Here is a 55,097-nt window from a genome sequence, read left to right on the forward strand (position 1 = left end):
GGGCGGGGTGCAGATGCACGGGGCGGTGCTGGAGCGGGTGGTGGTGCGCGGGGGCAAGATCGACTACCTGAACCTGCGGAAGGCGCGGCTCAAGGACGTGGTGTTCGAGGCGTGCGTGCTGGTGGAGCCGGACTTCGCGGGCGCGGTGCTGGAGCGGGTGGAGTTCCGGGACTGCGTGCTGCGGGGGGCGGACTTCGGCGGGGTCCGGATGGCGGACGTGGACCTGCGGGAGGCCACCGAGCTGGGGATCGCCCGCGGGGTGGACGCGCTGTCCGGGGCGGTGATCAGCCCGGCCCAACTCTTCGACTTGGCACCGGCGTTGGCTGCGCAGCTGGGGATCAGGGTGCTGTAGTCCTGCCGGACGGGTGGGCGGGCGGGTGGGTGGTGCCGGTCCGGCGTGGGCGCCTCGGGCCGGGGTGGGCGGTTCAGCGGGGGTGCGGGGTGGTGGCTTCGGCGGCCCTGCCGGGTGCCTCCGGCGGGGGTGGTGCGCGGCGGTGGCTTCGGGTGGGGTGGTACCCCTCCGGGGGCTCTCCTCGGCTGGCGGACCTGTGCCGTACCGGTACGCGGGTCGGCGCTTCGTCCGCTTCGCCTGCGGGGAGCCCCCGCAGGGTCCCCACCCCACGGCCCCGTACCCGGCAGAACCGGGGCCGCTCGTACATGACCTGGGCGTGACCTCGTCCGTGAGCCGGGCCTGGTGGTTGGTTCGGGGTCTACCCCCCCCGCGGTTGTTCATGGGGCCTTGAAGTGGGGGTGAGGGGCCGGGCCCGGCGGGGGTGTGGGGACGGTGGGGGGGGGGTGTCCCCGCAGGCGAAGCGGACGAAGCGCCGGGGTGCATGCCGGTTCCGCTCAGGTCCGCAAGCCGAGGAGACACCCCCCGGCGGCCCCGTGCCCCCGCCCCTTACCGGCCCCGCCCGGGCACACGCACCCCGGCCCCGCCCGGGCACACGCACGGCCGGCCCCGCCCGGGCACACGTACGGCCGGCCCCGGACCGGTCACCACCGGTCGTAGGGGTCAGGCCGGGACTCGGGGGTAGCGGGATTGGAGGGTCCAGATGGCCGGGTTGTCGGCGAGGCCCTCGTGCATGTCGATCAGGTCCGCGATGAGGTCGTGCAGGAAGTCGCGGGCCTCGCGGCGCAGCAGCCGGTGGCTGAAGGTCAGCGGGGCTTCCTCGGGCGGCATCCAGTCGGCCTCGACGTCGACCCAGCCGAAGCGGCGCTCGAAGAGCATCCGGTCCGTGGATTCGGTGAAGTCGAGCTCGGCCTGCTGCCGGTGGGCCGAGCGGTTGCCGCGGGGGTCCTGGTCGATCCGTTCGAGGATGTCGCACAGCGCCCAGGCGAAGTCCAGTACGGGCACCCATCCCCAGGCTGTGGACACTTCCCGGTCCGCGCGGGTGTCGGCGAGGTAGACGTCCCCGCAGAACAGGTCGTGGCGCAGGGTGTGGACGTCCGCCGAGCGGTAGTCGGTCTGCGGGGGGTCCGGGAAGCGCCGGGAGAGGGAGTAGCCGATGTCGAGCACGTACCCGATGGTGTCACGGGTCGGGGGCCGTCCGGTCAGGGGAGGAGGCGTTGCTCCTTGGCCACCGCGACCGCGCCGGCCCGGGTGTCGACGCCGAGCTTGTCGTAGATGCGGCCCAGGTGGGTCTTGACCGTGGCCTCGCTGATGAACAGGGCCCGGGCGATGTCGCGGTTGCCGAGGCCGCGGGCCAGCTGGCCCAGGATGTCCAGCTCCCGGTCGGTGAGGGTGGGGCGCGTTCCGCGCATGTGGGCCATCACACGGCTGGCCACCGGTGCGGAGAGGGTGGTGCGGCCCTGGGCGGCCGAGTGGATCGCGGCGAACAGCTCCTCGGGGCGTTCCGCCTTGAGGAGGTAGCCGGTCGCGCCGGCGCCGATGGCACGGGTGATGTCCGCGTCGGTGTCGTACGTGGTGAGGACCAGGACGTGCGGGGGTTCGGGCAGGGCCGTGATGCGGCGGGTGGCTTCGACGCCGTCGATGCCCTCGCCCAGCTGGAGGTCCATGAGGACCACGTCGGGCCGGAGCTTGGCGGTCAGGGCGACCGCCTCCTCGCCGCTGCCCGCCTCGCCGACGACCTCGATGTCGGGCTCGCTGCCGAGGAGGGCCAGCAGGCCGGCGCGGACCACGACGTGGTCGTCGCAGAGAAGGATCGTCGTCATCCGGTGGGCTCCAGGGGGACGGCCGCGGAGAGGACGGTGCCTTCGCCGGGCGTGGATTCGAGGGTCAGGGTGCCGCCGAGCTGGCGTACGCGGGCGCGCATCGCCGGGAGGCCGTGGCCGCGTGCGGGGGCGCTGGTGCGGGGGTCGGCGGTGCCGGTGCCGGTGGCCGTACTGGTGGCGGTGGCGGGTTCGGGGAAGCCGTGGCCGTCGTCGGCGACGTCCAGGACGACCTGGTCGCCGAGGAAGCTGAGGGTGAGGGCGGCGGTCCGGGCTCCGGAGTGTTCGCGGACGTTGGCCAGCGCTCCCTGCGCGATGCGCAGCAGGGCCGACTGGACGCGGTCGGGCAGTGGGACCGGGGCGCCTTCGAGGTGGAAGCGGACCGTGACGTCCGGGCCGGCGTCCAGGGCGCGCAGGGCGTCGGCGAGGCCGGCGCCGCCGGCGAGTTCGGCCGGGGCCAGGTCGTGGACGAGGCGGCGGGCCTCGGCGAGGCCGCGTGCGGCGATGCCGGTGGCGGTACGGACGTGCGCGCGGGCGGTGGCGGGGTCGGTGTCCCAGGTGCGGTCGGCGGCCTGGAGCAGCATCCGCTGGCTGGAGAGGTTCTGGGCGAGGGTGTCGTGGATCTCCATGGACAGCCGCTGCCGTTCGGCGAGGGTGCCTTCGCGGCGTTCGGTGGCGGCCAGTTCGCGGCGGGTACGGATGAGGTCGTCGATCAGCGCGCGCTGTGCCTGGGCCTGGCGTTCGGTGTGGACGAAGACGGCGGTGGCGAGGGCGGCGACGGCGGGCGGGGCGAGGAGCAGGTTGGGGTCGAAGGCGGTGGCGAGCTGGAGCTGGGCGGTGACGACGAAGACGGTGAGGAGGGCGACGAGGACGACGGCGGCGCGCGGGGGCAGGATCCGCAGGGCGGTGTAGAAGAGCGGTACGGCGCACCAGGCGAAGCTGGGCGCGAGCACGACCAGGACCACCCAGGTGGCGACGACCAGGCCGAGCCAGAGCAGGCGGCCGGGGGAGGGGGCCGGGGGCGCCGTGGGCGCCGGTGCCTCGGGGGCGGGGTGGGCCGTGGCGGGGCGGCGGGGCCCGGGGGGCGGGGTGACGCCCACGGCGGGGCCGAGGACGTACAGCAGGGCCAGGGTGATGCTGAGGGCGATGATCCACGGGGTGCGGGGTTCGCCGGGGTGGCGGAGGAGGAACCGGGCCAGGGACGCGCCGAGGAGCAGGAAGAACGCCGCGTGCGTGACGGTGGCCAGGGTGCGGGTGTCCGGTCTCCGCGGTGGGGGGTGGCTCACGGGGTGCTCCTGGGGTGGATGGTGCGGCACTCCCATCCTGCCGGGTCGCTGCGCGGCGGGCGGGGCGTGAGGGCGCCGGTGCGGCGGCGTTCGCGGGGCGCTGCGCCCCGGTCCCGCGTCGGTGGGCTGGACGATGCGGGGCTGCGGCCGGGCGGGGTGGGGTGGGGTGGTCGGACGGGTGGGCGTTGGTGCGGTGGGGGTCGCGACCCCGTCCCGGGCCGTTCGCGGTGGGGGATTCGGTGGTGCGGGTTCGGTCGGGAGGGCGGGGGTTCGGGGACAGCCAACAAGGGGGTGGGGGGTGGCGCATCGGCCGATCGGTTGACGGCGGGGTCAACCGGTGCGGTCGGTGGCGGGAGCCGGTACGGGGACGGGGTGGCGGGCGGGGCGGGGCCAGGCTTGGAGCAGTGAAGGAGCCGGCCCGCTCAGCACCACCGCAGCGGGAGGCCCCGCCCGATGCCGCCCGCCCCGTGCCACCGTTCTCAGGAGCAGAGATGAACACCCGTACCCGCGTCCTCACCGGTACCGCCCTCGCCGTCGTCCTCGGCGCCGGGACCTTCGGCGCCGTCACCGCCAGCGCCAGTGCCGCCCCGGCTGCCGCTCCGGCGGCCGCCGCGGCGAAGAAGGACCAGGACCGGAACTTCACCACCTCCACGCACCTCACGGTCGACGCCGCCACCCGTGCCGCCCGCGCCGCGCTGGAGGCGGCCGAGAAGGAGAACCAGAAGGTGACGGTCGCGGTCGTGGACCGCAACGGCAACACCATCGTGACCCTGCGCGGCGACGGCGCCGGCCCGCAGTCCTACGAGTCGGCGGAGCGCAAGGCCTTCACCGCCGTGTCCTGGAACGCCCCGACCTCGGTGCTCGCGGGCCGTCTCGCCCAGACTCCGAACCTGAAGGACATCCCCGGCACCCTGTTCCTCGCCGGCGGCACCCCGGTGCAGGCCAAGGGCGCCCCGGTCGCCGGCATCGGTGTGGCCGGCGCCCCCAGCGGCGACCTGGACGAGAAGTTCGCCAAGGCCGGCGCGGACGCGCTGGACAAGTAGTACGGGGGATCCCGCGCGGCCCGGGAGCCGAGCGGCCTCCGCTTAGGATCGGGCGCGTGGATCCACGCGCCCTCACCCGCCTCGCCGCCCCCGCCGCTGCCGCCCTGCTCGCCCTCACCACGGCGTGTACGGGCAGCACCGTGCAGGGGCGGCCCGGTGCGTCCGGGCTGCGCGACCCGTACTTCCCGAAGGCGGGCAACGGCGGTTACGAGGTCGAGCACTACGCCCTGGACCTGGACTACGACCCGGCCGGCGGCCGGCTGCGCGGCAAGGCCGTGATCACCGCCCGGGCCGAGCAGGGGCTCAGCTCGTTCAACCTCGACCTGAGCGGGCTGCGCGTCGACAGCGTGCGGGTGCGGGGCGCGGGCGGAGACGGGGGCGCCGGCGCGTACGCGGGCGCCCGGTACAACCGCAGCGGCAACGAGCTGACGGTGCGCCCGGCCGAGGACCTGAAGAAGGGCGAGGTGTTCCGCACGGAGGTCGTGTACAGCGGCCGTCCGAAGCCGCTCACCGACCCCGACGGGTCCACGGAGGGCTGGATCACCACGAAGGACGGCGCGGTCGGCGTCGGCGAGCCGGTCGGCTCCATGAGCTGGTTCCCCGGCAACCACCACCCGAGCGACAAGGCCGCGTACGACATCACGCTGACCGTCCCGGACGGCTACGAGGCCGTGTCCAACGGCGAGCTGCGCTCCCGCACCCCGGCCGGCGGCGGCCGTACCGCCTTCGCCTGGCACAGCCCGGAGCCGATGGCGAGCTATCTGGCGACCGCCGTCGTCGGCAAGTACAAGGTGACGACGGGGCGCACGCCCGGCGGGGTCCCCCTCTACAGCGCGGTGGAGCCGGCCGCGGCGGAGCAGGGCGAGCGGGCCTTGGCGCGGCTGCCGGAGATGGTGGACTGGGCCGCCGGCCGCTTCGGCCCGTACCCCTTCGGGTCGGCGGGGGCGATCGTGCTGCCGTCCGGGACCCTGGAGTACGCGCTGGAGACGCAGACCAGGCCCGTCTTCCCCGGGGCGCCGGGCAGCGAGGAACTGCTCGTGCACGAGCTCGCCCACCAGTGGTTCGGCGACTCGGTGTCGCCGAAGTCCTGGAAGGACATGTGGCTCAACGAGGGCTTCGCCACCTACGCGGAGTGGCTGTGGACCGAGGAGCACGGCGGGCCGACGGCGCAGGAGGAGTTCCGGGCCTTCCTGGACGGTGACACCGCTGTCGACGAGCAGGCGGACTCCGACTGGGACGCCTTCCCGCCGGCCGATCCGCCCGGGCCGCAGGACATCTCGGGGAACCCGGTGTACTACCGCGGTGCGATGGTGCTGCACCGCGTACGGCAGGAGGTCGGGGACGCGGCCTTCTTCGACCTGCTGCGCGGCTGGGCCGACGACCACCGGCACGGCAACGCGGCCACGGCCGACTTCACCGCGTACGCGCAGGAGCGGACGGGCCGCGACCTGAAGAAGGTGTGGGACGTCTGGCTGTACGGGGAGGACCGGCCGGGCGCGTAGGGGGACCCTGCGCTACGGGGCGGTGAGCGGTTTGCGCAGGACCGTGCAGGCGCGGCCCCGGTCGAGGTTCGCGGCCCGGCGCAGCTCGGTGTAGCCCTGGGCGCGCCAGAAGGCGAGGGCCCGCGGGTTGTCGTCCAGCACGGCCAGCCGCAGCCCGGTCCGGCCGGCGGCGCGGAAGTGCTCCTCGATCAGGGCGGCTACGGCGCGACCGTGGCCGCGCCGGTGCTGCGAGGCGTCGACGAGCAGCAGCCCGATCCACGGGTCCGGGTCGTCGGAGCCCGGGTCGGGGTGGTGGGCGAGGGTGGCGGCGAGGCCGACGAGCCGGCCGGCGGAACGGGCGAGGAAGACCTCGGAGCCGTCCCGGGAGAGTTCGTCGGCGAGGGAGGCCGCGACCTGTTCGACGGTGATGCGGGCGGGGTCGGGGAAGTCGCCGCTGAGTTCGAAGAAGGCCTGGTTCGAGGCGTGGAGCGCGGCGATCTCGGTGAGGACCGGACCGGGCAGGGCGCCGTCATGGGGGACGAACGGTTCGAGGATCACCCGCCGAACGTTAGTGAAGCCCCCTCCCCGGACGGCCGGGAGGGGGCTTCGACGGCGCCGGTGTCCGCCGCGCGGCGGACACCGGCGCCGTGCACGCGCCGGTCCCGCCGGGGCGGGACCGGCGCGGGGCGCCGGATGCGGACGCCGACGCCGACGCCACCGGAGGGGGCGACGGGGCCGGGTCCGGCGCGGACGTCCGGATCAGACGTTGACGCCGAAGTCCTGGGCGATGCCGGTGAGGCCCGAGGCGTAGCCCTGGCCGACCGCGCGGAACTTCCACTCGGTGCCGTTGCGGTAGAGCTCGCCGAAGACCATGGCGGTCTCGGTCGCCGCGTCCTCGGAGAGGTCGTAGCGCGCGATCTCGGAGCCGCCGGCCTGGTTCACGACGCGGATGTACGCGTTGCGGACCTGGCCGAAGTTCTGGCTGCGGGACTCGGCGTCGTAGATGGAGACCGGGAAGACGATCTTGTCGACGTCGGCCGGGAGGCCGGCGAGGTTGACGTTGATGGCCTCGTCGTCGCCCGCGCCCTCGCCGGTGCGGTTGTCACCGGTGTGGACGATGGTCTGGTCCGGGGTGGACTTGTTGTTGAAGAAGACGAAGTGGCCGTCGGAGACGACCTTGCCGGTCGCGTTGACGGCGATGGCGGAAGCGTCGAGGTCGAAGTCGACACCGGTGGTGGTGCGGGTGTCCCAGCCGAGGCCGACCGTGACGGCAGCGAGGCCGGGGGCCTCCTTCGAGAGCGAGACGTTGCCGCCCTTGGACAGGCTGACAGCCATGGGAATGTCCCTTTCCTCATCCAACATGCACGTACAGGCGGTCAAAGTACCGCTGCCCCCTCTAACGCGAGGAGGGGCCTGCCGGGTTCCCGGGAGTGAAATGAGGGTGACGGCGCGGGCGCGGGCACGGATCATGGGGGCATGCCTGGTCCCTATGTCATCCGCGGTTCGGTCGTGCTCCCCGAGGCGGAGCTCGCCTGGCGCTTCTCGCGGTCCTCGGGGCCGGGCGGGCAGCACGTGAACACCTCCGACTCCCGCGCGGAGCTGCTCTTCGACCTGGGCGCGACGAAGGCGCTGCCCGAGGTGTGGAAGGAGCGGGCGCTGGAGCGGCTCGCTGCGCGGCTGGTCGACGGGGTGGTGACGGTCCGGGCCTCGGAGCACCGCTCGCAGCTGCGCAACCGCGAGATGGCGCTGGTCCGGCTGGCGTCGCTGCTGGCCGAGGCGACGGCGCCGCCGCCGAAGCAGCGCAGGGCGACGAAGATCCCGCGGGGGATCAACGAGCGCCGGCTGCGCGAGAAGAAGGCCAGGGCCGAGACCAAGCGCGGCCGCACCGGCCGCGACTGGTGACCCGCGCCGGCCGGTGATCCGCGCCGACCGGTGATCCGCGCGCCGAGCCGGTGATCCGCGCGGAGCGGTGACCCCGCCGTCCGCCGGTGCGCCGCTACCGGCCCAGGTGCCGGTACTTGCCGCGGAAGTAGGTCAGGGGCGGGGAGTCGGGGGAGGGCAGGCCCGCGGTCAGGACGCGGCCCACGACCAGGGTGTGGTCGCCGGCCGCGACGCGGTTCTCCGTACGGCATTCGAGGGTGGCCAGCGCGCCGGTGAGCAGCGGGGCCCCGGAGGCCTCGCCGCGCACGTACGGGAGGTCGGCGAAGAGCAGCCGGTCGCTGATGCGGTTCTTCATGGCGAAGCGGCCGGCGATCTGGACCTGGTGGTCGGCGAGGACGGAGACGGCCCACAGCGGCTGCTCGGCCAGCAGGTCGTCCATCCGGGAACCCTCGCGCAGGCTGACGAGGACCAGGGGCGGATCGAGGGAGACGGACAGGAAGGCGGTGGCCGTCATGCCGACGTCCTCGCCGCGCGGGCCGTCGGCCGTCAGCGGGGTCTCGTGCGCGGTGATCAGGCACACGCCCGCCGCCAGCCGGGCCATGGCGGCCCGGAACTCGTCGTTGCTCACTCCCTCAGCATGCGGGGTCGGGTCGGGTGCGGTGGGTGCGGGGGTCTTCTGGGACACGTGGGAACGCTAATCCCGCGCCGTCCGGAGCACATCGGGCCGTGGCCCGAGTCGCGTCCCCGCCCCTCGCCCTAGGCCCCGGCGTATCGTTTGCTCCCGGGAATGCGGGGGAGCGCTCTCAGTCCCGGTCGGGCCGATCGCGCACCGATATTCATCTCATGTGACTTGAGTCACAGACGGCAAGATTTGTTGACCCTGTGTACCGGCCGCACAGCTCACTGTGATTCAGTGGACGGGACACCGCAACGAAACGCCGATGACAAACATGGAGTTGCTGTCGAGGTCTCGGGGAGAGCGAGCAATGGAGACCGAGTCGGAGCCGTACGTCCGTCTTGCGACCCTGCGGCAGCTGCACCGGGTGGTGGCCGATCTCAACACGGCCAGGAGCCTGGCGGACACTCTGCAGACCGTCGTGGACGGCATCGTCGTGGGCCTCGGTTACGAACTCGCCTGTGTCAACCTCGTACGCCCTGACGGGGATCTGGTCGTCGCCGCCTTCGCCGGCGACCCCGCCGCCGAGGCCCTCATCACCGGCCGGGTCGGCTCCCGGCCCTCCTGGGACCGCCGCCTGACGATGGGCGAGGACTGGGACGGGCTGCGCTTCATCCCGCACACCGAGGGCTGGGTCCTCATGGAGGACGACGTCCCCCAGTGGCACACCGAGGGCCCCGAACCGCGCTTCCGGGACGAGTGGCACCCCGAGGACCGGCTCTACGCCCCGATGTACGCGTCCGGCGGGGAACTCCTGGGTGTCATTTCGGTGGACAGACCGCGCAACGGGCGCCGCCCCGGGGCGTGGGGGCGCGAGGCGCTCCAGATGTACGCCTTCCAGGCGGCGATTGCGATCAGCAACGCACGGCTGCGCGCCAACATGCAGCGGGCCCTGGTCCGGCTGGAGCGCGAGCAGCAGGCGCTGCGCGCCAGCGAGGAGTCGTTCCGCCAGGCCTTCGAATACGCGCCCAGCGGCATGGCCATCGCCGAGATGGGCGGGGACCAGCACGGGCGGCTGCTGCGCACCAACGACGCCCTGTGCCGGCTGCTCGGCCGGCCCGCCTCCGTGCTGCGCCGCTACTCCTTCTCCGACCTGGTCCACCCCGAGGACATCGGCACCCTGCTGCGCACCTCCGCCGAGGGCGGCCGCGCCGAGCTGCGCCTGGGGCGGCGCGACGGGACGTACGTGTGGGTCTCGCTGCGCAACTCGGTCGTCGCGGACGCCGCCGACGGGCCGCGGTTCCTGCTCACCCACGTCGAGGACATCGAGGAGCGCAAGCGCCACGAGCTCCAGCTCGCCCACCGGGCCAGCCACGACTCGCTGACCGGCCTGCCCAACAGCGCCGAGCTCCGCTCCCGGCTCGGCTCCCGGCTGTGCCGGCGCCCGCAGTCGGTCCGGGCCACCGCGATCGAGGCCCTGGACGCCGCCTTCGAGGGGCGCGAGGCGCACAGCGGCTATCCGGGGCCGGGACACGAGGTGCGGGTGGACGCGGGCGGTGCGGGTGAGCACGGCTTCCAGCCCGACGGCTCCGACCGGTTCGCCGGCGCCGAGCCCTTCGAGTACGCGGGCGTGCCCGCGGGCCGGCCGGACGGGCCGTACGACCACCACGTGCACACGGTGGCGCCCGCGGCCGACGTCGACGACGGGACGAAGGGGCTCGCGGTGCTCTTCTGCGACCTCGACGGCTTCAAGTCGATCAACGACCGGTTCGGGCACCACACGGGCGACGCGGTCCTCATCGAGGTGGCCCGGCGGCTGACGACCTGCGTCAGGGACGGTGACACCGTCGCCCGGCTGGGTGGTGACGAATTCGTCGTCCTGGCCGACGGGCTGGGCGCCGCGGACGCCGCCGACCTCGCGGTCCGGCTGCGCAACGCGATCATCCCGCCGATCCGGGTGGACGGCCGCGCGGTGCGTGTGGGGGCCAGTTTCGGCATCGGATGGGCGAGCTGCGGGATGTCCGCGGACGAGGTGCTGCGCTCCGCCGACCAGCGGATGTACATCGAGAAGCGGTCGCGTTCCAAGGCGCACCGGCGGGCCGGCTGAGCCGGGAGGCCGCTCGTGGGTGCACCTGTTCGGGGTAGGCTCCCGGGGGTCGAAAGGAGTGACCTGCGATGACGACGCCCGCGAACAACGGCCCGCACGGTGGGGCGAACAAGCCCGAGGACGACGACCCGTTCGGCTATCTCTACGCGGACGGCCAGGCCGCCGGAGCCACCCCGCCCGGTCAGGGCGGCGGGTACGGCTACCCCGGCCCCGCGGCCGGCGGGCATGCGGGCGCACAGCCGGGCGTTCCGCGCACCTCGCACCACCAGGTGCGGACGGTCGGCGACCGCCGCGGCGGCCAGCGCGGCCCGGTTCCCCAGCAGCAGGGCCCCGGCCAGCCGCCCTACCCGGCCCAGTACCAGGCCCCCGAGGCCATCCAGGCCGCGGGCTACGGCGTACCGCCGCAGTCGCAGCCGCCGCAGCACCAGACCCAGACGGTCTCGCACGCGGGCGGGCACGGCGGCAGCGGCGGCAGCGGCGGCAGCCGCAAGGGGCTGCTCATCGCGGCCGTCGCGGTGGTCGCCGCGGTCGCGATCGGCATCGGCGCGGCCCTGGCCTTCGGCGGCGGCGGCAAGGAGAAGGAGGACAAGGCCGACGGCGGCCAGAACCCGTCCACCGCTCCGCAGAACCCGTCCACCCCGCCCCCGAGCAACGCCCCGCAGCAGCCGCAGCCCGAGCTGCCCAGGGCGGACTTCGCCGGTGCGGGCATGTCGCTGACGGGCGGCGCGGCCCTGGAGACCACGGTGCCGGGTGCCAAGAGCGCGGGCGGCCAGTACGTGGGCGGTCTGAACAAGCAGGGCGCGGCCGCGACGTGGTCGCTGGACGTGCCCAAGGCCGGCTCGTACAAGCTGAAGATGACCTACGGCGTGCCGGGCAAGGACGCGAGCACCACGCTGACCGTCAACGACGAGAAGCAGACCCGGCCGATCAACATGAAGAACTTCTCCAAGGCCGCCGAGGGCGACTGGGCGAAGGGCTGGACCAACACGTACTCGATCGTGCAGCTCAAGCAGGGCGCGAACACGATCAGGATCTCGTGCGAGGCCGGCAATCAGTGCGAGGTCAACCTCGACCAGCTCTGGCTCGAACAGGGCTGAGGCCGCGGTCCGGCTCAGCCGGCCGACACCCTCACCGACCCCCGTACCTCCTCGTAGGTGCGGGGGTCGAAGTCTCCCGCCGTCGGGGAGGCGACGGTGGCCGCCGAGAGGGCCACCGCGCGGGCCAGCCGGGCGGGCCAGTCCAGGCCCTCGGCCAGGCCGGACAGCAGCCCGGCCACCGCGGAGTCGCCGGCCCCGGTGGGGTTCCCGGCCAGGGCGCGCGGCGGGGCCGCCCGCCAGGTGCCCTCGGGGGTGGCGGCCAGCAGCCCGTCCGGGCCGAGCGAGGCGACCACGGCGCGGGCCCCGCGGCGGCGGGCGTCGCGGGTGGCCGGGAGCGGGTCGCGGGAGCCGGTGAGCTCGGCCAGTTCGGCGGCGTTCGGCTTGATCACGTCGGGGCGGGCGGCGACCCCGCGGCGCAGCGGCTCCCCGCCGGTGTCCAGGAGCACCGGGACGCCGGCGGCGCGGGCCGTGCGGACGAGCAGGGCGTACGCCCCGACCGGCACGCCCGGCGGGAGGGAGCCGCACAGGGCCACGGCCCGGGCGCCGGCCAGCAGGGACTCGTAGCCGGCCAGGAAGCGCGACCACTCCGGCGCGGTGATCGGCGGCCCCGGCTCGTTGAACTGCGTGGTGTCGCCGGAGGCGGCGTCCACCACGGCCACGGTGCGGCGGGTGGTGCCCGCGCAGGGCGCCAGGGCGTCGACCACACCCGGGGAGCCGGCGCGCAGCAGTTCGCGGACGGCGGCGCCGGTGCGGCCGCCCGCGAAGCCGGTCGCGGTCACCTCGTGGCCGAGCGCGGCCAGCACGCGGGCGACGTTGAGCCCCTTGCCGCCGGGGCGCTCGGCGACGTCCGCGACCCGGTGCGAGGCGTGCGGGAGCAGGCGCGGCACGCGGTACGTCACGTCGAGCGCGGTGTTGAGCGTCACGGTCAGGATCATGGGCACCCCCGGTCTGTTGCTGCCGGGATCATGCCAAACGGAAGCGGGCCGGCCCAGTCCCGCGGGGCCGGCCGGCCGGCGCGTGCAGCCTGATGGCCCTCACGGACCGCCGCTGACCGCCGGCGTCCGGTACGGGACGCGGGCGGTCGGCGACGGCCCGTCAGGGGCCCGCTCAGAGCGCCGGGGTGACGATCCATTCGCCGCGCCGCATGACGCCCTTGACGTCGAACGAGGCGTCCAGCACGACCAGGTCCGCGTACTTGCCGGCCTCCAGCGAGCCGGTCTCGCCGTACAGGCCGAGCAGCTTGGCCGGGTTGGCGGAGATCGCCTGGACCACGGACTCCACGGGCAGCCGGTCCACCGTCACCGAGCGCTTGAACGCGGTGTCCAGGGTGAGGGTCGAGCCGGCGATCGAGCCGCCCTCGACGAGCCGGGCCACGCCGTCCTTGACCTCGACCTCCAGCGGCCCGAGGTGGTAGGTCCCGTCGCCGAAGCCGGCCGCGTCCATCGCGTCGGTGATCAGCGCCACCCGGTGCGCGCCCGCGTGGTGGAAGGCCAGCTCCAGGGCGGCGGGGTGCAGGTGGGTGCCGTCGTTGATCAGCTCGACGGTGACCCGTTCGTCCTCCAGCAGCGCGGCGATCGGGCCGGGGGCGCGGTGCTCCAGGCCGGGCATGGCGTTGTAGAGGTGGGTGGCCACGGTCGCGCCCGCGTCGATGGCCTGGCGGGTCTGCTCGTACGTGGAGTCGGTGTGCCCGATCGCGGCGATGACGCCCTGCTCGGCCAGCAGCCGTACGGAGTCCAGGCCGCCCGGCAGCTCGGTGGCGAGGGTGACCATGCGGGCGGCGCCGTGCGCGGCGTCGACCAGCTTGCGGACCTCGGCCGGGTCGGGGTCGCGGAGCAGGTCCTCCTTGTGCGCGCCCTTGCGGCAGGGGTTGATGAACGGCCCCTCGAAGTGGATGCCGGCGATCTCGCCCTGCTGGGTCAGCTCGGCGAGCAGCCCGGCGCGCCGGGCCAGCTCGTCCAGTTCCCCGGTGACGGTGGAGGCGACGAGGGTGGTGGTGCCGTGCTCGCGGTGGGTGCGGACGCCGCGGAGCACCTCCTCGGCGGTGCCGGAGGTGAAGGAGGCGCCGCCGCCGCCGTGGTTGTGCATGTCCACGAAGCCGGGGACGAGCCAGTGCCCGGACAGGTCGAGGACCTCGGCGCCCTCCCGGGCGCTGCCGGCGATGCGGTCGCCGTCGACGATGACCCGACCGTTGGCGACGGTTCCGGTGGGCAGCACCACCCGGGCGCCGGAGAGAACGGTGCTGTGTGCGCGTCCGGACATCAGGCCGGTACCTCCGTGGCGAGTAGGTCCCAGGCGAGCAGCCCTGCGCCCAGGCATCCGGCCGTGTCCCCGAGGGCGGCCGGAACGATGTGGGGGAGCCGCTGGAACGTCACGCGTTCCTCGACGGCCGCCCGCAGCGGTGTGAACAAGGTTTCCCCGGCCTCGGCGAGCCCGCCACCGATGATCAGGGTCCGGGGGTCCAGCAGGGTGATGGCGGTGACCAGTCCGTCGGCGAGGGCGCCGACGGCGGCCAGCCACACCTCGCGGGCGCGCGCGTCGCCCGATTCGACGGCCTTGGCGCAGTGCGCGGCGTCGGCCCCGGCGTCGCCGCTGGCGGCGGCCCACGCCCGGGAGACGGCGGAGGCGGAGGCCAGGGTCTCCAGGCAGCCGTACTGGCCGCAGCCGCAGGCCGGGCCGCCGGGGCGGACGACGATGTGGCCGATCTCGCCCGCGTAGCCGTGGGCGCCGGCCTCGATGCGGCCGGCGATCCCGATGGCGCCGGCGATGCCGGTGCCGAGGGGGACGAAGAGGAAGCGGTCGGCGCCGCGGCCGGCGCCGATGCGGCCTTCGGCGAGCCCGCCCGTGCGGACGTCGTGGCCGAGGGCCACCGGGATGCCGCCGAGGCGTCTGCCGAGCAGCTCGCGCATGGGGACGTCGCGCCAGCCCAGGTTCGCCGCGTAGACGGCGATCCCGTTCTCGGCGTCGACGATGCCGGGGACGGCGACGCCGGCGGCCGAGGCGGCCTGTCCGAAGCGGTCCCGGCCGGTGCGCAGCAGCTCGGCGGCGAAGTCCTGGATCGTCTCGACGACGGCGTCGGGACCCCGCTCGCGGCCGGTGGCGCGGCGCGCTTCGTGGAGCAGGGTGCCGTCGGCGGCGACCAGGGCGGCCTTCATCCCGGTGCCGCCCACATCGAGGGCGATGACGTGTTTCACGGGTTTCACAGGTGACAGTCTCGCGTGCTGGACGTGGAAAGGTCTAGTCCATTGGGCGGGATTGTTGAGTGGCCATACAAATCCGGGCCCTTGGTCCGGATACGAAGCGGACACGGACCGGACACGGACCCGCGTCCCGGGTGTGGAACAGCCGCCAAAGTGGTGTAGACCTTACGTGGATCGTACGGACAACAAGGGGTGGACCGAGAACTGTGAAGCGCCGTTACCTGAGCCTGGCCGCCACCGGCGCCGCACTGTGCCTGACCGCCGTCGCCCTCACGGGCTGCGGGACGCTCGCCGGGAACAACGAGGTGACCCTCCGGGTCGTGGCGGCCGACTACGGGGACAATCCGCAGAACTCCTCCACCGGCTACTGGAAGGACCTGGCCGCCGCGTTCGAGAAGGACCACCCCGGCGTCAAGGTCGAGGTCAGCGTCTACTCCTGGTCGGAGGTCGACGCCAAGGTCGCCGAGATGGTCAAGGCCGGCAAGGCGCCCGACATCGCGCAGATCGGCGCCTACGCCGACTACGCGGCCGCCGGCAAGCTCTACACCGCGGACGAGCTGCTCTCCGTCCAGACCGAGGCCGACTTCCTGGCGCCCCTCGCGGACGCGGGCAAGGTCAAGCGGATCCAGTACGGGCTGCCCTTCGTCGCCAGCACCCGGCTGCTCTTCTACAACGAGAAGCTGCTCGCCGACGCCGGCGTCATCCCCAAGGACGGCAAGACGCCCTGGCAGCCGAAGAACTGGGCGGAGCTGGAGGCGGCCTCGAAGAAGCTCAGGACCGCCGGCGTGAAGACCCCCTTCGCCGTGCCGCTGGGCCGCGAGGAGGCCCAGGCCGAGACGATGATGTGGATGCTGGCGGGCGGTGGCGGCTACACCGACAACGAAGAGGCCTACGCCATCGACTCGGCCGACAACATCAAGACCCTGGAGTTCCTGCGCGACAAGCTCGTCGGCCAGGGCCTGACCGGGCCCGTCGAGCCCTCCAAGCTGGACCGCCAAGCCGCCTTCGACGCCTTCACCCGCGGCGAGGTCGGCATGCTCAACGGGCACCCGACGCTCGTCAAGCAGGCCGAGGAGAAGGGCGTCGAGTTCGGCATGGTCGCCCTGCCCAGCGCCGACGGCACCGAGCACCCGGCCATGGGCGTCGCCGACTGGGTGATGGCCTTCAAGAACGGGCACCGCAAGGAGTCCGGCGCGTTCCTCGACACCCTGTTCGACGCGAAGAACGTGACCGCCTTCACCAACAAGTACGACCTGCTGCCGGCCACCACCAGCGGCTACCGGGCGATGGAGGCGGGCACGAACGGCTCCGCCCCGGAGCTCAAGACCTTCCTGCTCGCGCTGCCGAACTCGCGCCTCTACCCGGTGGGCAAGAAGTCCTGGGCCGGCGTGAGCGAGGACGTCAAGCAGAAGATCGGCAAGAGCGTGCAGCCGGGCGGCCGGCCGGCCGAGGTCCTGGAGGAGATCGCCACGGGCGCCCGGGCCGCCGAACCGCGCTGACCGGGCGCGGCCGCCCGGCCCCCGGGCGGCCGGCCGCGTGTCGGCGGCCGGCGTTAACCTGGCCGTATGACGGACGAGGGGCAGCTGACGGCCACCGAGGCCGCCGTGCTCGCGTACGAGGCGCGCACCTGGCCCGGGCCCGGTGCCAAGGAGCGGGCGGTGCGCGAGGGCCTGGGCATGACCCCCGTCCGCTACTACCAGCTGCTCAACGCCCTCATGGACGACCCCCGCGCCCTGGCCCACGCACCGGGCACGGTCAACCGCCTGCGGCGCATCCGCGAGGCCCAGCGCGCGCGCCGCTGACGTCCGCCGCCACCCGCGGGACCCGCACCGCGCCGTAGCCGTCGCCCGGCGGGGCCGTTAGGGTCGTTCCCATGGGGACCCGTCCGCACGACCTGCCGATACCCGTCACCGCCGCGGGACGCGAAGGGCTCGACGCCCTGCTGCGCGCACCCCGCCGCTCCGTGGTCGCCCTCGACTTCGACGGCACCCTCGCCGACATCGTCCCGGACCCCGACCAGGCCAGGGCCCACCCCGGAGCCGTGCCCGCGCTCGCCGCACTGGCCCCGGAGGTCGCCTCGGTCGCCGTGGTCACCGGCCGCCCGGCGGGCGTCGCCGTCCGCTACGGCGGCTTCGCCGGGGTCCCGGGCCTCGAACACCTGGTGGTCCTCGGCCACTACGGCGCAGAGCGCTGGGACGCCGTCACCGGAAGCGTCCACGCCCCCGCCGAGCACCCCGGGGTGGCCGCGCTGCGGGCCGAGCTGCCCGGGTTCCTGGAGTCGATCGGCGCCTGGCGCGGCACCTGGATCGAGGAGAAGGGGCGGGCGCTCGCCGTCCACACGCGACGCGCCGCCGACCCCGCGGCCGCCTTCGAGGCCCTGCGCGAACCGCTGGCCGAGCTCGCCGCACGGCACGGGCTGATGGTGGAACCGGGCCGCGCGGTCCTGGAGCTGCGGCCCCCGGGCATGGACAAGGGCGTCGCCCTGACCGGCTTCCTGGAGGAGGCCGGCGCCGAGGCGGTCCTCTACGCGGGCGACGACCTCGGCGACCTCGCGGCCTACTCCGCCGTGGAGAAGCGCCGGGCCGACGGCCTGCCGGGGCTGCTGGTGTGCAGCGGCTCCGCCGAGGTGCCGGAGCTCGCCGCGCGTGCCGACATCGTCCTGGCCGGGCCCGCGGAGGTCGTCGCCCTCCTGGCCGCCCTGGCCGCGGCCCTCCGGCCGGCCTGACCGCCCCCGGCCCCCACCGGGGCCTGGACGGGGCCCGTCAGGGGTGCAGGGCGTCCAGCTGGGCGCGGAACCAGCGGGCCGGGGGCAGGGCCGTGGCGGCCGCCGCCAGCCGCTTCGTGCGCTCCGCGCGCTCCGACGCGGGCATCGACAGGGCCTCGTGCAGGGCCCGCGCCGTCTGCGTGACGTCGAACGCGTTCACCGTCAGCGCGTCCTTCGCGAGCTCCTCGTACGCCCCCGCCCCGGTGGACAGCACCAGCGCGCAGCCCGCCTCGGAGACCACCGGGATCTCCTTCGCCACCAGGTTCATCCCGTCCCGCACCGGGTTCACCAGCGCCACGTCCGCCAGCCGGTACGCCGCCAGCGAGCGCGTGAAGTCGTCCTTCACCGACACCAGCACCGGCTCCCAGTCCTCCGTGCCGAACTCCGCGTTGATCTCCGCGGCCAGCTCGGCCACCGCCGCCGTGTACTCCCGGTAGACCTTCAGGTCCTGCCGCGAGGGGTACGCGGACGCCAGGTGCACCACCCGGCCCCGCCACTGCGGCCGGGTGGTGAGCAGCTCCCGGTAGGCCAGCAGCCCGCGCAGGATGTTCTTCGACAGCTCCGTGCGGTCCACCCGCACGATCGCCCTGCGGTCGCCGATCTCCGCCCGCAGCCCGGCCAGCCTGTCGTCGACCTCCGGCCGGTGCGCCAGCGCGCGCAGCTCGTCCGCGTCCACGCCCAGCGGGTACACCGCCACGTCGGTCCGGGTGTGCCGCACCGGGCCGGCCGGGCTCTTGCGCACGTACCGCCCGCCGTCCGCGCCCGCCGCGGAGCACGGCTCGGCGACGCCGTGCCCGTCGTCCCGGCGTGCGCCGGCCAGGAAGCTGTCCGCCCAGGCCGAGGTGTGGAAGCCCAGCCGGTCCGCCCCGAGCATCCCCCACACGAGCTGCCCGCGGACGTCGTCCGGGAGCATGTCCAGGAACTCGGGGGCCGCCCACGGCGTGTGCGTGAAGTGCCCGATCCGCAGGTCCGGCCGCAGCTCGCGCAGCTGTCCGGGCACCAGCGCCAGGTGGTAGTCCTGCACGAGGACGCGGGCGCCCTCGGCGGCCTCCTCGGCCAGGGCCCGGGCGAAGGCCAGGTTGTAGGCGACGTACGAGTCCCACCGGCGCCGGAACCGCGCGTCGAAGACCGGCTCGCGCGGGACGTCGTACAGGTGGTGGTGGGTGAACCAGAGCACCGAGTTCGCGATGCCGTTGTACGCGTCGTCGTACACGTCGGGATCGATGTCCAGCATCCGGACGCCCGGCTCCGAGACGCCCCGGCGCACCGCCTCCCGGTCCGCCTCCGACAGCGCCGCACAGATCCAGACCGCGTCCGGCTGCTCCGCGAGCGCCGAGGAGAGGCCGGAGACGAGACCGCCGCCGCCGCGCCGGGCGGTGAGGCCGCCGTCGTCGGCGAGCACGTACGAGAGGGGGCCGCGGTTGGCGGCGACGAGTACCTGAGAAGCCATGTCGCCAACCTAGCCCCGCCCGCACTCGCTCAAACGTGTGGACGGCTCACGCCACCCGGCGCACGGCGTACTCCTCGACCCCGGCCATCGGCGGCCGCTCCTCGGTGTCCACCGGGTACGTGCGCGGCACGAACCCGTCCGGACCGCGCTCGAACTGGGTGAGCTCCGGCCGCACCAGGTGCCCGCGCGAGAGCCGCACCTGGGCCGTCCGGTAGATCGCCGCCGCCATCCGGCCCAGTGCCTGGCCGTCCTGGTGGCGGTGGCGCCGTACACCCACGTCCACCTGGGCCAGCGCGTCCAGCCCGACCGTGTGCAGCGCGTCCACGAGCAGGCCCAGCTCCACGCCGTACCCGACGGGGAAGGGCAGCCGCTCCAGCAGCGAGCGGCGCACGGCGTACTCGCCGCCGAGCGGCTGCACGAAACCGGCCAGCTGCGGCCAGTGCAGGTTGAGCAGGGGCCGGGCCACCAGCTCGGTCACCCGGCCGCCCTGGCCGGCCGGGCGGCCCGCGTCCGGGCCGTCGAACTCCGGACCCAGCGGGCGGTCGTACATGGCCTTGACGAACTGCACGTCCGGGTCGGTCAGCAGCGGGCCGACGATGCCGGAGACGAAGGCGGAGGAGAAGTCCCGCAGGTCGGCGTCGACGAAGCAGACCACGTCCCCGCTGGTGGCGAGCAGCGAGCGCCACAGCACCTCGCCCTTGCCGGGCAGCGCCGGGACGCGCGGCAGGATCTCGTCGCGGTGCACGACCCGCGCCCCGGCCTTCGCCGCCACCTCCGCCGTACGATCACTCGAACCCGAGTCGACGACGAGCAGCTCGTCGACCAGCGGCAGCGGCGGCTCCTCGATCAGCTCCCGCCGGATCACCCCGACGATCTCCCCGACCGTCGCCTCCTCGTCGAGGGCGGGCAGCACCACGCTGACCGTGGTCCCGGCCGCCCGTTTCCGTTCGAGCAGCTGGTCGAGCGGTCGGTCGGCGGCGGCCCAGGAGCGGTCGCCCAGCCAGCGCTCCACCTCTTCCAGCACTCTCGGCACTCCCTGCTTCGTCCGTGGTTTGGACGGTTATGTGATCCATCTCGCGCTTCGGACGGCTGTCTCAACCCCCCGGGCCTTCGGTTACAGTCTTGAACAACGCGAAGGCCCACCGCATGCCGGGGGCCCCGCGCACAAACGCCCGGACGTGCCATGGAGCGCGCGGCCGGTGCCATACCGCTCATCCAGAGGGGCAGAGGGACACGGCCCGTTGAAGCCCCGGCAACCCTCCAGTCGGTTCTCGCGATGCGTTTCACGCACATTCCGCGAGGTCCCCGACTAGGGAAGGTGCCAATTCCGTCTCATGGCGAAGTGCGCCATGGGGAAGATGAGGAGAAAGGGCCTCGCCATCATGGCTGCACAGACTGATCCCACCTCTGTCGATCTCGGACCTGCCACCGGCCTTTCCTGTCGCGAGTGCGGTACCCGCTTCGAGCTCGGACCCGTCTTCGCGTGCGTCGAGTGCTTCGGACCGCTGGAAGTGGCCTACGACCTCCCCACCGGCGACCCCGAGGCGCTGCGCGCCGCGATCGAGGCCGGCCCGAACAACATCTGGCGCTACGCGCCGCTGCTGCCCGTCCCCGCCGACGTGGCCTCCAAGCCGAGCCTGAACCCCGGCTTCACCAAGCTGGTCGACGCGGCCAACCTGGCCAAGGAGCTCGGCGTCACCGGCAAGCTCTACGTCAAGGACGACTCCGGCAACCCGACGCACTCCTTCAAGGACCGCGTCGTGGCCATCGCCGTCGAGGCGGCCCGCGCCTTCGGCTTCACCACCCTGTCCTGCTCCTCCACCGGCAACCTGGCCGGGGCCGTCGGCGCCGCGGCCGCCCGGGCCGGCTTCCGCTCCTGCGTGTTCATCCCGCACGACCTGGAGCAGGGCAAGGTCGTCATGGCCGGGATCTACGGCGGCGACCTCGTCGGCATCGAGGGCAACTACGACGACGTCAACCGCTTCTGCTCCGAGCTCATCGGCGACCCGCTGGGCGAGGGCTGGGGCTTCGTCAACGTCAACCTGCGCCCGTACTACGGCGAGGGCTCCAAGACCCTGGCGTACGAGATCTGCGAGCAGCTCGGCTGGCAGCTGCCCGACCAGATCGTGATCCCGATCGCGTCCGGCTCGCAGCTGACGAAGATCGACAAGGGTCTGCAGGAGCTGATCAGGCTCGGCCTGGTCGAGGACCGGCCGTACAAGATCTTCGGCGCGCAGGCCGAGGGCTGCTCCCCGGTGTCGACCGCCTTCAAGGCCGGGCACGAGGTGGTCCGCCCGCAGAAGCCGAACACCATCGCCAAGTCGCTGGCCATCGGCAACCCGGCGGACGGCCCGTACGTCCTGGACATCGCGCGGCGCACCGGCGGCTTCGTCGAGGACGTCGACGACGAGCAGGTCGTCGAGGCCATCAAGCTCCTGGCGCAGACCGAGGGCATCTTCGCCGAGACCGCGGGCGGCGTGACCGTCGGCGTGACGAAGAAGCTGATCGAGAACGGGCAGCTCGACCCGACGCTCACCACGGTCGTCCTGAACACCGGCGACGGCCTCAAGACCCTGGAGGCGGTGGCCGCGGACAGCGGGCAGACCGCCACCATCCGCCCCAGCCTGGACGCCTTCCGCGCCGCCGGCCTGGCCTGACCCTCCCCGACCGACACCCGGAAAGGCGGTAGCGCCGTGAGCGTCAACGTCCGCATCCCCACCATCCTGCGCACCTACACCGGCGGCCGGGCGGAGGTCCCCGCCGAGGGCGCGACCCTGGCCGAGGTCATCGCGTCGCTGGAGGACAGCCACCCCGGCATCGCCGCGCGCGTCCTGGACGACGAGGGCAGGCTGCGCCGGTTCGTGAACGTCTACGTCAACGACGACGACGTGCGCTTCGAGGGCGGGCTGCAGGCGGCGACGCCCGACGGCGCCGGCGTCTCGATCATCCCGGCCGTCGCGGGCGGCTGATCGCCGCACGGTCGCAGCGCACGCACGCGATTGCCCTCTCCGCCCAAAAGCGGAGGGGGCAATTCTGCTTGATTGGGCGCGGTAAGGTTGGGGAAGTCCCCTCCGCTGGACTTGCCCGCCGCATATGAACGGGTCGCGCGAGGGTCGACATCGGGTCAATGTGCGGGTGCGGTATGGGGCTTTGGCGAGATATGCCGGGCCCGGGTTGCCCGAGAAGATGCCAAATTTTCACTCTTTTTCAATGTATCCGGGTGTCCAGAATTCTCGTCGGATTGACCTGTTGCAGACAGCACCGGCGCGGATACATTCAGCCTCGGTCGACGCGTTCCGACGCAAGTTCTGACCCGGGATCGCGAAGGGCGTTCCTGCGCAAGGGCCAGTAATAGGGGAGTTAGGCATGGCTCAGGGCACCGTCAAGTGGTTCAACGCGGAGAAGGGCTACGGCTTCATCGCGGTCGACGGTGGCGCGGATGTGTTCGTCCACTACAGCGCCATCCAGATGGACGGTTACCGCACCCTTGAAGAGGGTCAGCGGGTCGAATTCGAGATCTCGCAGGGCCAGAAGGGTCCGCAGGCGGACATGGTCAAGCTCGCCCTCGGCTAGTCCTGGCGCGATCGATCTCCGACGCGACAGCGGCGTCACCGGCACCACCGCACGAGGGGCCCACATCCTGGACACGGGATGCGGGCCCCTCGTGCGTCGTGGCCGATCGGGCCGTGCGGCGCCCGGGCGTTCGGCGGGTGTTGCCCGAAGCCGCTTGCACTCGGAGGGGTCGAGTGCTAATCATTGGCGTTAGCACTCTCCCGGTGAGAGTGCTACCAAAACGAGGACCGGGTCGGTGAGGCCCGCAGGGTCCGGCGGGAAGGAACCGCCGGGCACGCAGGCCGTCCGTCGCGGGCGCGGGCGCGGTCCGGAGCAATCCACCCCTGTCCGGGAGGACCACTTCAGATGGCCAAGATCATTGCGTTCGACGAGGAGGCCCGGCGCGGTCTCGAGCGTGGGATGAACCAGCTCGCCGACGCCGTCAAGGTCACCCTTGGCCCCAAGGGTCGCAACGTCGTCCTTGAGAAGAAGTGGGGCGCGCCCACGATCACCAACGACGGCGTCTCCATCGCCAAGGAGATCGAGCTCGAGGACCCGTACGAGAAGATCGGCGCCGAGCTGGTCAAGGAAGTCGCCAAGAAGACGGACGACGTCGCCGGCGACGGTACGACCACCGCCACCGTGCTCGCCCAGGCGCTGGTGCGCGAGGGCCTGCGCAACGTGGCCGCCGGTGCGAACCCGATGGCCCTCAAGCGCGGCATCGAGAAGGCCGTCGAGGCCGTCTCCGGCGCCCTGCTGGAGCAGGCGAAGGATGTCGAGACCAAGGAGCAGATCGCTTCGACGGCCTCCATCTCCGCCGCCGACACCCAGATCGGCGAGCTCATCGCCGAGGCGATGGACAAGGTCGGCAAGGAAGGCGTCATCACGGTCGAGGAGTCGCAGACCTTCGGCCTGGAGCTTGAGCTCACCGAGGGCATGCGCTTCGACAAGGGCTACATCTCGGCGTACTTCGCCACCGACATGGAGCGTATGGAGTCGGCTCTCGACGACCCGTACATCCTGATCGTCAACTCCAAGATCGGCTCGGTCAAGGACCTGCTGCCGCTCCTGGAGAAGGTCATGCAGTCCGGCAAGCCGCTGCTGATCATCGCCGAGGACGTCGAGGGCGAGGCCCTGTCGACCCTGGTCGTCAACAAGATCCGCGGCACCTTCAAGTCCGTCGCCGTCAAGGCCCCTGGCTTCGGCGACCGCCGCAAGGCCATGCTCGGCGACATCGCCATCCTCACCGGTGGCACGGTCATCTCCGAGGAGGTCGGCCTCAAGCTGGAGAACGCCGGTCTCGACCTGCTCGGCCGCGCCCGCAAGGTCGTCATCACCAAGGACGAGACGACCATCGTCGACGGTGCCGGTGACAGCGACCAGGTCCAGGGCCGCGTCAACCAGATCCGCGCCGAGATCGAGAACTCCGACTCGGACTACGACCGCGAGAAGCTCCAGGAGCGCCTGGCGAAGCTCGCGGGCGGCGTGGCGGTCATCAAGGCCGGCGCGGCGACCGAGGTCGAGCTCAAGGAGCGCAAGCACCGCATCGAGGACGCCGTGCGCAACGCGAAGGCGGCCGTCGAGGAGGGCATCGTCGCCGGTGGCGGCGTGGCCCTGCTGCAGGCCTCCGCGGTCTTCGAGAAGCTGGAGCTCACCGGTGACGAGGCGACCGGCGCCAACGCCGTCCGCCTGGCCCTGGAGGCCCCGCTCAAGCAGATCGCCGTCAACGGTGGCCTGGAGGGCGGCGTCGTCGTCGAGAAGGTGCGCAACCTTCCGATCGGCCACGGCCTGAACGCCGCGACCGGCGAGTACGTCGACATGATCGCCGAGGGCATCATCGACCCGGCGAAGGTCACCCGTTCCGCGCTGCAGAACGCGGCGTCGATCGCGGCCCTCTTCCTCACCACCGAGGCCGTCATCGCCGACAAGCCCGAGAAGGCCGGTGCCCCCGCGGGCGGCGGCATGCCGGGCGGTGACATGGACTTCTGATCGGCCCCGGCTGATCGGCTGTTCTCGAACGAGGGCGGCACCCCCCGCGGGGGGTGCCGCCCTCGGGCGTTCTCCGGCGGGGCCCAGGGAGCCCGGGCTGTCGGACGGGGCGCGGGGTTTGGTTGACTCGGGGCATGAGCGAAACCAGCGCACCCTTCGTCAAGATCTGCGGGCTGAAGACCCCCCGGGACGTCGCCGCGGCCGTGCTGGCCGGGGCCGATGCCGTCGGCTTCGTGTTCGCGCCGGGGAGCCCGCGCACGGTCGACGCGGCCGCGGCGCGGGCCCTCGCGCGGGAGGTGCCGCCGCAGGTGCTGACCGTCGGCGTGTTCCGCGGGCAGCCGGTCGAGGAGGTCCGCCGGTTCGCCGAGGAGAGCGGGGTGCGGGGCGTCCAGCTGCACGGCGAGGAGGGCCCCGGGGACTTCGCGGCGCTGCGGGCCGGGGGGTGGACGCTGCTGCGGGCCACGTCCCGCCACGCGCGGCGGTGCGGTGAGTACGGCGAGGACCTGCTGCTGATCGACGCCCCCGACCCGGGCTCCGGCAAGCCCTGGAACTGGGGCTCGGCCGAGTTCACCGCGCCACGGGGGCGGTGGCTGCTGGCGGGCGGGCTGACCCCGGGCACCGTGCGGGAGGCCCTGCTGGCCACGCGGGCCTGGGGCGTGGACGTCTCCTCCGGGGTGGAGTCGGAGCGCGGGGTCAAGTCGCCCGAGCTGATCCGCGCGTTCGTCGAGGCCGCTCGCGCGGGTGATGCCGTCCAGTAGTCGTACGATTACGCTGTGCGAGGGGCGGGCATGCCACTGGCATGGACTCGGAACCGTTCGGATGGCTGCGGCGCCTCACCAGCCGCCTCGCTCCAGGCGGCGTCGGGGGTGGCGGCCTGACCGGGCTCGCCCCGCGCCGTGCCCCCGTCTTCACCGCCGACTTCGCCTCGGACTCCCAGTGGGTGGCCGGCCGCTCCTGGGCCTATCCCGGCGGCGGCCCGGTCAACCCGCGGGACAACAAGCTCGACCACCTCACCGCCGACCCCGACTACAGCCGCGGCGGCACCTTCCGCGCGACCCTGCGCCCGGACGGGAACTGGGACGCCGGACTGCTGACCACCGAGGGCAGTGACGAGGGGTTCATGGTCCGCACCGGGGACGTGCTGGAGACCCGGGTGCGGCTGCCCGTGGAGATGGGCGCGTGGCCGGCGATCTGGACCTGGCGGGACGGCGGCCAGGAGATCGACGTCTTCGAGTACCACCCCGACAACCCGGACCTGCTGGAGCTGTCCAACCATGTCCGGGAGGCGCACACCTACCACCGGAACCCGTCGGTCCGGCCCGGCGCGTGGGTCGATCTGAGGGTCGAGTTCGGCAGGAGCTCGGTCGTCTGGTGGGTCAACGGCGCCCGCGTCTTCGCCGACCGCCGGGGCGTGGGCCGGGGCTGGCGCGCGTACCTCATCGTCAACCTCTCGGTCTGCGCGGGCCGCTACCACCCCGCGCCGGGCCCGGAGCTGCGGGAGATGTCGTACGAGGTCGCGCAGCTGCGGGTGTTCCGGCCCTGACGGGGCCGTGGACCCGGGTGCGACACAATGAGGATGAAACGTCATCATATGTGACAAATAGCACCGGTCTCCCTAGTCTCTGCTCCGGCGTCGAGTGAGGTCGAGCGAGAGGGACATCGGATGAGACGACGGGTATCGGCGATCATCGCGGCGGGGACGGCCGCGGTGCTCGCCCTGGGCTTGGGGGGCTCCGTGGCCTCGGCCGCGGACCACGACGGGTCCGACGGCGGTACGGGGCAGCGCGCGGAGTGTGCGCCCGGCGTGCCGGTCGGGCCGCACGGGGAGCGCTTCTACAACCCGCCGTCGCCGCTGCCCGACGGGGAGCACGGGGACCTGGTCTGGGCCCGCCGGGTCGACGCGCCGGACGGGGCCCGGGCCTGCCGCATCCTCTACCTGTCGACGCTCGGCGACGGCAGCCCCGTCGCGGTGTCGGGGATCGTGGCGTGGCCCGACCGGCACGCGCCGCGCCAGGGCCGCAACGTGGTGGCCTGGGCGCACGGGACGGTCGGCGGGCCGCGCATGTGCGCGCCGTCCGCGGCGGCGAAGCCGGCGGTCGACCTGGTGGACTACTTCACGTACGACAGCCCGTACGGCATCGACGTCGGGGTGCCCTCGCTGACGGACTTCCTCGCGGCGGGCGACGTGGTGGTCGCCACCGACTACCAGGGGCTGGGCACGCCGGGCGTGCACCAGTACGTGGTCGGGGCGACGGAGTCGAACAACGTGCTGGACTCGGTCCGGGCGGCGCGCCGCATCGAGGCGGCCCGCGCCAACGACAAGGCGGCCGTGCTGGGCTGGTCGCAGGGCGGCGGTGCGGCGCTCTTCGTCGCACAGAACGCGGCCGCCTACACCCCCGAGACGCACCTGGTGGGCGTGGCGGGCCTGGCGCCCGCGGCCGACCTGGGGCCGCAGTTCGAGGGCCTGGTCCGGCCCGGCCCGACCGACGCCACCTCCCCGGCGCACCAGGCGGCGCTGCGGACCAACGTCTACCGGGGCTTCCTGGCGGCCTACCCGGAGCTGAAGGCCACGGACGTGCTGAAGCCGGCGGGGCTGGACGCGCTGGCGGGCGACGGGGTGGCGTGCATCGAGCACTTCTCCGACGTCATCCAGAACAACGTGGCGAACAACGGGCAGCTCGACACGCTGTTCAAGGGGCCGCTGGAGGTGCCGCGGGCCTGGCACCGGCGGTTCCACGAGAACACCCCGGGCTACGTGACGACGGTGGCGCCGGTGCTGGTGATGCAGGGGACGGCGGACACCGTCATCAACCCGAACTCGACCGCCGACTACATCCGGCGGGCCTGCCAGTTCGACCAGCCGGTGCGGTACACGACGTACCAGGGCGCGACGCACCAGACGATCCCGTTCGTCGCCGCGAAGGAGTACCTGGCCTGGATCGAGGCCCGCTTCGCGGGCCGCCCGGCGACGTCGAACTGCTGACGGGGGCGGAACGGCCCCGGCCGCCGGGTTCCCTCGGGGGTGCTCGGCGGCCGGGGGGGGGCGGTCAGGCGAGGGCGGGTTGTGCGGCGGGTTCGGGGTCGGTGGGCGGGGTGGTCGGGTCGGGGTCGGTGTTCAGTTCGGCCAGCATCTGCCGGGTGAAGCCGAAGAAGTAGGTGGCGGCGAAGCCCACGAGGTAGCCGACCGCGAGGCCGCCCGCGTAGATGGCGATGGTGGTGCCCATGCCCGACTCGCCGTTCAGCAGGGGGAAGAGGGCCCAGCCCGAGGGGCCGATGGCGGTGGAGCCGAAGGCGACGCCCAGCTGGTTGAACAGGCCGACGAACGCGCCGCCGGCCGCGCCGCCGACACAGGCGGTGACGAAGGGGCGGCCGAGCGGCAGGGAGACCCCGTAGATCAGCGGTTCTCCGACGCCCAGGAAGCCGGCCGGGAGCGCGGACTTGATGGTGGCGCGCAGCGAGCCGTTGCGCGGGAGCTTGTAGTAGACGGCGATGGCCGCGCCGACCTGGCCCGCGCCGGCCATGGCGAGGATGGGCAGCAGGACGGTGTAGCCGGACTGTTCGATGAGGGTGGTGTGGATGGGGATCAGGGCCTGGTGCAGGCCCAGCATCACCAGCGGGAGGAAGAGGCCGCCCAGGACCAGCCCGGCGAAGGCGCCGCCGGTGGCGAGGAGCCAGTTGGCGAAGGTGCCGATGGCGGTGGAGGCCTCGCCGGCCAGGAACATCAGGCCGAAGAGGGTGACCAGGCCGGAGACGAGGACGGTCAGGGTGGGGGTGACCAGGACGTCGAGGGCCTCGGGGACCCACCGGCGGCACCACTTCTCGACGTACACGGCGAGCAGGGCCGCGGCGAGGGCGCCGAGGACGCCGCCCTGGCCGGGCTTGAGCTCCATGCCGAAGGCGGTGATCTTCGCGACGCCGGGGAAGACGATGATCGCGGCGACGGCGCCGCCGAGGACGGCCGTACCGCCGAACTCCTTGGCCGTGTTGTAGCCGACGAAGACCGCGATCAGGGACATGAAGCCGGAGGCCATCGCGGCGAGGGCGGGGGAGAGGCCGGGCAGCCAGCCCAGGTTGGTCAGCACGCCGTTGAGGCCGGCGATGATGCCGCAGCCGATCAGGGCCGGGATCAGCGGGACGAAGATGTTGGCGATGCGGCGCAGGAACAGCTTGAAGGGGGTCGCGTTGCGCGCCTTCCGGGCGTCCTTCAGGGCCGCTCCGCGGTCGGCGAGTTCGTCGGCGGTGACGGGGTGCGGCGCGGGGCCGGGTTCGGTGCCGGGGGCCGGGGCGGCCGAGCGGCCCTCCTCGACCAGCGCTTCGAACTCGGGGGTGACGCGGGCGACGGTGCCCGGTCCCAGCACGATCTGGTACGTGTCGTCCTCGACCACGCCCAGGACGGCGGGCAGGGCCTTGAGGGCCTCGTCGTCGACGAGCGTGCGGTCGCGCAGGGCGATGCGCAGGCGGGTCATGCAGTGCGCGATGGAGAGGACGTTGTCCGGGCCGCCGACCAGAGGAAGGATCGCGGCGGCTGTGGCGCGGTTCTTGTCAGTGGACATGCTGGGGTCGCCTTGCGTCGGGGGAGGGGGCGAGGGGCGGGAGGGGGAGCGCGGGGGCGGCGGTGACCACGGGGGGCGGGACCGGGTGGTCAGGACGTGCGGGCGAGGGCGGCCCGCAGGTGGCCCCGGGTGGCGGTGAGCAGTTCGGCGGCGCGGGGTCCGTCGACGCCGCCGAGGACGACGAGGATGGCGTTCTTGACCTCGCCGCCGGTGGCGGCGAGCGCGGCCTCGATCTCCTCGTCGGGCGCGCCGGTGGCCAGGGCCACGATGCGGCGGGCGCGGGCGCGCAGCTTCTCGTTGGAGGAGCGCATGTCGACCATCAGGTTCCCGTACGTCTTCCCGAGCCGGATCATCGTGACGGTCGAGATCAGGTTGAGGACGAGCTTCTGTGCGGTGCCGGCCTTCAGCCGGGTGGACCCGGTGAGGAGTTCGGGGCCGACGACCACCTCGATGCCGTGTTCGGCGGCCGCGGCGAGCGCGGAGCCGGCATTGCAGGACAGGCCGACGGTGAGCGCGCCGCGGGCGCGGGCGAACTCGACGGCGCCGATCGCGTACGGGGTGCGGCCGGAGGCGGAGATGCCGATCACGGTGTCGTCGGCGGTGAGGTCCAGCGCGGTGAGGTCCTCGGCGGCCAGCTCCCGGGAGTCCTCGGCGCCCTCGACGGCCTTGACCATGGCGGAGGGGCCGCCCGCGATCAGACCGACGACCGCCGCCGGATCGGTGTTGAAGGTGGGCGGGCACTCGCTCGCGTCCAGGACGCCCATGCGGCCGGCGGTGCCGGCGCCCGCGTAGACCAGCCGGCCGCCGCGGGCCATGCGCGCGGCGATGCCGTCGACGGCGGCGGCGATCCGCGGCAGCTGCTCGGCGACGGCGGCCGGGACGGTGGCGTCCTCGGCGTTCATCAGACGGGTGATCTCCAGGGTGGACAGCCGGTCGATCTCGGCCAGTTCGGGGCGGAAGGCCTCGGTGGTCAGCGTGTCCAGCTGGGCGCGGAGGGCGGCGTACGCGGTCATGGGCGGGCTCCCGGTGGTTCTGGTGGTTCGGGTCGTTCTGGTGGTCCGGTGCGGGCGGGTGGGGCTCGGTGCGGGCGGGTCAGCGGGTGGTGCCGGTGCGCTTGCCGGTCGGCACGGGGGTGTGGTGGCGGTGGGCGAGCGCCTCGTACGAGGCGGTGAGGGCGGGCGCGGCGGTCTCGTACGTGCGCTGCGCCACCCCGACGAACAGGCAGTCGACGACGAGGAGCTGGCTGGTGCGGCTGGACATCGCGGCCGGGCGCAACTGGGTCTCGCGGGCGGCGGAGGTGGCCAGGACGTGGTCGGCGTAGTGGGTGACGGGCGCGTTCGCGCGGCCGGTGAGGGCGATGGTGGCGGCGCCGCGCTCGAAGGCGGTGCGCAGGGGTTCGATCACGTCGCCGGTGGAGCCGGAGTGGGTGATCGCGACGGCCGCGTCGCCGGGGCGGAGCTGGACGGCGTTGGTGACGGCGAGGTGGGGGTCGCCGTGGGCGTGGGCGATGAGACCGATGCGCAGCAGCTTCTGGGCCAGGTCCTGGGCGACCAGGCCGGAGGCCCCGATGCCGTAGATGTCGATGCGGCGGGCGCTCGCGAGGGCGGTGACGGCGGCGGAGAGCTGCGTCAGGTCGAGGCCGGCGGCGGTGTCGGCGAGGGTCTGCGCCTCCTCCTGCGCCAGCTTGGCGACGACGGCCGCGATCGGGTCGTCGACCGCTATGTCCACGGTGACGGCGGGCGCGGCGCCGGACTCCTGCTGGGCGGCGAGGGCGGCCAGCGCGAGGCGCAGGTCGCGGTAGCCGGGGTAGCCGAGGAGGCGGGCGGTGCGGACGACGGTGGCCTCGCTGGTGCCGGTGTGCGCGGCGAGGGCGGAGACGGTGAGCCGGGAGCAGGCGGCGGGGTCGGAGGCGACGGCTTCGGCGACGGCCTGCATGGAGCGGGTCATCGACGGCGCGAGGCTGCGCACCCGGGCGCGCAGCGCCTGGGCGGGCGGCGCGGGCGGGACCGGGGCCTGGACCTCGGCCGGGACTCCGGCCGGGACTTCGGCCGGGACTCCGGCCGGGACCTCGGTCTCGGCTTGGGCGGGCGGGGCCTGCTCGCCGGTCGGCGAGGTGTGGGCCGACCGGTCCGGCCCCGGCGCCGGGTCGGCTGTCCGGTCCGCCCGGGCCGCCGTCGAGGGGGTGGGGGCACCCTCGGGGAAAGTTTCTTTCAGGTTCTGGCTCACGCCTGAAACATATTTTCAGTCGAGCCCGGCCGTCAAGGCGCCGTAGGGCACGGGTTTCCCGGGACCTTCGGGGGCCGGGGAGGGGGACCTTCGCCTCCGCGGCCGGGACGGGGCCACAATGGGCGCATGGACCACGCAACCCCCCTGGAGCAGGCACTGCACGTCGCCCGCGCCCTCGTTCTCGCCGATCTCGCCGCCGGCGAGGTCGCCGACGCCGATGTCGTCTCCCTCGTCGAGGACTCGGTCACGCACCGCCGGTGGTGGGTGGAGCAGTGGCCGGAGGGCGTCGACTGCCTTTCCGGGCTCGTCGCCCAGGACGTCCAGGACGCCCTGCTGGAGAAGTACGGCCGCTGGCCGCTCTGCCCGGTCTGCGGGCACGGCGAACCGCACGCGCTGGACGTGGAACCGGAGCTCGGCCCCGACCCCCGCTGGGTGTGCTCGGAGGCGGGCGTCATGGTGGCGCCCGTGGGCGCGCTGGGTGCGGTGCTGCGGCCGGGCCGGTGAGCCGCCGGTGACGCTGTACATCGACCCGCCGACCTGGCCGGGCCACGGCCGCATGTGGTCACACCTGGTCAGCGACGTCTCGTACGAGGAACTGCACGCCTTCGCGGCCGGGATCGGCTGCCCGAGGCGGGCCTTCGAGCGGGACCACTACGACGTGCCGTCGCACCGGTACGCGGCCGCGGTCGCGGCGGGGGCGGTGGAGATCGGCAGCAAGGAGATCGTGCGCCGGCTCACGGCGGCCGGGCTGCGCCGCCCCAAGGGCCGCCCGGCGTAGGCGGGGGCGCGGGCCGCACCCGTCGCGGCAGCGGCCCCCGGTGCGGCGCGTCGCCGTGCCGGGGGCCGCTGCCGTGCGCGGGGGCGCGTGCTACGCGCGGGCGGTCTGGTCCGCCGGGACCGGGGCCGGGACGGCGGCCGGGTCGGCGGACGGGGCCGCCGAGGTGACCACGCGGCTCGGCGCCGGGGTGCGGCGGTCCAGGCGGAGCGAGACGAGGGTGAGGGCGATGGCGGTGACGGTCATCGCGGCGCCCGCCCAGGCGGTGGCGGAGAAGCCGAGTCCGGCGTCGATCACCGTGCCGCCGAGCCAGGGGCCGCCGGTGTTGCCCAGGTTGAAGGCGGCCGTGGTGGTGGCGCCGGCCAGGGTCGGGGCGGCGCCGGCGACGTTGAACATGCGGGCGTTGAGCGCGGGGGCGGTGAAGAACGCCGAGAAGCCGAGCAGGAAGGCCAGCGCGATCGCGGCGGCCGCGGTCGAGGCCAGCAGGGCGAGCGCGGTCAGGAAGGCGGTGGAGGCGGTGATGCCCCAGATCAGCACGCCGAACAGGTGCGCGTCGGCGACCCGCCCGCCGAGGGTGGTGCCGGCCAGCGCGCCGAGGCCGAAGAGGCCGAGGATCCACGGCACCCACTGCGCGTCCAGGCCGGCGACGTCGGTGAGCAGCGGCGAGAGGTAGCTGAAGGCGCAGAAGACGCCGCCGGCGGCCAGCGCCGTGACGCCGATGGAGAGCCACACCTGCCGGTCGCGGTAGATGAGCAGCTCGCGGCCCAGCCGCGGCTTCTCCGCGGGCAGCGGGATCTTCGGGATCAGCACCAGGATGCCGACGAGGGCGATCGCGGAGGCCGCGCCGACCGACCAGAACGCGGAGCGCCAGCCGAGGTGCTCGCCGAGGAAGGCGCCGGCGGGGACGCCGAGGACGTTGGCTATGGACAGGCCGCCGATCATGACGGCCATGGCGCGGGCCCGCTGGTCCTTGTCGACCATGGCGATGGCGACGGCCGCGCCGACGGCCCAGAAGCCCGCGCAGGCGAGCGCGGAGACCACCCGGGAGGCGAAGAGGAGCTCGTAGGTGGGGGCCAGCGCGCCCGCGACCTGCCCGAGGCCGAAGAGGCTGATGAGGGAGACGAGGGTGGTGCGGCGCGGGAGCCGCAGGGTGGCCACGGCCAGCAGCGGCGCCCCGACGACCATGCCGATCGCGAAGGCGGAGATGAGCAGGCCCGCCTGCGGGATGGTGACGCCCATGTCCTCGGCGATGGGCGGCAGCAGCCCGGACAGCATGAACTCGCTGGTGCCGAGTGCGAAGACGGACAGGCCGAGGACGTACACGGCGACGGGCATGCGGCGGGAGGGTGCGGCGGCTTCGGGCATGACTCTCACCAACCACGGCGCACGGGTTCGAATTCCCCCGGACGTGTCGGCCGCGCGGCATCAGGCCGTCAGGGCCGTCAGGGCCGCCAGCTCGGCCGCGAGGTTCGCGCGGGCCGGTGCCTCCCAGTGCGCGGCGCCGTGGGGGGTGCGGAAGAGCCGGGGCAGGGCCAGGAGCTGGCGCAGGACGGCGGCGCGGCCGGTGCGGAAGGCGTCGTCGGGGACGAAGCCGTACTCCGCGCGGACGGCGGCCGCGTAGCCGGCGTACGCCTCGGGCGACCCGGCGAGGACGGCCAGGTCGGCGTCGCAGAGGGCCTCGCCGTTGGTGTCGCCGGGGGCGGGGTCGTGGGTGACGGTGAGCCGCACCAGCCGGGCCGCCTCGGCGGTGCGCGCCGGGTCCGCGCCGAGCTCGGCCAGGGCGCGCTCGGCCAGCGCGGCGCTGCGCTCCTCGTTCTCGGAGCGGTCGGGGCGGTAGACGGCGTCGTGGAACCAGGCCGCGAGCTCGACGGCGGCGGGGTCGGCGGCGTGCGGCGCCAGTACGTCGATCCGTGCGAGGACGTCGGCCAGGTGCGCGGTGGTGTGGTAGCGCCGCCAGGGCTCGGCCCAGGCGGCCAGGAGGCGTTCGGCGTAGGGCGCGGGGTCGCGCCGGGCCGGGACGCCGGCCGCCGCGGCGGTCGCCCGCCAGCGGGCGTGCAGTGCGGCCGTGTCGGTGTGCGGGGTGCCTGTGTCCATGCGCACATTGTGGGGGTGGCGTGATTGTGCTGGTGGTGCCAGGGTCCGGGCCCGTACCCTGGATATTGGACTAGACCTATTTCCCCTTACGGGCCAAAGCGGCCCCGCTCGGGCCAACGGGTCATACGAGCAGTTTTCCGAAGGATGGGATCGAATGAGCAACCGTGCGCTGCTGGAGGTGATCGCCCTCGACGCGGAGGACGCGGTCGCGGCCCAGGCCGGTGGGGCGGACCGACTCGAACTGGTCACCGACATGGCCGCCGACGGGCTCACTCCGCCGCGCGAGACCTTCGCGGCGATCAGGGCCGCGGTCGACATCCCGCTGCGCGTGATGCTCCGCACGACGGACGGCTTCGCGGCGGGTGACGGCGAGGCCCTGCTGACGGCGGCGCGCGGGCTGCGCGCCGAGGGGGCGACGGAATTCGTCCTCGGCTTCCTCAACGCCGACGGCACCCCCGACCTGGCAGCGGTCGAGGCGGTCGTGGCGGAGCTCGGCGGATGCAGCTGGACCTTCCACCGGGCCATCGACCGGGCCGCGGACCGCGACCAGCTGCGCAAGGCGCTCGCCGAGCTGCCCGGCCTGGACACCTACCTGACGGCGGGCTCCGTCGCGGGGGTGGACGAGGGCATGCCGGTGCTCGTGGCCGAGGCGGCCCGGCGCGACGAGCCGGGCTACGAGGCCCGCATCCTCGTCGGGGGCGGCCTGGCCCTCTCCCACCTGCCGATGCTGCGCGAAGCGGGCGTCGACGCCTTCCACATCGGCGGCGCGGCGCGCCCCGACGGCTGGGCGCGCCCGGTGTCGGCGGCGGCGGTGGAGGAGTGGCGCACGGCGCTCGGCTAGTGCGCCGCCGAGCGGGGCTGACGGGCCCTCACCGTCCGCTCTCCGTACGGCGGCACGGCACGGCACGGCACGCACGACGCGGCCCGGTCCGTCGCGCACCGGACGGAGCGGGCCGCGCCGCCACCGGCCGGGGTGCGGGGCCGCGGTCGGCCCGGCCCGGGGCGTCGCCCGGCGGGCGGGCCGGTCGGTGGAGCCGGCGGGGGGTGCCGGTCAGCAGAACTTGTCGATGGCCGCCTGCGCGCCCGCGTTGTACCCCTTCACGAAGTTGGCGTCCAGCGGGGCGATGCCCTGCGGCGGGCCTTCCTTCTTGCAGTCGGCCTTGGAGTCGGCGAAGCCCTTGCGGAAGCCCGTGGAGAACTGGGACTGGGCGTCCTTCTGTTCGGCCTGCTTGACGGTGCCGCAGGTGACCTTGGTGTTCTTCTGCTGCGCTGTCACCGCGCCGACCGGGATGAAGCCGGCGGTCGACGCCTTGCCGCTGTCGTCGGCGAGGCTCGAAGCGGTCGAGTTGCCGCCCTTGATGGTCACCCGGACCCCGGGCTGGGCGCCGCTGACGTTGACGTCGAACTTGCCGGTGGTACCGCTCTTCTTCACGCTGCACGTCAGGGAGGGCGTCGCCGCGTGCGCCGAACTCGACAGGAGCGATGCCGATCCGAGTGCCAGCGACGACACGATCAGGGGCGTCATGACGGCCAGACGGATGCGTCGGTTCACTGTCCTCAGTCCTTTCCCTCGGGAGGTCCCGGACACTGGGCCACCACGGGAGCCGGGCGCAGGGGTCGACGCAGGCAGCCGCGGCCGTTTCCGGACGGCGCGCGGTGGTTCTCCGGGATTCGGGCCTGGCGGCACCCTGGGAAGCGGCCGGCCATGGGCCCCGCGCCCTCGTGCCGCCCGGTCCGCGGGAGCGGGCACGGGGCGCTTTCACGAGGCCCCTCCATCGTCACGCCGTCCGCCGCCGGTGTCCACCGGGGGACCCGGCGCCCGGACGGCCGCCCGAAGGCGCCCGCCGGGCAGGGCCGTTGCGTCCCGACGGTCACGTCCACGTCCACGTCCACGGCCCGGCCCGGCCGATCCGCCCGACCCCTACCCGCCCGACCCCGTACCCGCCCGGTCGCGCGCTCAGGCCCCGCCGAGCGCCTCCGGCAGCGGCTGCGCGTGCAGGGCGCGCAGGCCCGACACGGCGCGGGTCAGGCACACGTACAGGCGGCGCAGGCCGGTCCGTTCGTCCGGCTCGCCGGCGACGATCGCGGCCGGTTCGTCCAGCACCACGTAGTCGTACTCCAGGCCCTTCGCGAGCGACGCCGGGACCAGCGTCAGCCGGGACAGCGCCGTCGTCTCCTCGCCCGGCGACAGGTACGGCAGGTCCGCCGCCAGCAGTGCCTCGCCGAGGGCGGGGATCCGGGCGTCCGCCGCGATCAGCCCGATCGAGCCCTCGTGGGCGAGCGCCGCCCGGCAGGCGTCGACGGCGGCCTCCGTCAGCCCGGTGGGCTCGGCGACCCGGGTGACCTCCAGCGAACCGGGGGCCTCGCGGACCGAGGAGACCGGCGCCAGGCCCGGGGAGATCGACGGCAGCAGGCGGGAGGCGTACGCGATCACCTCGCGCGGCACGCGGAAGCCCGCCGTCAGCTCCTCCAGCAGCGCCTGCGGCTTGCCCAGGTGGGTCAGGGCCTCGTCCCAGCTGCGCGTGGCCCACGGCGTGGTGCCCTGGGCGAGGTCGCCGAGGACCGTCGCCGAGCCCGTGGTGCAGCGCCGGCCCACCGCCCGGTACTGCATCGGCGACAGGTCCTGGGCCTCGTCGAGGACGACGTGGCCCAGCGACGGGGTCCGCTCCACCAGGTCGGCCGCCTCGTCGATCAGGACCAGGTCCGCCGCCGACCACTGCGCCGACTTCACGCTCCGGTACGGCTTGGGCCACAGCAGGAGCCGCTGTTCGTCGCCGGTCAGCACCCCGTCCGCGTGCAGGGCCAGGAACTCCGGGTCGGACAGCAGCCGCAGGACCAGCCTGGCCGGGTCGACCGGCGGCCAGATCTCCTTCACGGCGGCCTTGACCGCGGGAGTGCGCGCCACCGCGTCCTGCACGCGGTCGTCGGGCGCCTCGCCCGCCTGTTCCATCCGGACGAGCACCGCGTGCGCGATCCGCTGCGGCAGCGCGTCGCGGGCCGCGCCGTAGCGGATGTCGCGTGCGCGCAGTTCCGCGGTCATCTCGGCCAGTTCGTACGCCGGGACCCGCCAGCGGCGCGAGCCGCGCACCACCATCAGCGGCTCGGCGGGCTCCGTGACGTGCGCGTCGAGGGCCGAGCGCAGCACCCGTGCCATCCGCGCGTCGCCCTTGACCACGGCGGTCGGCGCCGGGTCGGTGCCGCGCACCGCCAGGCCGTCCCGGGCCACCAGGTCCTCGACGGTGGCCTGCTTGACCTCCAGCTCGCCCAGGGCCGGCAGGACCTGCTCGATGTAGTGCAGGAAGGAGCGGTTCGGGCCGATGACGAGCGTGCCCGTGCGGGCGAGGCGGTCGCGGTGGGCGTAGAGCAGGTAGGCGACGCGGTGCAGGCCGACGGCCGTCTTCCCGGTGCCGGGGCCGCCCTGCACGCACACCGAGCCGGACAGGCCGGAGCGGACGATCTCGTCCTGCTCGGGCTGGATCGTCGCGACGATGTCGCGCATCGGGCCCACGCGCGGCCGCTCGATCTCCCGCTGGAGCAGCCGGCTGACGGCGCCCGCCTCGGCGGGGTCGGTCAGGTGCTCGTCCTCGTACGCCGTGAGCTCGCCGCCGGTGTAGCCGAAGCGGCGGCGCAGCGCGACGTCCTGGGGGTCGCGCCGGGAGGCCCGGTAGAACGGCTGGGAGACGGGTGCGCGCCAGTCGATGACCATCGGGTCGCCGCCGGCGTCGTGGACGTGCCGGCGGCCGATGTAGAACTGCTCGCCGTCCGCGCCCTCGGCCAGCTCCGCGCCGGGTGCGTGCAGGTAGTCCAGCCGCCCGAAGAACAGGGGGGTGTGCGCGAGGTCGGCGAGGGACTTGATGCGGTCGTCGATCTGGGCCTGGAGGACGGCGGCGTTGACCCAGTTCGCGGTGACGTCGCGGATGTCGAGGGACTCGGCGTCCTCGCGCATGGCGCGCAGCGCGGCGCGGGAGGCGCCGAGGTGCGCCCGCTCACGGGCGAGCGGTCCGGCGGGACCTGCCGGGTCGGCCGGGCCTGTCGGGTCGGCCGGGTCTGTCGGGCCTGTCGCGTCGGGAGCGTCGCCGGGGGCGGGCGGTCCGGCGGGGCCGGCCGGGCGGGGTGCGGGGGCGTGCGCGGGCACGGGACTGCCTCCAGCTGCTGGTGCGGAACGGGAGCCTGCCGGTTTCCGTGCGGCAGGCGGCGCTCCCGGTGACGCGGCGGGAGGCGGCAAGAGCGGAGAGTGTAGCCACCGGCGGCGGGCGGCGCGAACGGATATCGGCGCCGCGGGCCCGCGGCGCCCGGGACCGCCGTACGGGTCGCCCCCGGGGCCCTCTCCGGGGCGCGTCCTACCAGGGGCAGAGGGACCGGGGAGCGGCATGGGCCGGGAGGAGGAGGTGCGGGGCCCGGCGGTTGCGTCCCGGGGCCGATGTGCCGGAGCCGGAACGGACGCACCATGGATGCATGAGCACCGCAACCTTCACCCCGATGCAGGGCGGCCGCCCGAGCGGCGCCACCGCCACCTCCGACTCCCGTCCCCGGCACACCCTGGGCGGCGTGCTGCGCGCCGCGAAGGTCTTCGCGGCCACCGCCGTGAGCGTCGTCGTCCTGGGCGAGTACGCCGAGGACGCGGGCGTGGTCCGCCGCTGACCGTCCGTGGCGGGCCCCGCTGATCCACTAGGGTCACGCGCGTGACCCGGAGTCCCCTTCCCAGCCGTCTGCCGTCGCCCCTCGTCGGCGCGCTGGTCACCGGCTCGCTGCTCGCGCTCGGCGTCCTGTGCGTCGCCCTGCGCGTCCCCATGGCCGACGCCCTGGTCCGCGGCTTCACCGCCGCCGAGTGGCGTCCGCCGGCCGCGTACCCGCCGTTCGCGGCGATCCTCTTCACCCCCGCCGCCTGGCTGCCCGCCGGAGCCCTGAAGGCCGTCGTCGTCCTGGGCACCGCCGGCCTGTTCGCCCTGCTGGTGTGGCTCTCCTGCCGGCTCGCCGGACTGCGGGCGCGCCGGGGGCCCGTGCTGGCCGCGACCATCGCCGGGCTGTGGCTGGAGACCCTCTTCCACGACCCGCTGCCCGGCCTGGTCAACCTGGCCCTGACCTGCCTCGTCCTGTGGGACCTCGGCCGGCCCGGGGCCGCCCTCGGCAAGGGCTTCGGGCTGGGCGTCGCCGCCGGGATCGCCCTGACCCCGGCGGCCCTCGTCCCGTACCTGCTGCTGACCCGCCGCGTCCGGGCCGGGCTGACGGCGCTGGCCGCCTTCGTCGGCACCGCCCTGCTGGGGCGCCTGGTCCTCCCCGAGGCCTCCGACGAGTTCTGGACCCGGCACCTGCCCGCCGCCGGCCGCGAGCTGCTGCCGGGCTGGCCGCAGCTGTGGGTGTGGGTCGTGCCGCTGCTCGCGGTGCTGACCGCGGCGCTCCGTACGCCCGCCGCCGACCCGGGGGCGCTGCGGCCCGCCGTCGCGGCCGACGTGCCCGTCCCCGAGCCGCGGCGCCCCGCCGAGGTGTCCGGTCCGGTCCCGCGGGCGGGCCGGGGGCCGGGGGCGAGGGCGTCGGCCGGGCGCGTCAGTCGGTCGTCAGCAGCTCGTCGGCGTCCATGATCCGGTAGGCGTAGCCCTGTTCGGCGAGGAAGCGCTGGCGGTGCGCGGCGAAGTCCTGGTCGATGGTGTCGCGCGCGACGACCGAGTAGAACCGCGCCTCGTGGCCGTCCGCCTTCGGGCGCAGCACGCGGCCCAGGCGCTGGGCCTCCTCCTGGCGGGAGCCGAAGGTGCCGGACACCTGGATGGCGACCGTGGCCTCGGGCAGGTCGATGGAGAAGTTCGCGACCTTCGACACGACGAGCACGCTGATCTCGCCCTCGCGGAAGGCGTTGAAGAGCTTCTCGCGCTGGGCGTTGGAGGTCTCGCCCTTGATGACGGGCGCGTCCAGGTGCTCGCCGAGCTCGTCGAGCTGGTCGATGTACTGGCCGATGACCAGGGTCTGCTCGCCCTTGTGCTTGGCCACCAGGGCCTCGGTGACCTTGCGCTTCGTCGCGGTCGTCGCGCAGAAGCGGTACTTCTCCTCGGTCTCGGCGGTCGCGTACGCGAGCCGCTCCGTCTCCGTCAGGTTGACGCGGACCTCGACGCAGTCGGCGGGCGCGATGTAGCCCTGCGCCTCGATCTCCTTCCACGGCGCGTCGAACCGCTTGGGCCCGATGAGCGAGAACACGTCCGACTCGCGGCCGTCCTCGCGCACCAGCGTCGCGGTCAGGCCGAGCCGGCGCCGCGCCTGGAGGTCGGCGGTGAACTTGAAGACGGGCGCGGGCAGCAGGTGCACCTCGTCGTAGACGATCAGCCCCCAGTCGCGGGAGTCGAACAGCTCCAGGTGCGGATAGACGCCCTTCCGCTTGGTGGTGAGGACCTGGTACGTGGCGATCGTGACGGGCCGGATCTCCTTGCGGGTGCCGGAGTACTCGCCGATCTCCTCCTCCGTCAGCGAGGTCCGCTTGACCAGCTCGTGCTTCCACTGGCGGGCCGAGACGGTGTTCGTGACCAGGATCAGCGTGGTCGCCTTGGCCATCGCCATGGCACCCGCGCCCACCAGCGTCTTGCCGGCGCCGCAGGGGAGCACCACCACGCCGGAGCCGCCGTGCCAGAAGCCCTCGACGGCCTGCTGCTGGTACGGGCGCAGGGCCCAGCCGTCCTCGGCCAGGTCGATCGGGTGGGCCTCGCCGTCCACGTACCCGGCGAGGTCCTCGGCGGGCCAGCCCAGCTTGAGCAGCGTCTGCTTGATCTGCCCGCGCTCGGAGGGGTGCACGGCCACGGTGTCGGGGTCGAGCCGGGCCCCGACGAGCGGGGCGACCTTCTTGGACCGCAGGATCTCCTCCAGCACGGGCCGGTCGGTGCTGGTCAGGACCAGGCCGTGCACGGGGTGCTTGGAGAGGGTGAGGCGGCCGTAGCGGGCCATGGTCTCGGCGACGTCGACGAGCAGCGCGTGCGGGACGGGGTAGCGGGAGAACTCGACGAGGGCGTCGACGACCTGCTCGGCGTCGTGCCCGGCGGCGCGGGCGTTCCACAGGCCCAGCGGGGTGATCCGGTAGGTGTGGATGTGCTCGGGTGCCCGCTCCAGCTCGGCGAAGGGAGCGATGGCCCGCCGCGCGGCACCGGCGAGCTCGTGGTCGACCTCCAGCAGGAGGGTTTTGTCGCTTTGGACGATAAGTGGACCATTCACGCGCAGCGCCCCGTTTCACTCAGGTCAAACCTCCAGTGTGCCGTACGCCGGCGCCGCGGGGAACGCGCGGCGCGGGCGGGGGCGGGGGCCGGGCGCGGCGGCCGGCCGGGCCCCGGCCGCGTCAGAGGTGGTCGTCGGCCAGTTCCGCCACGCCCGTGATCCGGTGCAGGGCGTACGTGCGGACCTCGTCCGCCGTGTGGTCGTAGCCCGTGACGAAGCCGCCCTCCACCCGGACCGGGGCGATGACCCGCTGGCTGGCCGCGCCGTCCGCGTTCACGTAGCCGATCCACACCGCCGACCCGGTCAGGGCCGCGGCCTGCACCGTGGCCAGGGTCTCCGCCGCGCTGGTGCGCGGGAGTTCGCCGGGGGCGCCCGTCGGCTCGGCGGGCTCCTTGCGGACCGCCGTCGCCGCCCGCTCGCCCGCGCGTACGGCCCGTACGGCCGCGCCCAGCAGCGTCGCGTCCGGGACCGGTGGCCCGTCCGGCACCGGCACGGGCGCCGAACGGGCCGGCGCGCGGCGGGCGTCGGCCCGGGCCACCACCACGTCGCCGGTCCGGGACTCGGCGGCCGGCGCGTAGCCCATCGCCCGCAACCCGTCGAGCAGCGCGCCCGGTTCGGCCTGCGCGGCCAGCACGGTGGGGGCGAGGCGGCGCAACCCCATCCCGGCCGAGCGCTTGTCGGCCAGGATCTCGCCCAGCACCGAGTCGTCGTCGCACCGCACGTACGAGGAGGCCGCTCCGACCCGCAGGTGCCCGTGCCGCCGGGCCACGTCGTCGATCAGGTACGCCAGCGGCTGCGGGACCGGGGTGCGGCTGTGCTCCTTGAGGAAGGCGTGCAGGTCGACGGCGGTGTGCCCGGCGTCCAGGGCGCGCCGCACCGACCCGGGCGTGAACCGGTACACGGTCGCCCCGCCCTTGGACTCCACGTCCGCGAGCACCGCCAGGGTGTCCCCGAGCGGCCGGCGCAGCGGGCCGGGGGCCACGGCCGTCAGGTCCGCCTGGAGCAGGACGTGGTCCACCGGCTCCGGCAGCAGCGGGGCCAGCAGCGGCGCCGGGTCCCGGCGCTCCAGCAGCGCCCGGCCGGGCCCGGACAGCGCGCCGCGGCCGGTCACGCCGAGCACCTCTGCCTCGGTCAGCACCCCGTGCGCGAGGCGGGCGCGCAGGTCGCTCGTCCCGCGCACGGGCCGCTCCCAGGCCAGCCGGTCCAGCAGGGCGTCCGGATCGGGGGAGGCCCCCTCGGGCAGCTCCGCGAGGAGCTCCAGGACGCGCCGGCGCACCTCGGGTGCGGCCGAGCGGTCGAGTTCGGGTCCGAGCACGGACAGGGTGCGGCCCTTGGCGTCCTGTTCGCCGGCCAGCCCGGCCGTGCGGGTGGCGGGCAGCCAGGCCGCGGCCAGCACCGACCAGCGCTCCGCTGGGGGCAGTTCGCGCCAGTCGTCGAAGGCGGGGGTCGGCGCGTACCGCTCGTCGGCCTCGCCGTCGCCGGCCAGCAGCCCGGCCGCGTACGCCAGCTCGATCCAGAACGCCGCCTGGGACTCGCCGGTGTCCAGCAGGGCCGCGGCCCGCTTCAGGTCCCGTACGGACAGCCCGCCGGCCCGCAGCACCGGCGGCCCCGCGTGCTCCCAGGACTTCACCAGCTCCTCGACGGTGGCCAGCGCGGCCAGCGCCTGCCCGGCGGCGTTCGCGTCCACGAGCGGGGGGCGGTGCTCGCGGTGCGCGGGCACCGCGGGCGCCACCGGCGCGGTGTCCCGGTGCGCCAGCCCCCCGCGCAGGTGCAGCGCCACCTCGCGCGGCAGCACGACCGTGCGGGCCGACGCGGGCAGCAGCAGCCCCCGGTCGCGCAGCCAGCGCACCGGCGCGGTCGGGTTCGGGGTGACCTCCCCGTACGGCGGGCCCCACACGAGCCGCCCCAGGACCTGGTGGGCCTCGGCCGGGGCCTCGTCGAGCAGCGCGGACATCCGCCGCGGGTCGGTGAACAGCCCGGTCAGCGCCGCCACCGCGGACACCGGGTCGTGGGTGGCGGGCAGTCCGGCGGCGGCCACGATCTCCTGGACGCGGGTCGGGGACATCCCCGCGGTGGCCTCCGCGACGGTCGGCCCCAGGCCGGTCGGGGAGGGCCGCTGTGCCGAGGGCGCCAGCAGCTCGCGGGCGGTGCGCACCAGCCGCAGCCGGTCGTCCTCGCCCCACACCAGTGCCTGCTCGCGCAGGGTGGCCAGGGCCCGGGGGAGCGCGGCGCGGGCGCCGTTGTCGTGCCCGCTCTCGCCGGTCTCGCCGGTCAGCAGAGACTCCAGCACCGGGTACGGGCAGGGGTCCGGGGCCACCGCGAGGGCCTCGGCGGTCTGCAGCGCGAACCGGTCGAGGCGCTCCAGCGCCCGCACCACCGAGGCCCGGGTGCCGGCCCGGGTGGCGAGCTGGGTCACGTCCCCCGGCACCGGGCTGAGCAGGTCGGGCCGGGCGCGCAACAGCGCCCGGAGTCCGGCGTCGTCGCGGGAGCGCAGTGCCTCGGCGAGAGAGCGCGGGGACCCGGCGCCGGTGCTCCCCGCGGAGCTGCCGGCAGCGCGTCCCGCCGCGGTGCTTTGCTCGGGCACAGTCGCCTCCTGGTCGCGTCGGCCGGTCAGTCGGCCGGTCCCCATCCGGCCAACGGTATCCGCTGCGCCCGCGGCCGCTCCACGGCCACTCCACGGGCGTACGCGCTACCTTTCCGGCAGGCGGTACGGGAGGAGCCGGGACATGGGGATCGAAAGCGACCATCTGGTCTACGAATATCTGAGCCGGGTCGGGGACTTGGCGCAGCGCAGAGCGCTCGACTCCGGCGACCGGATGCGGCTGGTGGCGGGGCTGCGGGACGAGATCGACCGCCGGCGCGCCAAGTACGATCCGGACACGCCGGCCGCCGTGCGCCGCATCCTGGAGCGCATCGGCACGCCCGAGGAGGTGCTGGACACCCTGGGCGCCCGGCCGGTCCGCGCCTCCGCCGAGGCCCCCGCGCCGACGCCCGTGGACCCCGGCCCGGGCGTTCCCGCGCAGCGCGGTCCCGGACGGCCGCGCCGGGGGAGCGTCCCGCCGCCGCGCCCGGAGCGGGAGCCGCGGAACGTACCGCCGCACCTGGCCGGGCTCGACGAACTCGGGCCCTCGGACGGCCCCGAGCCCGACTGGTGGCGGCTCACGCCGGGCGCGCACGGGGCGGGACCGCAGGTGGACGGCTTCGCGGGCGGCATCGAGATCCCGGACCTGTTCAAGCACGGCCCGGACGACGACGAGGACGGGGACGAGGACGGCGAGGGGGCCGGGCCCGGGTCCGGGGCGGCGGGGGCTGGGCGGAAGCCGGAGGCGGCCGGCCCGCCCGGCGCGGCGCAGGGGCGCGCGCGGACCGCCGTACGGTTCCTGCGCGAGCGGCACCGGGCGAAGAAGGCGGCGGCGGTCGCCCCCGCCGCCGAACCGCAGGCCGTGGCCGCGGTCGTCCGCCCCCGGCCCAACGCCTTCCTGCTGCTGGCCGCGGCCGTGCTGGTGGTGGGCGTGGTCACCGGCTACTGGCTGGTGCTCGTGGTGGGCTGGCTGCTGCCGTACGCCTCCCGCGTCCTGCGGCCGGCCGAGCGCAAGTGGGCCGTCCTGGGACCGCCCGGCGCGGTCCTGGCCGGGGCGGGGGTGTGGCTGTGGGGCCGCATGAACGGCAAGTGGGGCGAGGCCCTCGCCGAGGACCAGCTCAGCGGGGCCGTGACCGGCATGGGCCCGTGGGTCCTGCGCGGCGCGGCGCTGGCGTCGGTCCTCTACCTGGTCTGGCGCTCCCGCCGCCCGTGACGCGGGGCGGACGCCACCGCGGGCCCGCCCGCGGCGCGGCCGGCGGACCACGGGGCCGACGGGACGACCAGCGGGGAGCCCGTCACCGGGTCCGGGATGACGACCGAGTCGAGGCCGAAGACCTCCCGGACCAGGTCGGCGGTGACCACCGACGCCGGCGGCCCCTCGGCGACCACGCGGCCCGCCTTCATGGCGACCAGGTGGTCGGCGTAGCGGGCGGCCTGGTTCAGGTCGTGCAGGACCGCGACCACCGTGCGGCCCCGCTCCCGGTTCAGCTGCCGCACCAGGTCCAGGACCTCCACCTGGTGGGCGATGTCCAGGAAGGTGGTCGGCTCGTCCAGCAGCAGCAGTTCGGTGTCCTGGGCCAGGGCCATCGCGATCCAGACGCGCTGCCGCTGCCCGCCCGACAGCGCGTCCACCGGACGGTCCGCCAGGTCCGCCACCGAGGTGCGGGCCATCGCGTCGACGACGGCCGCCTCGTCCGCCTCCGACCACTGCTGCCACCAGCGCTGGTGCGGCTGCCGGCCCCGCGCCACCAGGTCGGCGACCGTGATCGCCTCGGGCGCCACCGGGGACTGCGGGAGCAGCCCGACGGCCTGTGCGACGCGCCGGGTGGGCAGCGAGGACAGCGCCGCGCCGTCCAGCAGCACGGCGCCGGAGCGCGGCTTCAGCAGCCGTCCCAGGGCGCGCAGGGTCGTCGACTTGCCGCAGGCGTTCGGGCCGACGATCACCGTGACCCGGCCGTCGGGGACGGCCAGGTCGAGCTCCTCGACGACCACGCGGTCCTCGTAGGCGAGCGTCAGGCGGCTCGCGGAGAGCCGGCTCTCGGGGGTCATGCCTTGCCTCCGGTACGGCTGCGCACGATCAGCCAGATCAGGTACGGGGCCCCCACGGCGGCGGTCAGCACGCCCACCGGGAGCTCGGTCGGGGACAGCAGCCGGCGCGCGAGGAGGTCGCCGGCCACCACGATCAGGGCGCCGGCCAGGGCCGAGCACAGCAGCGGGATCTGCGCGGTCCGGGTGAGGCGCCGGGCGATCTGCGGGGCCAGCAGCGCCACGAAGTCCACCGGCCCGGCCGCGCCGGTGGCCACCGACGCCAGCACCACGCCCAGCGCGATCAGCCCGAGCCGGACCCGGCCCAGGCGCACCCCGAGCGCGGTCGCGGTGTCGTCGTCGAGGCAGACGCCGCGCTGCGCGCGGGCCGCCCACAGCACGGCCGGGAGCAGGAGCAGCAGCACCCAGGCCAGCGGTGCGCCGACGTCCCAGCCGCGGCCGTTGAGGGAGCCCGTCATCCAGATCTGCGCCTGCTGGGCGACGAGGTAGTCGCCCTTGGTCATGAGCAGGGTGGTCACCGACCGCAGGGCGATGGCGAAGCCGATGCCGATCAGCACGAACCGGGCGGCGTGCAGGCCGCCGCGCCAGGCGAAGACGTAGACGAGGGCGGCGGCGGCGACCCCGCCGAGCACCGACAGGTACGGCAGGACGGCGTACGAGGTCACGCCGAAGGTCAGCGCGGCCACCGTGACGGCGCCCGCGCCCTGGCTGATGCCGATGATGTCGGGGGAGGCCAGCGGGTTGCGGGCGACGGTCTGGATGAGGGCGCCGGCGATCCCGAAGGCGGTCCCGACGAGCAGGCCGACCGTCATCCGGGGCAGCCGCAGCGTGCCGACGACGAACGCGTCCGGGGAGGGCCGCCCGAGCAGCACCTTCACCACCTCGCCGGGGGCGACGGCGGACTCGCCGAGCGACAGGTACGCCACGCAGACGACGGCGAGCAGCACCGCGAGCCCGGCCGCGGTGAGGGCCGCCCGGCGGTGCAGCAGGAAGGAGGCACGGCCGGCGCGGACCGGGCGGTACCCGGGCGGGACGGCGCGGGCGGCGGGGGGCGACGGCGGGGAGAGGGGGGAGGCGCTCACGCGGCGACCGCCTTCCGGCGGACCAGCGCGACGAGGAACGGCACCCCGATGAGGGCGGTCATCACCCCGGCCGGAACCTCGCCCGGGGGCACCACCACCCGCCCGAGCACGTCCGCGACCAGCAGCAGCACCGGTCCGATGAGCGCGGCCATCGGCAGCATCCAGCGGTGGTCGGAGCCGACGACGGCGCGCGCGATGTGCGGCACGGCGAGCCCGATGAACGCGATCGGACCGGCGGCCGCGACCCCGGCGCCGGTCAGCACGGTGGCGCCGAGGCCCCCGACGATCCGCACGGCCGCCACGTTGCGCCCGAGCCCCTTGGCGACGTCCTCGCCGAGCGCCAGGGCGTCCAGGCCGCGGGCCACGCAGACCACCAGCACCACCCCGGCCAGCAGGAACGGCCAGATCTGGTGGACCACCTGGGCGTCGCGTCCAGCGACCGAGCCGACCTGCCAGAAGCGGAACTCGTCGAGCGTGGAGGCCTTCGTGGTCAGGACGGCCATGGTGACGGAGACCAGCAGGGCGTTGATCGCGGCCCCGCCCAGGGCCAGCTTCACCGGGGTCGCGCCCCCGCGCCCGGCCGCGGCGATCGCGTACACGGCGACCGAGGCGACGGCGGCGCCCGCGAAGGCGAACCACACGTAGCCGCTCAGCGTGTGCACGCCGGCGAAGGCGATGGCGCAGACGACCGCGACCCCGGCGCCCTGGCTGATGCCCAGGATGCCGGGGTCGGCGATCGGATTGCGGGTGATGCCCTGCAGGGCCGTCCCGGCGAGGGCCAGGGCGGCGCCGACCATCAGGGCTATGAGGGTGCGGGGGACGCGCAGGGTGCGGACCACGTCGGCGTCGGGGCCGGTCGCCCCGCCGAACAGGGCGCCCCACACCTCGGAGGGGGGCACGGGCCGCGCACCGACCGCGAGGGAGAGCACCACGGCGGCCACGAGCGCGGCGGAGGCGGCTGCCGTCCACCCGATGCGACGGGTCGTCAGGGTGCGCCGGAGGGCGGGGGCAGACATGTCTCCCATTTCACTATCTGGTAAGGCGACCCTGAGTGTACGTTCCCCCGTCGGCCCCCCACCGGCCGCCCACCCGCCCCCCGTCCGCCCCCCACCGGTCGGCCCGGGCGGGGTCCGCGTCGGCACAATGGGCGGTATGAACCTCACCGTCGGCTTCGACCTCGACATGACCCTGATCGATTCCCGCCCGGGCATCAAGGCCGCCTACCAGGCCCTCTCGGCGGAGACGGGCACGTTCATCGATGCCGACGCGGCCGTCACCCGGCTCGGGCCGCCCCTCGACGAGGAGCTCGCGCACTGGTTCCCGGCGGACGAGATCCCGGCCATGGCGGAGCGCTACCGGGAGATCTATCCCACACACGCCATCGCCCCGACCCCGGCCATGCCCGGCGCCCGCGAGGCCATCGCCGCCGTCCGCGCGCTCGGCGGCCGCGCCATCGTCGTCACCGCCAAGCACGAGCCCAACGCCCGGCTGCACCTGGCGCATCTCGGCATCGAACCGGACGCGGTGATCGGCTGGCTCTGGGCCGAGGCCAAGGCCGTGGCGCTGCGCGAGTACGGGGCGCAGGTCTACGTCGGCGACCACGTGGGCGACGTGCGCGGGGCCCGGACGGCCGGAGCCCTGTCGGTGGCCGTCCCGACCGGCCCGTGCCCGGAGCCGGAACTGCGGGCGGCCGGCGCCGACGTGGTGCTGGCCGACCTGACCGCGCTGCCGCAGTGGCTCGCCGGGTACGTGGCCGCCGCCCGGCCCGCTCCGGACGCCGCCTGACCCGGCGCGCCCGGTCCCCGGCTCAGCCCTGCGAGGCCCGGGCCGCCCTGCGCTGCGCGGAGGCCGAGCGGACCACGCCGGCCGCGGCGATGGCGAAGCCGACCCCCATGAGCATGCACACGGCCCACGCGGCCGAGGGGAAGGGCTCGATGTCGAGGAACAGCGGCGCCATGGTGACGAGGGTGCCCACGGCGCCCGCGATGAACACGATGCCGCCCGCCCGGACGAGTGCGTCGCCGGGCCGTGCTTCGTCGGAATCAGGAGTATGAGTCACCCGACCAGGGTAGTTCCCTGGCCGAAGCAGCCGACGGCGAAGGACCGGGTAACGACTTGTCACCCGGACCCGGGCCATTAGCCTTGAGGAGGCGGGTCACCACGACCCGCTGCGCTGTTGTCCGGAGCCGTTGTTCGGCGTTCCGGACCCCGACGAGCACAAGGACAGAGGACGGACGTGCCTACCGGCAAGGTCAAGTGGTTCAACAGCGAGAAGGGCTTCGGCTTTCTCTCCCGGGACGACGGCGGCGACGTCTTCGTCCACTCGTCGGTACTCCCCGCCGGGGTCGACTCGCTCAAGCCCGGCCAGCGCGTCGAGTTCGGCGTCGTCGCCGGACAACGCGGTGACCAGGCACTTTCGGTGACCGTGCTGGATCCGGCGCCGTCCGTCGCGGCCGCGCAGCGGCGCAAGCCCGACGAGCTCGCCTCGATCGTGCAGGACCTCACGACCCTGCTGGAGAACATCACGCCGATGCTGGAGCGCGGCCGCTACCCGGACCGGGCGCACGGCACGAAGATCGCCGGCCTGCTGCGCGCGGTGGCCGACCAGCTCGACGTCTGACCGCCCGCACGCCCCGCACGCACCTCTGCCCCGCCCCTCGTGAGAGCGGCGGGGCACCGGTGCGTGCGGGCTACGGGAAGTCCAGCGTCCCCGGCGCCATGGCCGGTACCAGCCCCTCGGCGGCGGCCCGGGTCAGCAGGCCGCGCACCGCCGCGTAGCCGGCGTCGCCCAGGTCGGCCGTGAACTCGTTGACGTACAGCCCGATGTGCTGGTCGGCGACGGCCGGGTCCAGCTCCTGGGCGTGCGCGCGGACGTACGGACGGGAGGCCTCCGGGTCGTCCCAGGCCATCCGCACCGACGTACGGGCCGACTCGGCCAGCGTGCGCAGCCGCTCGGCGCCCAGTGACCGCTTGGCGATGATCGCCCCGAGCGGGATGGGCAGGCCGGTGGTGGACTCCCAGTGCTCGCCCATGTCGGCGAGCCGGTGCAGGCCGTAGTCCCGGTAGGTGAACCGGGCCTCGTGGATGACCAGTCCGGCGTCCACCCGGCCGTCGCGCACCGCCGGCATGATCTCGTGGAACGGCAGCACGACCACCTCGCCGACCCCGCCGGGCACGACCTCGGCCGCCCACAGCCGGAACAGCAGGTAGGCGGTGGAGCGTTCGCTCGGCACCGCGACCGTACGGCCCGTCAGGTCCAGGCCCGGCTCCCGGGTCAGGACCAGCGGACCGCAGCCGCGGCCCAGGGCGCCGCCGCACGGCAGCAGCGCGTACTCCTCCAGCACCCACGGCAGCACCGCGTACGACACCTTCAGCACGTCGAGCTCGCCGCGCTCGGCCATCCCGTTGGTGAGGTCGATGTCGGCGAAGGTCACGTCGAGGGCGGGCGCGCCCGGCACCCGGCCGTGTGCCCACGCGTCGAAGACGAAGGTGTCGTTCGGGCACGGCGAATACGCGATCCGCAGCGGGCCGTCACCGGTCATGGCGTTCTCCCCAGTGGACGAAGACGGGTCCCAGCACGCGGAAGCCGCCGCCGAGCGCGGCGAGGGCCTCCCCGATCCGCCAGGCGTCGCGGTCGCGCGGACCCACGGCGTTGGACACGGCACGGACCTCCAGGACGGGCAGCCCGTGCGCGGCGGCCGCCTCCGCGACCCCGAAGCCCTCCATCGCCTCGGCCCCGGCCTGCGGGTGCCGGGCGGTGAGCTCGGCGGCCCGCGCGGCGGACCCGGTGACGGTCGAGACGGTCAGGACGGGCGCCAGCAGCGCGCCGGTCGCCTCGGCGGCGAGGGCGGCGAGTCCGGCGGGCGGCAGGTGGACGGCGTGCCCGAAGCCGAGGCCCGCCACGTCCACGAAGCCCTCGGGCGTCTCGGCGCCCAGGTCGGCGGCGACGATCGCGTCGGCGACGACCAGGGACCCGGGCGGGGCGGCGGGCGCGAACCCGCCGCCGATGCCCGCGGACACGACGAGGTCGTAGCCGGCGAGGGCCAGCGCGGTGGCGGTGCCGGCTGCGGCCGCTGCCGGACCGACGCCCGCGACGAGCACGTCGAGCGCGATGCCCGCGAGGTCCCGGCGGGTGATGGAGTAGCCGCCGGGCAGGGTGCGCGGCTCGGGGCCGGGGGCGTCCGGATGAGGGGTCAGACCGGCGACGACGGAATCTGCCTCCGCCGCCACCGCGGTCACGACGAGCGCGCGCACCGGGGCCGCCCGGCTACTTGAGCTTGAGGTTGAAGGACCAGACGGCGAGGGGCTTGCCGTCCTTGCCGGTCTGGACGAACGCCAGCTTCTTCGAGGTCGGGGCCTCGCCCTGGCCGCCGGTCGCGAAGACGTCGGCGCCCGGGAAGCTGCGGTAGGTGTTCGAGGAGGGCTCGGTGATCGGCTGCCCGTCGAGGACCGCCTGCCACTGCCTGTGGTCCTCGACGACCTCCGGCTCGACGCCCAGGCGCAGGGTGTCGCCGCGGGCGTAGTCGATGGTCTTGGCGTCCTTGATGTTGGTGAGGCACTCCTGGACCTTGTCCATGGAGAGCTCCTTGCCGTCGTGGCAGGCGGCTTCGGCGGACACCGTGGTGGTGCCGACCGTCACGGTCGCCAGCGGTGTCGGCTTGTCGCAGGCGGAGAGGAGGAGGAGGCCGGCGGAAACGGCTCCGAGGGCCGCGACGCTGCGGCGGGCCCTACCCGAGAAAAGCGGTGCGGTCATGAGCCGAAGGCTATCGGGCCGGTGGGCCGCGCCGCCGCACGGGGTCCGCCGGTGGCCCGCGGCGCGCCGCGCCGCGACCCGCCGCACCCCGCCGGGCGGGGCCCGTGGGGTCAGGCCACCCGCGGGCGCGAGGAGCCCGGCTGCGGCCGGGGCGGGGTGGCGCGCAGGCCGCGCAGGGCCATCGTGGTGCCCAGGCCGACGATGACCGCCGCGACGGCCATGCCGAGCACGCCGTTGAGCGGCAGCGCGATGCCGATCGCACCGCCCAGCACCCACGCCACCTGGAGCAGCGTCTCCGAACGGGCGAAGGCCGACGTCCGCACGGCCTCGGGCACGTCCCGCTGGATCATCGCGTCCAGGGACAGCTTCGCGAGCGCCTGGCAGAAGCCCGCCGTGGCCCCGAGCACCGCCATGAACAGCCCGCTGAAGAACACCGTCGCGAGCACCGCCACCCCGAGGGTCAGGCACAGCACGGCGGCCACGATCACCTCGGGGGCGCGGGCCCGCAGCCACGCACCCACCGCCGTCCCGCAGGCGTTGCCCACGCCCGCCGCCACGCCCACGATGCCCAGCGACACCGCCGCGCTCTGCCCCGACAGCGGGTGCTCGCGCAGCAGGAACGCCAGGAAGAAGATCAGGAACCCGGACAGTCCGCGCATCGCCGCGTTCGCCAGCAGGCCGCACAGCACGGACGGGCCGACCGTCCGCAGCCCCGGCTTGCGCGAACGGGCCTCGTGCGTGGACAGCCGGGCCCGCCACTCGCCCTTCGCCTCGTCCACCTTGTGCGGCAGCGTGAACGCCGCGAAGGTCCCCCAGATGAAGATCGCGCAGGCCCCGTACAGCGGCCACGGCGGCCCGATCGCCTGGAGCCCGACGCCCACCGGCGCCGCCGCGCCCGTGGCCAGCAGCCCCGCCAGCGTCACCCTGGAGTTCGCCTTGACCAGGGAGAACTTCGGCGGCAGCAGTCTGGGGACCACGGCGCTGCGCACCACCCCGTACGCCTTGGACGCCACCAGCACGCCCAGCGCGGCCGGGTACAGCTCCAGCCCGCCGGTGGCCACCGCGCCCGACATCATCACCGCCAGCAGGGCCCGGGAGAGCATCGCCGCGGCCATCGCCGCGCGCCGTCCGTGCGGCAGCCGGTCCAGCAGCGGACCGATCACCGGGGCCAGCAGGGTGAACGGGGCCATCGTGATCGCCAGGTACAGCGCGACCCGGCCGCGGGCCTCGTCCGTGGGGACCGAGAAGAACACCGTCGACGCCAGCGCCACCGTGATCATCACATCGCCGGCGCCGTTGATCGCGTGCAGTTCGATGAGCTTGCCGAGACCCGACTCGCCCGCGCCGTGCGCGTGCGTGGCCCGCCGGATGCCCCGGGCCGTACCGGTGAGGGGCCGGTGGAGCGCACGGCCGACGGCTCGGCCGGCCCTCCTGGCCGGTCCCGAGCCGTCGACGGACGACCGTACGGGTGCCACGTGGCCATACTGCCCCACGGGACCCGTTCGGACGCGCCTCCCGGCGCGTCGCGCCGCGTTGCGGGCTTCCCGGGCCCTTCCCGGGCCCTCCGGGCACCCCGCGAGGCGGTGGCTTGTCCGCGAATCGGACCTTGCATGTGGGCCCCGGGCTTCAGAGGAGGTAGCGTGCGTAGCGCGCCACCGGCGGTTGCTCTTGGCCGCGCGCCTCTTCGCGATCCCGCAGAATGGATCGCAACAAGGTGCGCCCGGAGTCCGATCGGGTGCGGACGTCGACGCGGCCCTCTGGTCCGCTCCGCCCGCGCCACGTACGGACAGGACCGACGGGTCGTTGTGGACGACAGTACGGACGGCGCACTCGTGAGACGGCGTAGGAGAGAACGAGACCAGTGAGTGCTGCGACGACGCGAAGCCGTACCCCCCGCACCCCCGACCGCCTGTGCGTGGAGGCGGTCGAACTCGCCCGTGCGGCGGCCGAGGAGGTCGCCTTCCCCGGAGTGGTGGGCGAGCACGTCGCCGCCGTGTCGGAGGGCGACCGGGTCGTCACCCACTTCTTCGAGGCGAAGGAACCGGGCTACCGGGGCTGGCGCTGGGCCGTCACCGTCACCCGCGCCTCCCGCGCGAAGAACGTCACCCTCGACGAGGCGGTGCTCCTCCCCGGCGACGACGCGCTCCTCGCCCCCGAATGGGTGCCGTGGAGCGAGCGGCTGCGCCCCGGCGACATGGGCCCGGGCGACCTGCTGCCCACCGACGCCGAGGACCTGAGGCTGGAGCCCGGCTGGTCGGGCGAGGACGCCCCGCCGCCGAACTCGGTGGTCTCCGCCGAGATGGCCGAACTGGTCGAGGCGGAGGACGCGGACGTCACCGACCGCGCCGTCGTCCCGGTCCGCGGCTCCATCACCTCGGTCGCCGAGGAACTGGGCATGCGCAGGGCGCGCGTCCTCTCGCGGTACGGGCTGCACAGTGCGGCCGACCGCTGGGACGAGGCCTTCGGCGCCAAGACCCCGATGGCGCAGGCCGCACCCGCCTCCTGCGTGTCCTGCGGCTTCCTCGTCGCGATCGGCGGCTCCCTGGGCCAGGCCTTCGGCGTGTGCGCGAACGAGTTCGGCCCCGCGGACGGCCGGCTGGTGTCCCTGTCCTACGGCTGCGGCGGCCACTCCGAGGCCGCCGTCATGCCCAAGCCGCTGCGGCCCGCGCCGCCGGTCCTGGACTCGATGGCCTCGGACGCGTTCCCGCTGCGGCCCGCGGCCGACACCGGCTCGGTCCCGGTCTCGGACCTCCCGGCCGCGGACCTGGGCCACTCCTAGGCCGTGTGCCGCGCCGTCGGCGTACCCTCGCCCCATGGGGGAACGCGGCGGCGACATGGTGGGACTGCCCGGCCGGGTGACCGGGACGGTGGGTCCGGGCCTGGTGGGCGAGGTCATCGTACGGATCCGGGGCGGCGCGGAGCACTTCCTCGCCCACCCGGTCCAGGGCACCGGCCGGCTGGCCGTGGGCACGGTGGTGACGGTGGTCGAGTACCTCCCGCCGCGCACCGTGTACGTGATGGCGGCCTACGACGGCTGACGCGCGGCGCGCGCCCGCGCGCATCGGGCCCGCGTATCAGGATGGCGACAAGACGCGGTCCGTGTCTTCCCGCGGGGGCGTCCCGGACGCAGACTCCCCACGTCGGTGTCGAACGGCACCGCGCTAAGG

54 protein-coding genes and 1 riboswitch (1 of these 55 running past the window's edge) are annotated in these 55,097 nt (G+C 74.6%); of the genes, 26 read left to right on the forward strand and 28 right to left on the reverse strand.

Going from position 1 to position 55,097, the window contains the following annotated elements; genetic code table 11:
• On the forward strand, positions 1-352 hold the 3' portion of the coding sequence (locus CP968_RS18525) for a pentapeptide repeat-containing protein (RefSeq protein ID WP_150519064.1). Its footprint begins 353 nt before the window's first position; the window shows 352 of its 705 coding nt (coding positions 354-705); its start codon lies off the left edge, out of view; its stop codon occupies positions 350-352.
• A gap of 660 nt (positions 353-1,012) precedes the next feature.
• Here CP968_RS18525 and CP968_RS18530 read toward each other — a convergent pair.
• Genes CP968_RS18530 through CP968_RS18540 form a run of 3 tightly spaced genes read right to left on the reverse strand, consistent with a single transcriptional unit; the run spans position 1,013 to position 3,491 of the window.
• Positions 1,013-1,516: a hypothetical protein gene (locus tag CP968_RS18530; protein WP_150519065.1), complete on the reverse strand. Its 504-nt coding sequence runs from the start codon at positions 1,514-1,516 to the stop codon at positions 1,013-1,015.
• Positions 1,517-1,551: 35 nt separating this feature from the next.
• On the reverse strand, positions 1,552-2,172 hold the full coding sequence (locus CP968_RS18535) for a response regulator (RefSeq protein WP_150519066.1): 621 nt from the start codon (positions 2,170-2,172) through the stop codon (positions 1,552-1,554).
• A complete protein-coding gene (locus CP968_RS18540) occupies positions 2,169-3,491 on the reverse strand; it encodes a sensor histidine kinase (protein ID WP_150519067.1) in 1,323 nt (440 codons plus the stop codon). Before CP968_RS18540 ends, CP968_RS18535 begins: the two co-directional genes overlap by 4 nt.
• 455 nt (positions 3,492-3,946) lie before the next feature.
• Here CP968_RS18540 and CP968_RS18545 point away from each other — a divergent pair, with 455 nt between their 5' ends.
• Both CP968_RS18545 and CP968_RS18550 read left to right on the forward strand, forming a co-directional pair.
• Positions 3,947-4,498 (forward strand): GlcG/HbpS family heme-binding protein, encoded by a 552-nt coding sequence (locus CP968_RS18545; RefSeq protein WP_150519068.1) that lies wholly within the window; start codon positions 3,947-3,949, stop codon positions 4,496-4,498.
• A gap of 56 nt (positions 4,499-4,554) precedes the next feature.
• The gene (locus tag CP968_RS18550; RefSeq protein WP_150519069.1) at positions 4,555-6,000 is read left to right on the forward strand and encodes a M1 family metallopeptidase; all 1,446 of its coding nucleotides are present in this window, start codon (positions 4,555-4,557) and stop codon (positions 5,998-6,000) included.
• A 12-nt stretch (positions 6,001-6,012) separates the two neighbouring features.
• Here CP968_RS18550 and CP968_RS18555 read toward each other — a convergent pair whose 3' ends face one another.
• A complete protein-coding gene (locus CP968_RS18555; protein WP_150519070.1) occupies positions 6,013-6,537 on the reverse strand; it encodes a GNAT family N-acetyltransferase in 525 nt (174 codons plus the stop codon).
• Between the two features lie 201 nt (positions 6,538-6,738).
• The gene (locus CP968_RS18560) at positions 6,739-7,314 is read right to left on the reverse strand and encodes a TerD family protein (RefSeq protein WP_150519071.1); all 576 of its coding nucleotides are present in this window, start codon (positions 7,312-7,314) and stop codon (positions 6,739-6,741) included.
• A gap of 141 nt (positions 7,315-7,455) precedes the next feature.
• Here CP968_RS18560 and arfB point away from each other — a divergent pair, with 141 nt between their 5' ends.
• Positions 7,456-7,881, forward strand: a complete 426-nt coding sequence (gene arfB, locus CP968_RS18565; protein ID WP_150519072.1) for an alternative ribosome rescue aminoacyl-tRNA hydrolase ArfB — start codon at positions 7,456-7,458, stop codon at positions 7,879-7,881.
• 94 nt (positions 7,882-7,975) lie between these two features.
• On the opposite strand, the gene CP968_RS18570 is transcribed toward arfB, so the two are convergent.
• Positions 7,976-8,545, reverse strand: coding sequence for a flavin reductase family protein (locus CP968_RS18570; protein WP_150519073.1), 570 nt, complete (start codon positions 8,543-8,545; stop codon positions 7,976-7,978).
• Positions 8,546-8,846: 301 nt separating this feature from the next.
• Between CP968_RS18570 and cdgB the strand changes: the two genes are divergently transcribed.
• Together cdgB and CP968_RS18580 are read left to right on the forward strand one after the other, a co-directional pair.
• Entirely contained in the window at positions 8,847-10,583 is a 1,737-nt protein-coding gene (cdgB, locus tag CP968_RS18575) for a diguanylate cyclase CdgB (RefSeq protein ID WP_150519074.1), read from the forward strand.
• A gap of 68 nt (positions 10,584-10,651) precedes the next feature.
• The gene (locus CP968_RS18580; RefSeq protein ID WP_150519075.1) at positions 10,652-11,680 is read left to right on the forward strand and encodes a CBM35 domain-containing protein; all 1,029 of its coding nucleotides are present in this window, start codon (positions 10,652-10,654) and stop codon (positions 11,678-11,680) included.
• A 14-nt stretch (positions 11,681-11,694) separates the two neighbouring features.
• Here CP968_RS18580 and CP968_RS18585 read toward each other — a convergent pair whose 3' ends face one another.
• From CP968_RS18585 to CP968_RS18595, 3 genes are all read right to left on the reverse strand, one after another.
• Complete coding sequence (locus CP968_RS18585) at positions 11,695-12,615, reverse strand: 1-phosphofructokinase family hexose kinase (RefSeq protein WP_150519076.1); 921 nt, start codon at positions 12,613-12,615, stop codon at positions 11,695-11,697.
• 172 nt (positions 12,616-12,787) lie between these two features.
• On the reverse strand, positions 12,788-13,939 hold the full coding sequence (gene nagA / locus CP968_RS18590) for an N-acetylglucosamine-6-phosphate deacetylase (protein ID WP_150519077.1): 1,152 nt from the start codon (positions 13,937-13,939) through the stop codon (positions 12,788-12,790).
• On the reverse strand, positions 13,939-14,871 hold the full coding sequence (locus tag CP968_RS18595) for an ROK family protein (protein ID WP_150521980.1): 933 nt from the start codon (positions 14,869-14,871) through the stop codon (positions 13,939-13,941). The genes nagA and CP968_RS18595 overlap by 1 nt, the downstream gene beginning before the upstream one ends.
• Positions 14,872-15,083: 212 nt before the next feature.
• Here CP968_RS18595 and CP968_RS18600 point away from each other — a divergent pair, with 212 nt between their 5' ends.
• From CP968_RS18600 to otsB, 3 genes are all read left to right on the forward strand, one after another.
• Positions 15,084-16,376, forward strand: a complete 1,293-nt coding sequence (locus tag CP968_RS18600; RefSeq protein ID WP_150519078.1) for an ABC transporter substrate-binding protein — start codon at positions 15,084-15,086, stop codon at positions 16,374-16,376.
• Positions 16,377-16,442: 66 nt separating this feature from the next.
• Positions 16,443-16,679, forward strand: coding sequence for a DUF3263 domain-containing protein (locus CP968_RS18605; RefSeq protein WP_150519079.1), 237 nt, complete (start codon positions 16,443-16,445; stop codon positions 16,677-16,679).
• A 71-nt stretch (positions 16,680-16,750) separates the two neighbouring features.
• Complete coding sequence (gene otsB / locus CP968_RS18610; RefSeq protein WP_150519080.1) at positions 16,751-17,602, forward strand: trehalose-phosphatase; 852 nt, start codon at positions 16,751-16,753, stop codon at positions 17,600-17,602.
• Between the two features lie 37 nt (positions 17,603-17,639).
• Here the strand turns inward: otsB and CP968_RS18615 are convergent, their stop codons facing one another.
• Both CP968_RS18615 and CP968_RS18620 read right to left on the reverse strand, forming a co-directional pair.
• Positions 17,640-19,091, reverse strand: coding sequence for an alpha,alpha-trehalose-phosphate synthase (UDP-forming) (locus CP968_RS18615; RefSeq protein ID WP_150519081.1), 1,452 nt, complete (start codon positions 19,089-19,091; stop codon positions 17,640-17,642).
• Between the two features lie 46 nt (positions 19,092-19,137).
• Complete coding sequence (locus CP968_RS18620) at positions 19,138-20,115, reverse strand: glucosyl-3-phosphoglycerate synthase (RefSeq protein WP_150519082.1); 978 nt, start codon at positions 20,113-20,115, stop codon at positions 19,138-19,140.
• A gap of 184 nt (positions 20,116-20,299) precedes the next feature.
• Positions 20,300-20,456: riboswitch (SAM riboswitch) on the forward strand.
• On the opposite strand from CP968_RS18620, the gene thrC reads away from it, so the two are divergent.
• From thrC to CP968_RS18655, 7 genes are all read left to right on the forward strand, one after another.
• The gene (gene thrC, locus CP968_RS18625) at positions 20,450-21,748 is read left to right on the forward strand and encodes a threonine synthase (protein ID WP_150519083.1); all 1,299 of its coding nucleotides are present in this window, start codon (positions 20,450-20,452) and stop codon (positions 21,746-21,748) included. Its footprint overlaps the riboswitch before it by 7 nt.
• 36 nt (positions 21,749-21,784) lie before the next feature.
• A complete protein-coding gene (locus CP968_RS18630) occupies positions 21,785-22,060 on the forward strand; it encodes a MoaD/ThiS family protein (protein WP_150519084.1) in 276 nt (91 codons plus the stop codon).
• Positions 22,061-22,457: 397 nt separating this feature from the next.
• Complete coding sequence (locus CP968_RS18635; protein WP_030009783.1) at positions 22,458-22,664, forward strand: cold-shock protein; 207 nt, start codon at positions 22,458-22,460, stop codon at positions 22,662-22,664.
• Between the two features lie 345 nt (positions 22,665-23,009).
• Entirely contained in the window at positions 23,010-24,632 is a 1,623-nt protein-coding gene (gene groL, locus CP968_RS18640) for a chaperonin GroEL (protein ID WP_150519085.1), read from the forward strand.
• Positions 24,633-24,766: 134 nt separating this feature from the next.
• Positions 24,767-25,390 carry a phosphoribosylanthranilate isomerase gene (locus tag CP968_RS18645; protein ID WP_150519086.1) on the forward strand — a complete coding sequence of 208 codons (624 nt, stop codon included), beginning with the start codon at positions 24,767-24,769 and terminating at the stop codon, positions 25,388-25,390.
• Positions 25,391-25,431: 41 nt separating this feature from the next.
• The gene (locus CP968_RS18650; RefSeq protein WP_229885935.1) at positions 25,432-26,175 is read left to right on the forward strand and encodes a LamG domain-containing protein; all 744 of its coding nucleotides are present in this window, start codon (positions 25,432-25,434) and stop codon (positions 26,173-26,175) included.
• 120 nt (positions 26,176-26,295) lie between these two features.
• Positions 26,296-27,615 carry a lipase family protein gene (locus CP968_RS18655; protein ID WP_150519087.1) on the forward strand — a complete coding sequence of 440 codons (1,320 nt, stop codon included), beginning with the start codon at positions 26,296-26,298 and terminating at the stop codon, positions 27,613-27,615.
• 64 nt (positions 27,616-27,679) lie between these two features.
• Here CP968_RS18655 and CP968_RS18660 read toward each other — a convergent pair whose 3' ends face one another.
• The 3 genes from CP968_RS18660 to CP968_RS18670 form a co-directional block, all read right to left on the reverse strand.
• On the reverse strand, positions 27,680-29,185 hold the full coding sequence (locus CP968_RS18660) for a PTS transporter subunit EIIC (RefSeq protein WP_150519088.1): 1,506 nt from the start codon (positions 29,183-29,185) through the stop codon (positions 27,680-27,682).
• An 89-nt stretch (positions 29,186-29,274) separates the two neighbouring features.
• Positions 29,275-30,198 carry an N-acetylmuramic acid 6-phosphate etherase gene (gene murQ, locus CP968_RS18665; protein ID WP_150519089.1) on the reverse strand — a complete coding sequence of 308 codons (924 nt, stop codon included), beginning with the start codon at positions 30,196-30,198 and terminating at the stop codon, positions 29,275-29,277.
• A 79-nt stretch (positions 30,199-30,277) separates the two neighbouring features.
• Positions 30,278-31,165, reverse strand: coding sequence for a MurR/RpiR family transcriptional regulator (locus CP968_RS18670; RefSeq protein ID WP_150521982.1), 888 nt, complete (start codon positions 31,163-31,165; stop codon positions 30,278-30,280).
• Between the two features lie 372 nt (positions 31,166-31,537).
• On the opposite strand from CP968_RS18670, the gene CP968_RS18675 reads away from it, so the two are divergent.
• Together CP968_RS18675 and CP968_RS18680 are read left to right on the forward strand one after the other, a co-directional pair.
• Positions 31,538-31,915 carry a hypothetical protein gene (locus tag CP968_RS18675; protein ID WP_150519090.1) on the forward strand — a complete coding sequence of 126 codons (378 nt, stop codon included), beginning with the start codon at positions 31,538-31,540 and terminating at the stop codon, positions 31,913-31,915.
• Between the two features lie 7 nt (positions 31,916-31,922).
• Complete coding sequence (locus CP968_RS18680) at positions 31,923-32,189, forward strand: DUF4031 domain-containing protein (protein WP_150519091.1); 267 nt, start codon at positions 31,923-31,925, stop codon at positions 32,187-32,189.
• 90 nt (positions 32,190-32,279) lie between these two features.
• On the opposite strand, the gene CP968_RS18685 is transcribed toward CP968_RS18680, so the two are convergent.
• Entirely contained in the window at positions 32,280-33,521 is a 1,242-nt protein-coding gene (locus tag CP968_RS18685) for a Cmx/CmrA family chloramphenicol efflux MFS transporter (protein WP_150519092.1), read from the reverse strand.
• A 90-nt stretch (positions 33,522-33,611) separates the two neighbouring features.
• Positions 33,612-34,280: an HD domain-containing protein gene (locus CP968_RS18690; protein ID WP_150519093.1), complete on the reverse strand. Its 669-nt coding sequence runs from the start codon at positions 34,278-34,280 to the stop codon at positions 33,612-33,614.
• 154 nt (positions 34,281-34,434) lie between these two features.
• Between CP968_RS18690 and CP968_RS18695 the strand changes: the two genes are divergently transcribed.
• Entirely contained in the window at positions 34,435-35,121 is a 687-nt protein-coding gene (locus CP968_RS18695) for a copper homeostasis protein CutC (RefSeq protein ID WP_150519094.1), read from the forward strand.
• 210 nt (positions 35,122-35,331) lie between these two features.
• Here CP968_RS18695 and CP968_RS18700 read toward each other — a convergent pair whose 3' ends face one another.
• Both CP968_RS18700 and CP968_RS18705 read right to left on the reverse strand, forming a co-directional pair.
• Entirely contained in the window at positions 35,332-35,832 is a 501-nt protein-coding gene (locus CP968_RS18700; RefSeq protein WP_150519095.1) for a hypothetical protein, read from the reverse strand.
• Between the two features lie 405 nt (positions 35,833-36,237).
• A complete protein-coding gene (locus tag CP968_RS18705) occupies positions 36,238-38,226 on the reverse strand; it encodes a HelD family protein (protein WP_150521983.1) in 1,989 nt (662 codons plus the stop codon).
• 509 nt (positions 38,227-38,735) lie between these two features.
• On the opposite strand from CP968_RS18705, the gene CP968_RS18710 reads away from it, so the two are divergent.
• Together CP968_RS18710 and CP968_RS18715 are read left to right on the forward strand one after the other, a co-directional pair.
• On the forward strand, positions 38,736-38,921 hold the full coding sequence (locus tag CP968_RS18710) for a hypothetical protein (RefSeq protein ID WP_150519096.1): 186 nt from the start codon (positions 38,736-38,738) through the stop codon (positions 38,919-38,921).
• Between the two features lie 41 nt (positions 38,922-38,962).
• Positions 38,963-39,859, forward strand: a complete 897-nt coding sequence (locus CP968_RS18715; RefSeq protein ID WP_229885933.1) for a glycosyltransferase 87 family protein — start codon at positions 38,963-38,965, stop codon at positions 39,857-39,859.
• Here the strand turns inward: CP968_RS18715 and CP968_RS18720 are convergent.
• Positions 39,825-41,468, reverse strand: coding sequence for a DNA repair helicase XPB (locus CP968_RS18720; RefSeq protein WP_150519097.1), 1,644 nt, complete (start codon positions 41,466-41,468; stop codon positions 39,825-39,827). The genes CP968_RS18715 and CP968_RS18720 overlap by 35 nt on opposite strands.
• Before the next feature lie 121 nt (positions 41,469-41,589).
• Positions 41,590-44,097: a helicase C-terminal domain-containing protein gene (locus CP968_RS18725; RefSeq protein ID WP_150519098.1), complete on the reverse strand. Its 2,508-nt coding sequence runs from the start codon at positions 44,095-44,097 to the stop codon at positions 41,590-41,592.
• A 97-nt stretch (positions 44,098-44,194) separates the two neighbouring features.
• On the opposite strand from CP968_RS18725, the gene CP968_RS18730 reads away from it, so the two are divergent.
• Entirely contained in the window at positions 44,195-45,262 is a 1,068-nt protein-coding gene (locus CP968_RS18730) for a hypothetical protein (protein WP_150519099.1), read from the forward strand.
• Here the strand turns inward: CP968_RS18730 and CP968_RS18735 are convergent.
• The 3 genes from CP968_RS18735 to CP968_RS18745 are packed head-to-tail and all read right to left on the reverse strand — an operon-like array spanning position 45,232 to position 48,193.
• A complete protein-coding gene (locus tag CP968_RS18735; RefSeq protein WP_150519100.1) occupies positions 45,232-46,098 on the reverse strand; it encodes an ABC transporter ATP-binding protein in 867 nt (288 codons plus the stop codon). The two genes, CP968_RS18730 and CP968_RS18735, sit on opposite strands and share 31 nt — an antisense overlap.
• Complete coding sequence (locus tag CP968_RS18740) at positions 46,095-47,177, reverse strand: FecCD family ABC transporter permease (RefSeq protein WP_150519101.1); 1,083 nt, start codon at positions 47,175-47,177, stop codon at positions 46,095-46,097. The genes CP968_RS18735 and CP968_RS18740 overlap by 4 nt, the downstream gene beginning before the upstream one ends.
• The gene (locus CP968_RS18745; protein ID WP_150519102.1) at positions 47,174-48,193 is read right to left on the reverse strand and encodes a FecCD family ABC transporter permease; all 1,020 of its coding nucleotides are present in this window, start codon (positions 48,191-48,193) and stop codon (positions 47,174-47,176) included. Before CP968_RS18745 ends, CP968_RS18740 begins: the two co-directional genes overlap by 4 nt.
• A gap of 127 nt (positions 48,194-48,320) precedes the next feature.
• On the opposite strand from CP968_RS18745, the gene CP968_RS18750 reads away from it, so the two are divergent.
• The gene (locus CP968_RS18750) at positions 48,321-48,962 is read left to right on the forward strand and encodes an HAD family hydrolase (protein ID WP_150519103.1); all 642 of its coding nucleotides are present in this window, start codon (positions 48,321-48,323) and stop codon (positions 48,960-48,962) included.
• A 22-nt stretch (positions 48,963-48,984) separates the two neighbouring features.
• On the opposite strand, the gene CP968_RS18755 is transcribed toward CP968_RS18750, so the two are convergent.
• Positions 48,985-49,236 (reverse strand): hypothetical protein, encoded by a 252-nt coding sequence (locus tag CP968_RS18755; RefSeq protein ID WP_150519104.1) that lies wholly within the window; start codon positions 49,234-49,236, stop codon positions 48,985-48,987.
• A 177-nt stretch (positions 49,237-49,413) separates the two neighbouring features.
• Here CP968_RS18755 and CP968_RS35380 point away from each other — a divergent pair, with 177 nt between their 5' ends.
• Positions 49,414-49,797 (forward strand): cold-shock protein, encoded by a 384-nt coding sequence (locus tag CP968_RS35380; protein WP_150519105.1) that lies wholly within the window; start codon positions 49,414-49,416, stop codon positions 49,795-49,797.
• 70 nt (positions 49,798-49,867) lie between these two features.
• On the opposite strand, the gene CP968_RS18765 is transcribed toward CP968_RS35380, so the two are convergent.
• The 4 genes from CP968_RS18765 to CP968_RS18780 all read right to left on the reverse strand — a co-directional run bounded on the left by CP968_RS18765 (position 49,868) and on the right by CP968_RS18780 (position 53,423).
• Positions 49,868-50,719 carry a 1,4-dihydroxy-6-naphtoate synthase gene (locus CP968_RS18765; protein WP_150519106.1) on the reverse strand — a complete coding sequence of 284 codons (852 nt, stop codon included), beginning with the start codon at positions 50,717-50,719 and terminating at the stop codon, positions 49,868-49,870.
• The gene (locus CP968_RS18770; protein ID WP_150519107.1) at positions 50,709-51,431 is read right to left on the reverse strand and encodes a futalosine hydrolase; all 723 of its coding nucleotides are present in this window, start codon (positions 51,429-51,431) and stop codon (positions 50,709-50,711) included. The genes CP968_RS18765 and CP968_RS18770 overlap by 11 nt, the downstream gene beginning before the upstream one ends.
• A 13-nt stretch (positions 51,432-51,444) precedes the next feature.
• A complete protein-coding gene (locus CP968_RS18775) occupies positions 51,445-51,930 on the reverse strand; it encodes a DUF2771 domain-containing protein (protein ID WP_150519108.1) in 486 nt (161 codons plus the stop codon).
• 110 nt (positions 51,931-52,040) lie between these two features.
• Entirely contained in the window at positions 52,041-53,423 is a 1,383-nt protein-coding gene (locus CP968_RS18780) for an MFS transporter (RefSeq protein WP_150519109.1), read from the reverse strand.
• Between the two features lie 368 nt (positions 53,424-53,791).
• Between CP968_RS18780 and CP968_RS18785 the strand changes: the two genes are divergently transcribed.
• A complete protein-coding gene (locus CP968_RS18785) occupies positions 53,792-54,709 on the forward strand; it encodes a DUF3027 domain-containing protein (protein ID WP_150519110.1) in 918 nt (305 codons plus the stop codon).
• Positions 54,710-54,764: 55 nt separating this feature from the next.
• Complete coding sequence (locus CP968_RS18790) at positions 54,765-54,968, forward strand: hypothetical protein (protein WP_150521985.1); 204 nt, start codon at positions 54,765-54,767, stop codon at positions 54,966-54,968.
• Positions 54,969-55,097: the final 129 nt, after the last annotated feature.

Origin of the sequence: Streptomyces subrutilus (assembly GCF_008704535.1) — a bacterium.
In the GTDB taxonomy this organism is placed as follows: Bacteria; Actinomycetota; Actinomycetes; order Streptomycetales; family Streptomycetaceae; genus Streptomyces; species Streptomyces subrutilus.

What these genes read in the sequence shown, in the direction of transcription:
- CP968_RS18695 (WP_150519094.1), top strand. Translation starts at nt 34,435, where the DNA reads ATGAGCAACCGTGCGCTGCTGGAGGTGATCGCCCTCGACGCGGAGGAC.
- groL (WP_150519085.1), top strand. Translation starts at nt 23,010, where the DNA reads ATGGCCAAGATCATTGCGTTCGACGAGGAGGCCCGGCGCGGTCTCGAG.
- CP968_RS18730 (WP_150519099.1), top strand. Translation starts at nt 44,195, where the DNA reads ATGGGGATCGAAAGCGACCATCTGGTCTACGAATATCTGAGCCGGGTC.
- CP968_RS18585 (WP_150519076.1), bottom strand. Translation starts at nt 12,615, where the DNA reads ATGATCCTGACCGTGACGCTCAACACCGCGCTCGACGTGACGTACCGC.
- CP968_RS18580 (WP_150519075.1), top strand. Translation starts at nt 10,652, where the DNA reads ATGACGACGCCCGCGAACAACGGCCCGCACGGTGGGGCGAACAAGCCC.
- CP968_RS18685 (WP_150519092.1), bottom strand. Translation starts at nt 33,521, where the DNA reads ATGCCCGTCGCCGTGTACGTCCTCGGCCTGTCCGTCTTCGCACTCGGC.
- CP968_RS18745 (WP_150519102.1), bottom strand. Translation starts at nt 48,193, where the DNA reads ATGTCTGCCCCCGCCCTCCGGCGCACCCTGACGACCCGTCGCATCGGG.
- CP968_RS18710 (WP_150519096.1), top strand. Translation starts at nt 38,736, where the DNA reads ATGAGCACCGCAACCTTCACCCCGATGCAGGGCGGCCGCCCGAGCGGC.
- CP968_RS18750 (WP_150519103.1), top strand. Translation starts at nt 48,321, where the DNA reads ATGGGCGGTATGAACCTCACCGTCGGCTTCGACCTCGACATGACCCTG.
- CP968_RS18725 (WP_150519098.1), bottom strand. Translation starts at nt 44,097, where the DNA reads ATGGGGACCGGCCGACTGACCGGCCGACGCGACCAGGAGGCGACTGTG.
- CP968_RS18635 (WP_030009783.1), top strand. Translation starts at nt 22,458, where the DNA reads ATGGCTCAGGGCACCGTCAAGTGGTTCAACGCGGAGAAGGGCTACGGC.
- murQ (WP_150519089.1), bottom strand. Translation starts at nt 30,198, where the DNA reads ATGACCGCGTACGCCGCCCTCCGCGCCCAGCTGGACACGCTGACCACC.
- CP968_RS18705 (WP_150521983.1), bottom strand. Translation starts at nt 38,226, where the DNA reads ATGCGCGAGGACGCCGAGTCCCTCGACATCCGCGACGTCACCGCGAAC.
- otsB (WP_150519080.1), top strand. Translation starts at nt 16,751, where the DNA reads ATGGGGACCCGTCCGCACGACCTGCCGATACCCGTCACCGCCGCGGGA.
- CP968_RS18655 (WP_150519087.1), top strand. Translation starts at nt 26,296, where the DNA reads ATGAGACGACGGGTATCGGCGATCATCGCGGCGGGGACGGCCGCGGTG.
- CP968_RS18615 (WP_150519081.1), bottom strand. Translation starts at nt 19,091, where the DNA reads ATGGCTTCTCAGGTACTCGTCGCCGCCAACCGCGGCCCCCTCTCGTAC.
- arfB (WP_150519072.1), top strand. Translation starts at nt 7,456, where the DNA reads ATGCCTGGTCCCTATGTCATCCGCGGTTCGGTCGTGCTCCCCGAGGCG.
- CP968_RS18735 (WP_150519100.1), bottom strand. Translation starts at nt 46,098, where the DNA reads ATGACCCCCGAGAGCCGGCTCTCCGCGAGCCGCCTGACGCTCGCCTAC.
- CP968_RS18650 (WP_229885935.1), top strand. Translation starts at nt 25,432, where the DNA reads ATGGACTCGGAACCGTTCGGATGGCTGCGGCGCCTCACCAGCCGCCTC.
- CP968_RS18790 (WP_150521985.1), top strand. Translation starts at nt 54,765, where the DNA reads ATGGTGGGACTGCCCGGCCGGGTGACCGGGACGGTGGGTCCGGGCCTG.
- CP968_RS18545 (WP_150519068.1), top strand. Translation starts at nt 3,947, where the DNA reads ATGAACACCCGTACCCGCGTCCTCACCGGTACCGCCCTCGCCGTCGTC.
- CP968_RS18535 (WP_150519066.1), bottom strand. Translation starts at nt 2,172, where the DNA reads ATGACGACGATCCTTCTCTGCGACGACCACGTCGTGGTCCGCGCCGGC.
- CP968_RS18765 (WP_150519106.1), bottom strand. Translation starts at nt 50,719, where the DNA reads ATGACCGGTGACGGCCCGCTGCGGATCGCGTATTCGCCGTGCCCGAAC.
- CP968_RS18645 (WP_150519086.1), top strand. Translation starts at nt 24,767, where the DNA reads ATGAGCGAAACCAGCGCACCCTTCGTCAAGATCTGCGGGCTGAAGACC.
- thrC (WP_150519083.1), top strand. Translation starts at nt 20,450, where the DNA reads ATGAGGAGAAAGGGCCTCGCCATCATGGCTGCACAGACTGATCCCACC.
- CP968_RS18660 (WP_150519088.1), bottom strand. Translation starts at nt 29,185, where the DNA reads ATGTCCACTGACAAGAACCGCGCCACAGCCGCCGCGATCCTTCCTCTG.
- CP968_RS18690 (WP_150519093.1), bottom strand. Translation starts at nt 34,280, where the DNA reads ATGGACACAGGCACCCCGCACACCGACACGGCCGCACTGCACGCCCGC.
- CP968_RS18605 (WP_150519079.1), top strand. Translation starts at nt 16,443, where the DNA reads ATGACGGACGAGGGGCAGCTGACGGCCACCGAGGCCGCCGTGCTCGCG.
- nagA (WP_150519077.1), bottom strand. Translation starts at nt 13,939, where the DNA reads ATGTCCGGACGCGCACACAGCACCGTTCTCTCCGGCGCCCGGGTGGTG.
- CP968_RS18540 (WP_150519067.1), bottom strand. Translation starts at nt 3,491, where the DNA reads ATGGGAGTGCCGCACCATCCACCCCAGGAGCACCCCGTGAGCCACCCC.
- cdgB (WP_150519074.1), top strand. Translation starts at nt 8,847, where the DNA reads ATGGAGACCGAGTCGGAGCCGTACGTCCGTCTTGCGACCCTGCGGCAG.
- CP968_RS18775 (WP_150519108.1), bottom strand. Translation starts at nt 51,930, where the DNA reads ATGACCGCACCGCTTTTCTCGGGTAGGGCCCGCCGCAGCGTCGCGGCC.
- CP968_RS18560 (WP_150519071.1), bottom strand. Translation starts at nt 7,314, where the DNA reads ATGGCTGTCAGCCTGTCCAAGGGCGGCAACGTCTCGCTCTCGAAGGAG.
- CP968_RS18675 (WP_150519090.1), top strand. Translation starts at nt 31,538, where the DNA reads ATGGACCACGCAACCCCCCTGGAGCAGGCACTGCACGTCGCCCGCGCC.